The organism is Pseudoalteromonas sp. GABNS16E (assembly GCF_028598715.1).
Taxonomy (GTDB): Bacteria; Pseudomonadota; Gammaproteobacteria; order Enterobacterales; family Alteromonadaceae; genus Pseudoalteromonas; species Pseudoalteromonas atlantica.
Genome location: NZ_JAQREZ010000040.1, coordinates 1 through 40825, shown reverse-complemented (window position 1 = coordinate 40825; position 40825 = coordinate 1). Strand labels below are relative to the sequence as shown.

Annotated in this window: 39 protein-coding genes; 16 read left to right on the top strand and 23 right to left on the bottom strand. The window is 40.7% G+C overall.

Annotated elements, in window-relative coordinates:
- Positions 1 to 158 precede the first annotated feature (158 nt).
- Together PSI06_RS15265 and mutY are read right to left on the bottom strand one after the other, a co-directional pair.
- On the bottom strand, positions 159 to 431 hold the full coding sequence (locus PSI06_RS15265; protein ID WP_004587535.1) for an oxidative damage protection protein: 273 nt from the start codon (positions 429 to 431) through the stop codon (positions 159 to 161).
- A gap of 33 nt (positions 432 to 464) precedes the next feature.
- Entirely contained in the window at positions 465 to 1526 is a 1062-nt protein-coding gene (gene mutY / locus PSI06_RS15260) for an A/G-specific adenine glycosylase (protein ID WP_273604180.1), read from the bottom strand.
- Positions 1527 to 1687: 161 nt separating this feature from the next.
- On the opposite strand from mutY, the gene trmB reads away from it, so the two are divergent.
- The 4 genes from trmB (at position 1688) to arcA (ending at position 6449) form a co-directional block, all read left to right on the top strand.
- Complete coding sequence (trmB, locus tag PSI06_RS15255) at positions 1688 to 2413, top strand: tRNA (guanosine(46)-N7)-methyltransferase TrmB (protein ID WP_024031613.1); 726 nt, start codon at positions 1688 to 1690, stop codon at positions 2411 to 2413.
- A 44-nt stretch (positions 2414 to 2457) separates the two neighbouring features.
- A complete protein-coding gene (locus PSI06_RS15250; RefSeq protein ID WP_273604181.1) occupies positions 2458 to 3483 on the top strand; it encodes a methyltransferase in 1026 nt (341 codons plus the stop codon).
- A gap of 154 nt (positions 3484 to 3637) precedes the next feature.
- Entirely contained in the window at positions 3638 to 5242 is a 1605-nt protein-coding gene (locus PSI06_RS15245) for a HAMP domain-containing sensor histidine kinase (protein ID WP_138578541.1), read from the top strand.
- 490 nt (positions 5243 to 5732) lie between these two features.
- Positions 5733 to 6449, top strand: coding sequence for a two-component system response regulator ArcA (arcA, locus tag PSI06_RS15240; RefSeq protein WP_004587530.1), 717 nt, complete (start codon positions 5733 to 5735; stop codon positions 6447 to 6449).
- Positions 6450 to 6463: 14 nt separating this feature from the next.
- Here arcA and arcB read toward each other — a convergent pair whose 3' ends face one another.
- Positions 6464 to 8782: an aerobic respiration two-component sensor histidine kinase ArcB gene (gene arcB / locus PSI06_RS15235; protein WP_273604182.1), complete on the bottom strand. Its 2319-nt coding sequence runs from the start codon at positions 8780 to 8782 to the stop codon at positions 6464 to 6466.
- Between the two features lie 226 nt (positions 8783 to 9008).
- Here arcB and folE2 point away from each other — a divergent pair, with 226 nt between their 5' ends.
- The 4 genes from folE2 to PSI06_RS15215 all read left to right on the top strand — a co-directional run bounded on the left by folE2 (position 9009) and on the right by PSI06_RS15215 (position 12412).
- Positions 9009 to 9929 carry a GTP cyclohydrolase FolE2 gene (gene folE2, locus PSI06_RS15230; protein WP_055254809.1) on the top strand — a complete coding sequence of 307 codons (921 nt, stop codon included), beginning with the start codon at positions 9009 to 9011 and terminating at the stop codon, positions 9927 to 9929.
- Positions 9930 to 10043: 114 nt separating this feature from the next.
- Positions 10044 to 10640, top strand: coding sequence for a DUF2726 domain-containing protein (locus PSI06_RS15225; RefSeq protein WP_024031608.1), 597 nt, complete (start codon positions 10044 to 10046; stop codon positions 10638 to 10640).
- Between the two features lie 119 nt (positions 10641 to 10759).
- Complete coding sequence (mtnN, locus tag PSI06_RS15220; RefSeq protein ID WP_273604183.1) at positions 10760 to 11467, top strand: 5'-methylthioadenosine/S-adenosylhomocysteine nucleosidase; 708 nt, start codon at positions 10760 to 10762, stop codon at positions 11465 to 11467.
- Positions 11468 to 12412, top strand: a complete 945-nt coding sequence (locus PSI06_RS15215; RefSeq protein WP_273604184.1) for a cobalamin biosynthesis protein CobD/CbiB — start codon at positions 11468 to 11470, stop codon at positions 12410 to 12412.
- 70 nt (positions 12413 to 12482) lie between these two features.
- Here PSI06_RS15215 and tyrS read toward each other — a convergent pair whose 3' ends face one another.
- Positions 12483 to 13682 (bottom strand): tyrosine--tRNA ligase, encoded by a 1200-nt coding sequence (gene tyrS / locus PSI06_RS15210; RefSeq protein WP_273604185.1) that lies wholly within the window; start codon positions 13680 to 13682, stop codon positions 12483 to 12485.
- A gap of 379 nt (positions 13683 to 14061) precedes the next feature.
- Between tyrS and PSI06_RS15205 the strand changes: the two genes are divergently transcribed.
- On the top strand, positions 14062 to 15375 hold the full coding sequence (locus tag PSI06_RS15205; RefSeq protein ID WP_004587523.1) for a peptidoglycan DD-metalloendopeptidase family protein: 1314 nt from the start codon (positions 14062 to 14064) through the stop codon (positions 15373 to 15375).
- A gap of 76 nt (positions 15376 to 15451) precedes the next feature.
- Here the strand turns inward: PSI06_RS15205 and PSI06_RS15200 are convergent, their stop codons facing one another.
- The 5 genes from PSI06_RS15200 to PSI06_RS15180 all read right to left on the bottom strand — a co-directional run bounded on the left by PSI06_RS15200 (position 15452) and on the right by PSI06_RS15180 (position 19927).
- Positions 15452 to 15628: a hypothetical protein gene (locus tag PSI06_RS15200; RefSeq protein WP_273604186.1), complete on the bottom strand. Its 177-nt coding sequence runs from the start codon at positions 15626 to 15628 to the stop codon at positions 15452 to 15454.
- A 13-nt stretch (positions 15629 to 15641) separates the two neighbouring features.
- Positions 15642 to 16613, bottom strand: a complete 972-nt coding sequence (locus tag PSI06_RS15195; protein ID WP_273604187.1) for an aldo/keto reductase — start codon at positions 16611 to 16613, stop codon at positions 15642 to 15644.
- Between the two features lie 138 nt (positions 16614 to 16751).
- Positions 16752 to 17882, bottom strand: coding sequence for a sodium ion-translocating decarboxylase subunit beta (locus PSI06_RS15190; RefSeq protein ID WP_273604188.1), 1131 nt, complete (start codon positions 17880 to 17882; stop codon positions 16752 to 16754).
- 11 nt (positions 17883 to 17893) lie between these two features.
- Positions 17894 to 19672, bottom strand: a complete 1779-nt coding sequence (gene oadA / locus PSI06_RS15185) for a sodium-extruding oxaloacetate decarboxylase subunit alpha (RefSeq protein WP_248452326.1) — start codon at positions 19670 to 19672, stop codon at positions 17894 to 17896.
- Between the two features lie 9 nt (positions 19673 to 19681).
- On the bottom strand, positions 19682 to 19927 hold the full coding sequence (locus PSI06_RS15180) for an OadG family protein (protein WP_024031602.1): 246 nt from the start codon (positions 19925 to 19927) through the stop codon (positions 19682 to 19684).
- 527 nt (positions 19928 to 20454) lie between these two features.
- On the opposite strand from PSI06_RS15180, the gene PSI06_RS15175 reads away from it, so the two are divergent.
- The 3 genes from PSI06_RS15175 to PSI06_RS15165 all read left to right on the top strand — a co-directional run bounded on the left by PSI06_RS15175 (position 20455) and on the right by PSI06_RS15165 (position 21496).
- A complete protein-coding gene (locus PSI06_RS15175; protein WP_002961939.1) occupies positions 20455 to 20628 on the top strand; it encodes a DUF1328 domain-containing protein in 174 nt (57 codons plus the stop codon).
- 52 nt (positions 20629 to 20680) lie between these two features.
- A complete protein-coding gene (locus PSI06_RS15170) occupies positions 20681 to 20872 on the top strand; it encodes a hypothetical protein (RefSeq protein ID WP_004587517.1) in 192 nt (63 codons plus the stop codon).
- A 156-nt stretch (positions 20873 to 21028) separates the two neighbouring features.
- Positions 21029 to 21496 (top strand): YcxB family protein, encoded by a 468-nt coding sequence (locus tag PSI06_RS15165; RefSeq protein WP_004587516.1) that lies wholly within the window; start codon positions 21029 to 21031, stop codon positions 21494 to 21496.
- Between the two features lie 50 nt (positions 21497 to 21546).
- Here the strand turns inward: PSI06_RS15165 and csrA are convergent, their stop codons facing one another.
- The 6 genes from csrA to PSI06_RS15135 form a co-directional block, all read right to left on the bottom strand.
- Complete coding sequence (gene csrA / locus PSI06_RS15160; protein ID WP_004587515.1) at positions 21547 to 21738, bottom strand: carbon storage regulator CsrA; 192 nt, start codon at positions 21736 to 21738, stop codon at positions 21547 to 21549.
- 89 nt (positions 21739 to 21827) lie between these two features.
- Positions 21828 to 23045: an aspartate kinase gene (locus tag PSI06_RS15155; RefSeq protein ID WP_273604189.1), complete on the bottom strand. Its 1218-nt coding sequence runs from the start codon at positions 23043 to 23045 to the stop codon at positions 21828 to 21830.
- 6 nt (positions 23046 to 23051) lie between these two features.
- Positions 23052 to 25652: an alanine--tRNA ligase gene (alaS, locus tag PSI06_RS15150; RefSeq protein WP_055254821.1), complete on the bottom strand. Its 2601-nt coding sequence runs from the start codon at positions 25650 to 25652 to the stop codon at positions 23052 to 23054.
- A gap of 19 nt (positions 25653 to 25671) precedes the next feature.
- Positions 25672 to 26124, bottom strand: coding sequence for a regulatory protein RecX (locus PSI06_RS15145; RefSeq protein ID WP_004587512.1), 453 nt, complete (start codon positions 26122 to 26124; stop codon positions 25672 to 25674).
- The gene (locus tag PSI06_RS15140) at positions 26124 to 26912 is read right to left on the bottom strand and encodes a BPSS1780 family membrane protein (protein ID WP_004587511.1); all 789 of its coding nucleotides are present in this window, start codon (positions 26910 to 26912) and stop codon (positions 26124 to 26126) included. The genes PSI06_RS15145 and PSI06_RS15140 overlap by 1 nt, the downstream gene beginning before the upstream one ends.
- 80 nt (positions 26913 to 26992) lie before the next feature.
- Positions 26993 to 27616, bottom strand: coding sequence for a GTP cyclohydrolase II (locus PSI06_RS15135; RefSeq protein ID WP_024031598.1), 624 nt, complete (start codon positions 27614 to 27616; stop codon positions 26993 to 26995).
- Between the two features lie 455 nt (positions 27617 to 28071).
- On the opposite strand from PSI06_RS15135, the gene PSI06_RS15130 reads away from it, so the two are divergent.
- The gene (locus tag PSI06_RS15130; RefSeq protein WP_273604190.1) at positions 28072 to 29184 is read left to right on the top strand and encodes an energy transducer TonB; all 1113 of its coding nucleotides are present in this window, start codon (positions 28072 to 28074) and stop codon (positions 29182 to 29184) included.
- 43 nt (positions 29185 to 29227) lie between these two features.
- On the opposite strand, the gene PSI06_RS15125 is transcribed toward PSI06_RS15130, so the two are convergent.
- Together PSI06_RS15125 and PSI06_RS15120 are read right to left on the bottom strand one after the other, a co-directional pair.
- Positions 29228 to 29677: a low molecular weight protein-tyrosine-phosphatase gene (locus PSI06_RS15125; RefSeq protein WP_273604191.1), complete on the bottom strand. Its 450-nt coding sequence runs from the start codon at positions 29675 to 29677 to the stop codon at positions 29228 to 29230.
- A 34-nt stretch (positions 29678 to 29711) separates the two neighbouring features.
- Entirely contained in the window at positions 29712 to 30218 is a 507-nt protein-coding gene (locus PSI06_RS15120; RefSeq protein WP_054983855.1) for a DUF3087 domain-containing protein, read from the bottom strand.
- A gap of 146 nt (positions 30219 to 30364) precedes the next feature.
- On the opposite strand from PSI06_RS15120, the gene PSI06_RS15115 reads away from it, so the two are divergent.
- Genes PSI06_RS15115 through PSI06_RS15105 form a run of 3 tightly spaced genes read left to right on the top strand, consistent with a single transcriptional unit; the run spans position 30365 to position 32185 of the window.
- Positions 30365 to 31000 carry an energy transducer TonB gene (locus tag PSI06_RS15115; RefSeq protein WP_273604192.1) on the top strand — a complete coding sequence of 212 codons (636 nt, stop codon included), beginning with the start codon at positions 30365 to 30367 and terminating at the stop codon, positions 30998 to 31000.
- 14 nt (positions 31001 to 31014) lie between these two features.
- A complete protein-coding gene (locus tag PSI06_RS15110; RefSeq protein WP_024031593.1) occupies positions 31015 to 31587 on the top strand; it encodes a sigma-70 family RNA polymerase sigma factor in 573 nt (190 codons plus the stop codon).
- Complete coding sequence (locus PSI06_RS15105) at positions 31574 to 32185, top strand: hypothetical protein (protein ID WP_273604193.1); 612 nt, start codon at positions 31574 to 31576, stop codon at positions 32183 to 32185. The genes PSI06_RS15110 and PSI06_RS15105 overlap by 14 nt, the downstream gene beginning before the upstream one ends.
- An 86-nt stretch (positions 32186 to 32271) precedes the next feature.
- Here PSI06_RS15105 and PSI06_RS15100 read toward each other — a convergent pair whose 3' ends face one another.
- The 6 genes from PSI06_RS15100 to PSI06_RS15075 all read right to left on the bottom strand — a co-directional run.
- Complete coding sequence (locus PSI06_RS15100; RefSeq protein WP_273604194.1) at positions 32272 to 33939, bottom strand: KAP family P-loop NTPase fold protein; 1668 nt, start codon at positions 33937 to 33939, stop codon at positions 32272 to 32274.
- 218 nt (positions 33940 to 34157) lie between these two features.
- The gene (locus PSI06_RS15095) at positions 34158 to 35900 is read right to left on the bottom strand and encodes a potassium/proton antiporter (RefSeq protein WP_273604195.1); all 1743 of its coding nucleotides are present in this window, start codon (positions 35898 to 35900) and stop codon (positions 34158 to 34160) included.
- Positions 35901 to 36074: 174 nt separating this feature from the next.
- Positions 36075 to 37451: a Na+/H+ antiporter NhaC family protein gene (locus PSI06_RS15090; RefSeq protein ID WP_273604196.1), complete on the bottom strand. Its 1377-nt coding sequence runs from the start codon at positions 37449 to 37451 to the stop codon at positions 36075 to 36077.
- 187 nt (positions 37452 to 37638) lie between these two features.
- Positions 37639 to 39303: a penicillin binding protein PBP4B gene (gene pbp4b / locus PSI06_RS15085; protein WP_273604197.1), complete on the bottom strand. Its 1665-nt coding sequence runs from the start codon at positions 39301 to 39303 to the stop codon at positions 37639 to 37641.
- Positions 39304 to 39312: 9 nt separating this feature from the next.
- A complete protein-coding gene (locus tag PSI06_RS15080) occupies positions 39313 to 40488 on the bottom strand; it encodes an exo-beta-N-acetylmuramidase NamZ family protein (RefSeq protein ID WP_273604198.1) in 1176 nt (391 codons plus the stop codon).
- A gap of 186 nt (positions 40489 to 40674) precedes the next feature.
- Positions 40675 to 40825, bottom strand: a 151-nt coding sequence (locus PSI06_RS15075; protein ID WP_273604199.1) for a transposase domain-containing protein, incomplete at its 5' end; no start/stop codon positions are given.

The following is a 40825-nucleotide window of genomic DNA, read 5'->3' as shown; positions in this document are numbered from 1 at the left end:
AAATGCGGTGTCTAAAGCTGTTTTAATATTCATAAAAAAATCCGATGGCAAATGCTCATCGGATTCTTACATCTATAGAAGATCGGTCAACTGATCATTAAAATATTTCTTAACTGATCGGCATTAGCTATATAGCCCTTTTTTTTTATGCCTAAAAATTACTTTTCAGGAGGTCGATAACCTTCAATTTCTACGTCTTTGTCTTCAAACAAAAAGCCAACCATTTGCTCTTCTAAAAACGTACGGTGCTCTGGGTCCATCATATTTAAATGCTTTTCGTTAATTAGCATTGTTTGCTTATGCTGCCACTGGCCCCATGCTTCTTTAGAAATATTATTAAAAATTTTCTCGCCTAGTTCACCAGGGTATAACTGAAATCCAAGCCCTTCGGCTTCTTTTTGTAACTTTTGACAAAATACTGTACGTGCCATAATTGACTCTCTTAAGCGCTAAATGCTAATAGTTTAACCTATTGGGCTCATTTGTTTAACCAACTTTTTAGTCGGTGCGGCTAAACCCACCTCTATAGATTGATCGAGTGGGTACCACACAAGTTGTTTGTCGTTTACTACATCCGGTACGTTATTAATATTAAGCACATGTGGATTTATTGTCAGCTCAAAATGCGAAAACACATGAGTAAAAGGCGCTAACTCTTCCAGCTCGGTTTTTAAGCCTTGCTGATTTAAAAATAACACCATTTCGCTGTATTCGTTAAACTCAAAAAAGCCAAACAGACCGCCCCAAATACCGCTACTTGGGCGTTTTTCCATTAAAACTTTCTCGTTATGTTGAATAATTAATTGATGACAACTCTTTTTAGGAACTGCTTTTTTAGGTTTAGAATGAGGAAACTCTTTTACTTTACCGGCATTAAACGCACCGCAATCGCTATTAAGTGGGCATGCTTGGCAATCAAAGCGACTGCGGGAGCAAAGGCTGGCGCCCAAGTCCATCATGGCTTGGTTAAACTCAGTCACATTGTTTTTAGGGGTTAACTGGGTAGACAAATGCCAAAGTTGGTTTTCTACTTTTTTTACCCCATACCACCCTTCAACCATAAAATAACGGGCAAGCACTCGCTTAACATTACCATCTAAAATAGGGTGGTGCTGGCCAAGCGACAGCGATAATACCGCACCTGCGGTAGAGCGCCCTATTCCGGGTAAATCCATGACTTCTTCAAGTGTAGTTGGAAATTTACCTTGGTATTTATCTCGCACTATTTTGGCCGTTTTATGTAAGTTACGTGCCCGTGCGTAGTAACCTAAGCCAGTCCAATGATGCAGCACTAAGTCTTCATCTGCATTTGCTAAAGCTATGATATCAGGGAAGCTTGCCATAAACTTTTCAAAGTATGGAATAACCGTAACAACTTGCGTTTGCTGTAACATTACTTCTGACACCCACACTTTATAAGGTGTTTTACCTAGTTGCCAAGGCAATGTTTTACGCCCATGAAGGTGATACCACTGAACCACTTGGTTAGCAAATTTGTCTGACTGCTGTTTATTTAAATCCAACATATACTACTTTTACTCATGCTCAATAGCGGCTCAGTCTATTGCAGTTAATAAAAAGATCAAGCTATGAAGGCGCTATAACACGCAAATACTTGTGATTAGCTGCGTGGTCAGGGATAATACGCAACCATTTTTAAACACATTGTTTTTGTCAGGCCAATAATATGAGTGAATCAAGTAACAACAACCTTGAGCAAGCTAAGCAAGAAGGTAAGTATATCCGCACAATTCGCAGTTTTGTAAAACGCGAAGGCCGCTTAACTAAAGGCCAAGCTGCCGCAATTGAAAAATGCTGGCCAACTATGGGGCTTGAGCACAAAAACGGCCTACTCGACTTAGCCCAAGTATTTGGCAATAACAATGATGTAGTATTAGAAATTGGTTTTGGTATGGGCAAGTCATTAGTTGAAATGGCAAAAAATGCACCGCACCTAAACTTTATTGGTATTGAAGTACATCGCCCAGGCGTTGGCGCATGTTTAATGGATGCAGATGAAGCCGGTGTTACTAATTTACGTGTATTTGAACACGATGCGGTAGAAGTACTCGCTGACTGCCTTGCAGATGAAAGCTTAACAACGCTGCAGTTATTCTTCCCTGATCCATGGCATAAAAAGCGTCATCATAAACGCCGTATAGTGCAAACAGAATTTGCTGAAAAACTGCGTACAAAATTAAAAATTGGCGGTGTTTTTCATATGGCTACTGACTGGGAAAACTACGCCGAGCACATGCTAGAAGTTATGCAAGCAGCGCCTGGCTATAAAAATCAGTCATCTACCAACGACTACGTACCTCGCCCTGATTCGCGCCCACTAACTAAGTTTGAACAGCGCGGCCACCGTTTAGGTCACGGCGTATGGGACTTGATGTTTGAGCGCACAAAATAATTACACTAATTTACTAATCAATAATTTGTAAGGCAAAGCCATTTATGAGCGTATTAACCAACCCAAGTTTACTGTTACTTCGTAATAGCGAAGAACTAGTGGGAAAATCTATCTTGGTGGTCAACTTTGTTCAAGATGGCTTTTTAGCAGAGCTAAAGCAGCTAAATCCTCAAAGTGCCATCACCGCATTTAGTTATAACCATGCTAATGGGGAATTTGCTAAAAAAATAAATGGCATAAACGTGTGTGTTAACCATGAAATGGCCGCCAACGATTATGATTTAGTCATTCTTTACTACCCAAAATCAAAGCCTGAAGTATTAATGGCACTTGATAATATTCGCGCCGTTATTAACGAAAAAGCACAGCTACTTGTGGTAGGCGAAAATAAAAGTGGCGTTAAATCGATAGAAAAACAGCTCGCGGGCAAAGCGCAGTACAGTAATAAAATTGACTCTGCTAAACATTGTATTTTGTTCTCATTTGAGCAACTAGAGAACAATCCAACCTTTGAGATTAGCCGCTACCATAAAGCGTTTAGAGTAAATGTAGCCGGAGTAGAGTTTGATGCTATCAGTGTTCCGGGTGTATTTAACCACGGCGCTTTAGATGCAGGCACAAAAATGTTGCTAGAAAATGCCCCGACCACTAAACAAGGTAATGTACTAGATTTTGGCTGTGGTGCGGGCTTAATAGCCACTTTTTTAGGTATTAAAAACCCAGCACTGACTTTTACTTGCAGCGATGTCAGCGCACTTGCAACTTATGCTACTGAGCAAACATTAAAGCTTAATAATATTAAAGGCGGCACTATTTTAAGTGATGGCTTAAAAAATATTAGCGGCAAGTTTGATTTAATAGTTAGTAACCCGCCTTTTCATACTGGCATAGCGACCGACTACACAATTGCAGAAGCATTTTTATCAAATGCTAAGCAGCACTTAACCAAGGTAGGAAAGCTAAGCATAGTGGCTAATAGCTTTTTAAAATACCCGCCAATTTTAGAGGCGCAGTTTGGTAGCTTCCACACTGTGTACAAAAATAACAAATTTGCCGTTTACAGTAGCTAACTAATTATACTTAGTTAGGCTAAGTGTAATTAATACTTAGCCTAACTTTCGAATAAATATCAGAATTAATTTCACTATTTCCCTTCACTTTCTATGGTTTTTGCTAAACTAAAGTTCTAAATATAAATATTCATGCTTAGGCGACGCAGCAATAATGCCAAAAAAAGTACATCAAAAAAGTATTCGAAAAGCGCTGATCAACACCATCATGCTTATCACTGCTATTTGTTTAACTTTATCGGTTTCAATTTCCACTTATATGAGTGTAAAAGAACAAAAGGAACTGATCATAAACAAGCTCGTGATCCTTTCCGATATTGTTGCTTTTGATGCCGCAGGTTCATTGGTAAAAGACGACAGAAAAACAGAAGAAAAACGCCTAAAGTCGTTTGATAAAATCCCTCTTGTTAAAAACATTCATATTTACGCAATAGAAAAAACATCGAGTAAACCTGTATTTTTTATTAGCTTTAATGCTAAAAAAACCCCACCTGTTCCGCTGCGAGTAGACAGCATTAAAGAGCTTAACGAGCCAAGAGTGACCAACAACTACATTGAGCTAATAACACCTGTACTTAATAACGAGCAGGTGGTGGGTTACGTTTATATGCGTGGCAGCTTAGAAAGCCTAGATGAATTTATAAAACAAAAAATTATTATAGATATTTTCCTTACCCTGTTTATTTTGTTTTTTGTGTACTTTATAGCGATAAAAACACAAAAAAGTATCGCTAACCCTATTGAACACTTAAGTGTATTGCTACAAGACGTATCAAAAAATCATAACTATGACGTACGCGCCCCCAGCACCAGCGTAAAAGAGGTTACAGCCTTATCAAACAGTTTAAATATCATGCTTACTCGCACCCGTAAGCAAATAGAACGTCATGAAAAAGACAAACTAGAGATCAAACAACTCAACCAAAGCTTAGAAGAAAAGGTAAGCCAAAGAACAATAGCCCTGCGCGAAGCAAACCAAGAACTGCTTTCTACCCTTGAGCGAATGCATCAATACCAAGAACAAATAGTAGAAAACGAAAAAATGGCCTCTTTAGGGCAAATGGTAGCCGGCGTAGCCCATGAGGTTAACACCCCAATTGGCCTAGGTATTACTGGCTCAACCTTGCTGCGCGATAAACTTGCCGATATTCAGCTTAGTTTTGATAATAAGTCTCTTACTTCTAACCAATTAAAACGCTTTATTGACGAAGGTATCGAAAACCTTGATTTAATTTATAGAAACCTAAATCGTGCGGCCGACCTTATCTCTAACTTTAAAAAGGTAGCTGTAATTCAAGATGATGGGATTAAAACCCATGTAAACATCCATAGGTTAATATCTGATGTGTTAATGTCGATTCAATCAGAGTTAATAAAGTCAAAGCCTAACGTTGTGATCAATTGTCCGAGTGATTTAACCATTGAGAGTAAATCTGAGCCATTACAACAAATTTTCCAACAGCTTATTTTAAACTCTGCCATTCATGGTTTTAGTAATAGCGAAAATAACGAAATTAAGTTTGATATAGAAATAACAGGCCCACAAATAAAAATAATCTACACAGATAACGGCCAAGGCGTTGATAAAAATGTCAAAAACAGGATATTTGACCCATTTGTAACCTCTAAGCGAGGCCAAGGGGCAAGTGGTTTAGGCATGCACTTAGTGTACAACTTAGTAACCCAAGCATTAGGTGGGCATATACTGTATGACCTAGATGCAAAACCCGGCGTACGCTTTGTTATTACAATTCCATAAAAAGTGTTTAAAAAAAGAGTATTTATTTACGCTTTTTACTTGAATTACCATTTAATGGCCTTATAGAGAGAGCATGTGATATTTCATGTTTAATTATTTAACTTGATCTAATAATTAAGCGATACAATTTCTGAACTTTATTGCTTTTGCAGTATCACATACATTGATGAAAGGTTATAAAATGATATAATTCCGTTTTGAATTTGCGCGATTATTTTTAGTACCTTTAAGCGATTGGTGGATGTATCAATTATTAAAGGAAATGGCTTCGTTTTCATAATTCAAAAAGCTGCATCCGTTATATATCATTAAACAGTAGTTTTTGCACAATGCCTTTTGGTTAGTTTGGAACACCCCTACTGTTTTATTTTTATCCAACTTGTTTTTTCTTGTTAACATTTGGGTATAATCCTATAATCTCTAGTAATCGAATTATTTAGTTAAGATTCGATTTTTTGTAAATAAAATATTCCAAAAAGGTTAATTAATAATGCAAACGCCAGTCATTCTAATCGTAGAGGATGAAGACGTAACTCGACTAAACCTCGTGAGTTTATTTGAAGCTGAAGGTTACAAAGTTATTGAAGCCATTGATGGCGATGATATGCATGACAAGCTTACAAATAATGATGACGTCAATCTTGTAGTTATGGACATCAACCTACCGGGTAAAAACGGGCTAATATTAGCACGTGAATTACGCCAAAAACGTAAAGTCGGTTTAATCTTTTTAACCGGCCGTGATAACGATGTAGACCGTATTTTAGGTTTAGAAATTGGTGCTGATGATTACATCACTAAACCTTTTAACCCTCGTGAATTGACTATACGCGCTCGCAACTTAATTACCCGTACAGCGCTAGGCGGCGAAGAGTCAGTGCTAGAAACCAACGGTGTAATTACATTTAACGGTTGGGAACTTGACGAAAACAGCCGTTGTTTAACGTCACCAAATGGTGATGCTAAGCGTTTACCTAAAGGTGAATACAGAGCGCTGCGTTTAATGCTTGATTCTCCAGGGCGTATTTTTAGCCGTGAGCAACTTATTAAGCATATGACTGGCCGTGAGCTTCGCGCTAATGACCGCACAGTAGATGTAACGATTCGTCGTATTCGTAAGCACTTCGAAAGTGATAATTCTACTTCTGAGCTAATCAGCACCATTCATGGTGAAGGTTACCGCTTTATTGGTAAAATCGACGCTTAATTAGAGTAAACCGCTTACTCTAATAATTGTAAAAACGAATGAAGGGCAATTTGTCCTTCATTTATTTTATCTGCCAATGTATCTAACCACTCTCTTAGTACTTCATCTGATTCATCAAGCGCACCGTGTTCCATCTTTTTAGCATGTAACTGTACGTCGTTTAATCCTACAGAGCCCGCAGCACCTTTAAGCTTATGCGCCACCGATTTGTACTCTTCCCTGTCGTTTTCATTTAACGCGCTTTGCAGCTCTTGCTGATATTGCGGGTTTAGCTTTTCAAACAAACCACTGCTGCGCTTAAATACTTCAAGCCCCATAGAGTTTACAAAGTCTTCAATGGTTTCAACATCAAGCACACCTGCATTAATGCCCTCAAGCGCTTCTTTACTTACCGTTAGCAGCGGTTTGTCTGATTCATTTTGTTGAATATCAAACAAATCAGCCAGCATTTTATCAAGCTTTATTGTATTAATCGGTTTAGCAAGCGCCCCTTGCACCGAAATACCTTCTAAGTCTTCTTCGGCGCTACGTACATTCGCTGTAAGCGCAACGATAGGTAATTTATCAAAATGGCTATCGGCACGTATTTGTCTTGCCACCTCATCACCATTTATATCGGGCAGTTGCATATCAAGTAGTACTAAATCTAGCTCGTCTTCGGTTTCTACGAACGAGAGTGCATCTTCACCTGTTTCGGCCCAAATCACTTCATGGCCGCGCTGCTCTAACAGGTTTGTCGCAATTTCAGCATTTAATGGCACATCCTCTACAAGTAAAATATATAAACCTCTACCGGCATAGCTTTGTTCAGTAGGCGCTACACATAAGCTAAGCGGTATGTGTACTGTAAAGCAGCTGCCTTCACCTTCTGTACTGGTTACCGAAATAGTGCCTTTCATTGCACTGACCAACGCTTTGGTTACGGCTAAACCAATGCCTGAGCCAATCGCGTTTTTACCGCTTAAATCTGGGGCTTTGTAGTACATATCAAATATGCGCGAGAGTTGATCCTCTGGGATCCCCTGCCCTGTGTCTGATATCTTAAGTTCAAGCCACGGTCCATCGTTACGCTCTTCTCGGCTACATGTGAGTTTTACCTCGCCATGCTGGGTAAACTTAACGGCATTATTAATTAAGTTCCATACCACTTGGCGTAAACGCGTTGGGTCTAGGAGTGCGTAAACATCTAATGTGCCATTTCGCTCAATTGAAAATTCAAGCTCTTTTTGTTCAGCAATTAAACCGGCAAAGTTCACTACATCGTTAATAAAGTCTGAAACGTTAATAGAGTCGGTTGCTATATCTAACTGCTCTCGGTCTATTTTATCTAAATCTATAATATCGTTAAAAATATTACCTAAGGTTTCAGCGCTCGAAAACACCGTATTACACCAACTGCGTTGCTGCTTATTAAGCTCTGTATCAAGTAGCATTCGGGTTAAACCTACAATGCCATTTAATGGCGTGCGCAGCTCATGACTAAGCGTTGCTATAAACTTACCTTTATCCTTATAGGCTGTTTCAAGCGCTTGTGCTGCTTCTTTACGGCTGGTTATATCACGGCCAAATGCAAGCAAACCTATGTAGTCACCTTGATCGTTTATAAACGGTAATTTACGCAGCTCAAACCAACGGTTTTCACCATTAACCATATATTCAACATCAATTGTCAGCGCTTGATGCGTTTGCTCTACTTGTTTATCGGTTCTGAGTACTTCTGCTAAAAAGTAGCTCGGGAAAATTTGCTCCACTGTTTTACCAATTAGTTCAGCGCTGGTTTTGCCCATAACCTCTTCAAACATTTTATTACAGCCGGCAAACACGCCGTTGTTATCTCGGTAATAAAATAAATCGGGGGAAGAGTCGACAATAGAGCGAAGGAGCATGCCTTGCTGAGCAAGTTCTTGTTGTGTTTTTTTACGCTCTGCTATTTCGCGGCGGAGCTCTTCAATGGCGCGATGCTTGGCATGAAAAGCCATTTTTCGCTCATCTATTTCAATATTGAGGCGGTTGATATTATCTTTTAATGTTTGGTTTAACAGCTTTTCTTGTTTTGTGGCGCTGTCTAAATAAGCGTATGAGGCATCTAATTGTCTAATCGAGTTGAGTAAAATACTGATCATAAAAGGAGATACAACCGCGGTAAAAAATACCACAGCTAAAATATCAACTAAATTAACCTCACCCAGTGCCACATAATAAAACATACTCGACAATATAAGCGACACGCCTAATAAAAGCGCGTAGCACATTGCCGCGGTTTTTAACTCACCAAAGCGAGTTATTAAACTAGAAAGTACTCGAGCCCAAGGGCTCAAAGAAGAATCGGTCATAGGTCAGTGTATCTCGTTACTAGGCATAAATAAAAAGTGCCTATTAATAGTCAAACGCATTTTGCAGCAGATTTTAGCATTTTTCTATTAGCTATATTCATGTTGTGCGACAAAAACAGAAAATTTTCATGTTTACTTTTGCCTACTTGTTAAACTCATCATTTCAGCAATAAATTATTTAGTGTAAAATGCTGCGCTTTATTATGACCAATAACGAGTAGCGCACATGCAAACCAACATGCCCGATATAGCTGATACGGCTCCCGCCTTACAAACAGGTAAGTTAGACTGGGTTGGTATGGGCGAAATAGAACTGCCATTTATTTTTGAATCGAAAGATTTAGCACCCGTTACCGTTAACGCAAAAGCGCGTGCCTTTGTTAATTTGCATAAAGAAGACGCTAAAGGCATTCATATGTCGCGTTTATTTTTAGCGCTTGATTTACTCTCTACAGAGCAACAAGTTAACCCACAAACTTTAGCTCAAGCACTCGATACCTTTATCACCAGCCACGAAGGATTAAGTGACAAAGCCCAAATAGAGTTTAAATTTGAGTTACCGCTGCGTCGTAAATCGTTGTTAAGCGGTAAAGCAGGTTGGAAAAGCTACCCAATTACCCTAACCAGCACTATTGAAAATAGCGTAATTAGCTACGAGCTAAGCGTTGATGTTACTTATTCATCAACCTGTCCATGCTCTGCAGCACTTGCTCGCCAACTTATTCAAAATGCTTTTAGCGAAAAGTTTAATCAAGAAACACTTAATCAAAAAGATGTTTTAGCATGGCTAGGCACAACGCAGGGTATTGTGGCAACGCCTCACTCACAGCGTTCAATTGCAAACGTTAAAGTAAAGCTAGACAACACGATTAGTGAATTTGACGTAGTAAATTTAATTGATACATTAGAAGCTGAGCTAAAAACCCCGGTACAAGCGGCAGTAAAACGTGAAGATGAGCAAGAATTTGCCCGCCTTAACGGTCAAAATTTAATGTTTTGTGAAGATGCTGCACGTAAAATTAAAGCGGTTCTTGAAAACGATAACTTTAGTGATTACTGGCTGCAAATTAATCATTACGAATCACTCCATGCGCATGATGCAGTCGCGATTGCCGTTAAAGGAATTGAGGGCGGTTACAAAGCCTAACAGCCCTGCTGCATCAATAATAAATACATACGGTAATTAGCCATAACAACCAATTTTTAGGCACGTAAATTGCTTTACTTGAGCAGTGTCAATTTGTTGTTATGGAGTTACCGTATGGAATTCGCTTTATTATCAATTTTAGTATTAGTGGTTGGGGCCTCTGTGGTTGCGTCAAAATTTAGTGATGATGGCGGCAATCCCTATCCTTTTACCCGCAAACAAACCGTGTTTACACAGGTTGAGGGTGCATTTTTAAATCTTTTAGAGCGTGCGGTAGGCGATCAATACAAAATTGTGAGCCGCGTCAAACTCATCGATGTAATCGACTGCAAGCAAGGCCTTTCTGCTAAATCAAAACGTGCAGCTTTAGCTAAAGCTAAAAATAAGCAACTCGATTTTGTGCTGGTAGATAAAGAAAAAATGACGATAGTGGCTGCGGTCGATTTAGTTAACAACGCCAATAAAGATGGCCACAAAGCCCAGCGCGACTGGTTTGTAAACGGCGCTTTAGAATCTGCTGGCATTCCACATATTCGTATGAAAGTAAAATCAGGCTACCGCCCTTCTGAGGTGCGCGATGCAATTATGTTTAAATTAGGCAAACCTGCAGCGGTGCAATCGGCTCGTCCAACACGTAATCGTGTAAGTAAACCTGCGGTATTGTCACCTTCTCAGGCTAAAGCGCAAACCACTGCGTTAGCCGAAATTTAAAATAGAATTAAATACTCTCCTAAAAGTATTTAAAGCGAGCCGTAAAACAGCTCGCTTTTTTGTTTTTTATTGCTAACTTCACGTATAATCTACGTATTCAAACTCAGGAATCAAACACTATGAATGTTGGTATTATTGGCGCAATGGAGCCAGAAGTTAAAATTTTACGTGAAGCAATGCAAAACCCACAAGTGCTAACTAAAGCAGGGTTTACCTTTTACACAGGCGAATTAGCGGGTAATACAGTAACACTTGTGCAATCGGGTATTGGTAAAGTGGCATCAACGATTGCAACCACGTTATTAATTGATAACTTTAATCCTGATTGTGTTATTAACACAGGTTCTGCCGGTGGCTTTGATCCCTCTCTAAGTGTTGGCGATGTTGTTATCTCTTCAGAAGTACGCCATCACGATGTAGATGTAACCGCTTTTGGCTACGAAATCGGCCAAGTTCCACAAATGCCAGCAGGCTTTGCCGCACACCCAAAACTAGTTGAAGCTGCCGAGCAAACCATTGCGCAAATTAGCGAAGTAAAAACCTTAGTAGGCTTAATTTGTACGGGTGATTCATTTATGTGTGATCCAGTGCGAATTGATAAAGCACGCAGCGACTTTCCTACAATGCTTGCAGTAGAAATGGAAGGCGCATCTATTGCACAAACGTGTTTTGCGCTTAATACGCCATTTGTGGTTATTCGCTCTATGTCTGACATTGCCGGTAAAGAGTCGCCGCAATCGTTTGAAGAATACCTAGAGACTGCATCAATCAATTCATCAAAAATGGTTGTTGCACTATTGGAAAAACTAATAAAAGTTACGCTGTAAATGCTAAGCAATATCGTTCAAAACCATTTGGACTTTATTGCCTTTTTTGTGGCGCTCATTGCTGAGCGCTTTTTCCCGTTAAAAAGCTGGTATCACCCTAATACAGTATTAACCGCTGTATTTAGTGCTATAGGAAAACGGGTTTATAAACCAAGTGAGCCTAAAAGTTACCTTTATTTAGCCTCCACTCTTGCCTGTGCGCTAGTTTTAAGCGTTATTCTTATTATTATTGTGTTACTGCTTGAATTTGCCTTTTATCCTGAGCTGCTCGCGGGCCTCATTTTATATTTGTGCCTAGAAAGCAAAGCGATTGAAAAAAAAGCCCTGCGTGTTGCAAAGTTAGTAAAACAAAACCAAAAATCTACCGCGCGTGAACTCGTAAAGCCACTGCTTGCCCGAGAGGTCAATAAGCTCTCAGCAACAGGTATTATTAAAGCCTTAATTGAAAGCTTAATTTTACGAGCTGCCCGTAATTACTTTACCGTTATATTTATATTTTTATTACTTGGGCCAATTGCCACTTTAGCGTATCGGCTACTGACTTTAATGCAGCATGCTTGGCGCGCCGATATATCACCTAATAGCCACTTTTTAAAACCGCTTAAAATACTTTTGTTTATAATCGAATTTATCCCCGTACGCTTACTTGCATTAACCATTGCCGCAAGCAAAGCCAGTAAACAAAGTATGCATTACATAAAGCACTATGGCAGACACTTTTATCAAACAAATACAGGGTGGATTTTAAGTGTGTGCTCCGCCTCTATTGGCGTACAGCTAGGCGGCCCTGCGGTTTATTTTGGTAAGCGTTTTAATAAAATGCGTATTGGAACCGAGCGACTCCCAAAAGCCGAAGACGTACCCGTGATTATAAATAGATTAAATCAAGCGCGTGCATTTTGGCTGTTAGTCATTATCAGTATTGAGATATTAAAGCTGATTTAGTGGTTTTTTAGCAGCCAAAATACGCGCACAAAAAAACCAGCCTAAGCTGGTTTTTTAGTTTTAACTGCGCTTACGCTACAGTAATGTTGGCAAACTTACGCTTACCTACTTGGTAAATAGCGGTCGTGCCTTTTGCTACTTCAAGTTTTGTATCAGTGATTTTATCTTCACCGTTAAGTTTTACTGCACCTTGCTTAATCATGCGCATTGCTTCAGAAGTACTGGCTACTAAATTAGCTTCTTTAAGTAAGTTAGCAATTAAAATACCTTCTTCTGCAATCGTAATTGTCAGCTCAGGGATTTCATCAGGTAGCGCTTTTTTCTGAAAACGTTTGATAAAGTCATCGTGTGCGGCTTGCGCAGCTTCTTTACTGTGAAAACGTGCAATTAACTCTTTCGCCAGCTCAATCTTAATATCACGCGGGTTAGTGCCCTGCTCTACGCGTTGTTTTTGCGCTGCAATTTCTTCGATTGATAAGCTGCTTAGTAAGTCGTAGTAGCGCCACATAAGTACGTCGCTAATCGACATTACTTTACCAAACATATCGTTTGGCGCATCAGTAATACCAATGTAATTACCAAGCGACTTAGACATTTTTTGAACGCCGTCAGTACCTTCAAGCAATGGCATCATTAATACTGTTTGAGGCTTTTGACCTTCTACTTTTTGAAGCTCGCGGCCCATTAAAAGGTTAAAGCGCTGATCAGTACCACCAAGCTCTACGTCTGACTCAAGTGCAACCGAATCCCAACCTTGTACGAGTGGGTATAAAAATTCGTGAATTGCAATGGGTTGGCCGCTGCCGTAACGCTTTTTAAAGTCGTCACGCTCTAGCATACGCGCTACAGTTTGATTAGCTGCAAGTTTGATCATACCTGCGGCACCCAGGTTTTCCATCCACGAAGAGTTAAAGGCTACGGTGGTTTTAGCTGGGTCTAAAATCTTAAAAACTTGCTCTTTATAAGTCTCAGCATTGGCAAGTACATCTTCACGGGTTAGTGGTTTACGTGTTACATTTTTGCCTGTTGGATCGCCAATCATGCCGGTAAAGTCACCAATTAAGAAAATAACCTCATGACCTAAATCTTGAAAGGTTTTCATTTTATTAATTAGTACAGTGTGACCTAAATGTAAGTCTGGCGCGGTAGGATCGAAACCGGCTTTAATTTTTAACTTTTTGCCCGACTTTAGTTTTTCAACTAATTCGTCTTCAATTAATATCTCTTCTGCACCGCGTTTTATCTCTGCTAGAGCGGTTTGTAAATCCACTGTGTATTACTCCAAAATTCTGCCAACGAAGGGGCAACTAGATGACTTGCTACATAAGGGTTTAAAACAGATTTAAACCAAAAGCACTTATGTTGCTAACATAACAAATTTCTACCTAATTAAAACAATTTTTTATGCGAATAATGCAACTAAACTCAATAAGCTTAGTCTCACTGTGTTAGACAATTAGAAATGGTGTTTAAACGCCGATTTTAGCGCACTTTAGAATCAGTTTAAATCGATAAACTTAAACAACTATAAATTGTCATTTTACTAACATTTGCGGGGCTTTTAGCTTTATTTACTAGTATTCGTACCTTATTACGTATATCCTGCATTAATATATATTTTATTTTCACGACAGCAGAAAAGGCACGTTATGGTTCACGTGGTTAACACGCTTCCCAAAAAACACAAATTGCTTATTCTAGGTTTGGTTTCTGCTATTGTTGGCTTAGCCTTTCTTCCTTCAGAAAAAGCGACTGCATCCAAAGACAATAGTGCAAATGCACTAGAAATTGGTAAGCGTTACGAGTTACAAGTTAAAGTTGAAGACAACGAAAAATTAACTGAATTAAATTCGCCAGAAGCAGCAGAAAAGCTGCCAGAATACGACTTAGTCGATCATCAAGTTAAAAACGGCGATAATTTAGCAATTATCTTCAAGCGTGCTGGCTTTTCAGCGCAAACGCTTCACAAGCTAATTAACACCAATGCTGAAACACGCAAACTAACTAAAATTCATCCAGGTGAAATACTTAGTTTTGCAACAGCAGAAAACGGTGATTTAGCTCAGCTTCGTTATGTTATTTCAAAAACAGATACTTTGTTTGTTACCTTAAATGACGAAGGTAATTACGACACATCAATAGATAGCAAAGAAATAGAAACACTGAGCAAAACAGCCGGTGGCGAAATTTCTAGCAGCTTTTGGACCTCAGCAATTGCTGCAGGCTTAAGCGAGCGCCAAATAATGAACTTTGCTGATATATTTGGTTGGGATGTGGATTTTGCCAACGATATTCGTAAGGGCGATCAGTTTGGACTAATTTACGAGTCGCATTATGTTGATGGCGAGTTTATTGGCACTGGTAAAATTATTGCTGCAGAATTTATAAACCAAGGCCAGCGTTATGCGGCTATTCGCCATACCGACGGCAGCTTTTATACGCCTGAAGGGCGCAGCATGAAAAAAGCATTTTTACGTGCGCCGGTAAACTTTAAGTATATTAGCTCGAGCTTTAACCCACGTCGCTTACACCCGGTAACAGGGCAAGTAAGAGCGCACCGTGGTATTGATTACGCAGCACGTACAGGTACACCGGTTGTAGCCTCGGGTAACGGTAAAGTAATTAAAGCAGGTTACAGTAAGTACAATGGTAACTACGTATTTATAAGCCATGGCACACAGTACGTAACTAAGTACTTACACCTTAACAAAAAGCTTGTTAAAACAGGCCAAAAGGTTAAACAAGGTGACAAAATTGGTACCGTGGGTTCTACCGGCCGTGTAACAGGCGCGCACCTACACTACGAATTTTTAGTAAATGGTGTACACCGTAATCCTAAAACCGTTAAGTTACCTAAGTCTGAGCCATTACCACGCTCTGAACTTGCTAAGTTTAAACCTATTGCCGAAAACTTTATTGCACAGCTTGAACGCAATCGCGAACTTCAGCTAGCACTTAAGTAACGTATAAGTTATAGATACTAAAAAAGCCTTTGCAGGGTCAACCTGCAAAGGCTTTTTTGTGTTTTTTATTAATTTATTAGTTCATTAATACATAAATTAGCTGTACGACTAAAGAAACCATAACCAGCGGCCAAATATATTTGCTGTATTTAGTTGCGCCATTCAACCTCATTTTACCTTGGTACTTTTCAAGCAAAGGTATCAGCACCGCTAGAGCGACAAACAAGCAAATTAAAATAACAAATATATTCATTCCTAAACCTTAATTATGGTAATTCATGGCCTTTGGCGCTTACATACAATGCATACCAATGTTCGCGACTTAACGTAACATTTAGCGCACCGCATGACGCTGCAATACGCTCAACGTTCGTTGTGCCAATAATTGGCTGTATTAATGCAGGGTGGCGTAATAACCAAGCTAAAACAATCGCCTCAGGCGTTGTATCGTAAAGTGCAGCAAGCTTATTTACGAGTATGCTGGTATTTATGTCGGCTTGCGATGCATTTGTTAAATCGCCCCCTGTGTATAGCCCTTGGCATAAACTTCCCCAGCTTTGTATTTGAATATCAAAGTGGCGGCAATACTCTACACTGCCCGGTGTAAAGTTAAGATCTTTTCCATCTGCATTACCTGCATAAACACCTTCATCAACAAATTGGTGTTTTTGTAAACTTGCTTCAATTTGATTAGCAACAATAGGCATATCTAGGGCATGTTGTAAAAAGTTCATTTGGTGCTGCTGCATGTTTGATACGGCAAAATTACGTACTTTGCCGCTTTCTTGTAGGCAGCTAAATACTTGTGCAATTTCTTCGACTTCCATTAACGGATCAGGGCGATGAAGCATAAGCACATCAAGGTAATCGGTGTTTAAACGTTTAAGTGAACCTTCAACTGACTCTTCAATCCACTTGGCCGAAAAATCGTAACGTTTAGGGCCTTTATCATCTTCAAAGCGTATACCGCATTTAGATTGAATATACATGTGCTCGCGCAGCTCTGGTCGCTCAGCTAGTGCTTGGCCAAATACCTGCTCGGCTTTACCAAAGGTATAAATATCGGCGTGATCAAAAAAGTTAATGCCGCCAGCTATGGCTGCATCAATACACTCGTGAGTTTGCTTTAAGTGAGCCTTAGTAATGGCGTCTTTATTCCAACCGCCGCCTAGGCCCATACAGCCAAAAACGAGTCTACTAACATGAGGTAAATGTTTTGCCAAAGGGGTGTGAAGCATGATGACTATCCTTATTAGTGTGCATAGCTCTCACTGTAAACAAAAACACGTCTGCAAACAAACTTTAATACGTGCAGTTTTATAGGCATAAAAAAAGCGCAGTAAACTGCGCTAATCGGTTGGATTAAATCCTAAATACTAGCCAACAAGCGCCAGTAATATACCTGCGGCTACGGCACTTCCTAGCACCCCAGCTACGTTTGGCCCCATAGCATGCATAAGTAAAAAGTTATGTGGGTTATTCTCAAGCCCAACTTTATTAACTACACGCGCCGCCATCGGTACTGCCGATACACCCGCAGCACCAATTAAAGGGTTAATAGGTGTTTTAGAAAGCTTGTTAAGGCCTTTTGCCATAAACACACCCGACGCTGTACCAATAGCAAATGCCAGCGCACCGAGCACCAAAATACCAATGGTTTCTACAGTTAAAAACTGATCAGCCGCTAGTTTAGAGCCCACTGCCAAACCTAAAAATATCGTGGTTATATTAATAATTTCGTTTTGGGCACTGTTACTAAGCCTATCCACAACACCAGACTCACGCATTAAATTACCTAAACAGAACATGCCTACCAGGGGGATAGCCGCTGGTAAAAACATAGCGGTTAAGCTCAGTACCATTAAAGGAAATACTATTTTTTCTTTTTTAGATACTTTGCGCAGGTCTGGCATTTTAATAGCACGCTCATCAGGTGTAGTTAATACGCGCATAATTGGCGGCTGAATAATTGGCACTAACGCCATGTAAGAATAAGCAGCCACCGCAATGGCACCTAGTAAATCAGGGGCAAGCTTAGATGCTAAAAATATGGCTGTAGGGCCATCGGCACCACCAATAATGGCAATGGCTGAGGCATCTTGTAAGCTAAATTCAAAGCCAGGTACATAGTTTAATAAAATTGCCCCAAACAAGGTGGCAAAAATACCAAACTGCGCGGCTGCACCCAGTAATAACATACGCGGGTTGGCAATAAGCGCACTAAAATCGGTTAGCGCCCCTACTCCCATAAAAATTAATAAAGGGAAGATCCCCGTATCAATACCTACGTAGTACACGTAATAAAGCAAACCACCTGGGTCAGAAAGCCCAGCAACCGGAATATTAGTCAGTATTGCGCCAAAGCCAATCGGCAGCAGTAATAGGGGTTCAAAGTTTTTAGCAATGGCTAAAAACAACAACAAACACCCTACCGCAATCATTATTAAGCCAGGAAACGTAAAGTTAGCAATGCCGGTAGCATGCCAAAGGTTTAAAAGACCTTCCATTAAAGCTACTCCTACGCCATCGCTATAATTGCATCGCCCGTTGTCACAGCATCACCTTCAGACACTAAGACCTCAGCCACAGTACCTGAGTGCATTGCACGAACCTCGGTTTCCATTTTCATCGCTTCCATAATAACAACCACATCGCCTTCGTTTACGGCTTGGCCTGCTTTTACTTTTACTTTAAAAATATTACCCGCCAGTGGCGCATTCAGTGTTTCACCTGATGCAACCGATGCTGATTGTGGTAAGTGCTCTGAATCTTTTAGCGTTACCTCTTTAAGCTCGCCACCTTGCGCAACCACTACATCGTAAACTTTACCGTCAACTTTAACGCTGTATTGCTCAGCGCTAACACCTTTGTTATTTGCAGGTTTTGCTGCAGGCTTAGCGTTTGCATCATCAGCACTTGGCACTGCTTCAAAGGCATCTGGGTTGTTACGGTTTTTAATAAATTTAAGGCCAACCTGTGGGAATAATGCATAGGTAAGCACATCATCTATTTGCTCATCAGCAAGTGTTAAACCTTGTTCTTGCGCTTCTTTTTGCAGCTCTGCTTCAAGCGATGCAAGCTCTGGGGCTATATTATCTGCAGGGCGACACGTAATAACCTCGCTGCCATCAAGCACTCGCTCTTGCAGCTCTTTGTTCATAGGTGCAGGTGTTAAACCATACTCGCCTTTTAAAACACCGGCGGTTTCTTTGGTAATTGTTTTATAACGCTCACCCGTAAGCACATTTAGTACTGCTTGTGTGCCTACAATTTGCGATGTTGGAGTAACTAGCGGAATAAAACCTAAATCTTCACGCACGCGTGGGATCTCAAGTAATACTTCATTTAGCTTATCTGCTGCGCCTTGCTCTTTCAGTTGGTTTTCCATGTTGGTTAACATGCCACCAGGTACTTGCGCGAGTAAAATACGGCCATCAACACCTTTAAGGCTCCCCTCAAAGGCAGCGTACTTTTTACGTACATCTCTAAAGTAAGCCGCTATTTCTTCTAGCTGGTTTAAATCTAATTCGGTATCGCGGGGCGTTCCTTCAACAATTGCTACAATGGTTTCTGTAGCTGAATGACCGTAAGTCATACTCATTGAAGAAATAGCGGTATCAAGCATGTCAATGCCTGCATCAATGGCTTTTTGATATGTAGCAGTACTTAAACCTGTGGTTGCATGGCACTGCATAGCAATAGGGATAGAAACGGTTTCTTTTAGCCCTTTAATAAGTTGCTCTGCATCGTATGGTTTTAATAAGCCTGCCATATCTTTAATACAAATAGAGTGACAACCTAAATCCTCTAGCTGTTTTGCAAGGGTTAACCACATATCTAGGGTATGCACTGGGCTTACAGTATAAGAAATAGTACCTTGCGCGTGGGCACCTACTTTTACAGCCGCTTTAATTGCCGTTTCTAAGTTACGTACATCGTTCATGGCGTCAAAAATACGAAATACATCTACACCATTTTTGTGGGCACGCTCTACAAACTTTTCTACCACGTCATCGGCATAGTGGCGGTAACCCAATAAATTTTGCCCGCGCAATAACATTTGCTGTTTAGTATTCGGCATTGCTTTTTTAAGGGCGCGAATACGCTCCCACGGGTCTTCACCTAAATAACGAATACACGAATCAAACGTAGCGCCGCCCCACGACTCAATAGACCAATAACCGGCATCATCAAGTTTGTTAGCAATAGGGAGCATGTCATCTAAGCGCATACGGGTTGCAAGTAAAGACTGATGAGCATCGCGTAAAACAAGTTCTGTTAATTTTAATTTAGCCATGTGTGCCTCTTATTTATTATTTGATTTGTACTGAGCAATGGCAGCACTAATAGCAGCGATGTGCTCGTTTGGCACACCTTGAGATTTTAAAGATGGTGATTTAACCGGTATTGCAACTTCAGCCTCGTCAAAACGAGCAACCAAGTTAGACATGAGTGACACAGCACCAATCAATATTGAAAGAAATACAAACACGCCCACCATGCCCGTAAGCATCAAGCTACCTGCGGTTGTGAGTACAGCTCCTATATCCATTTTTCTCCCCCTGCACTATATAGCGATATAAAAAACCGCTTTATTTAAATAATTATTCACCGAATGATAACAAAACTTTTAACTTTGTCCACCACCTGTCAATTGGTAAAACCAATTAAAATTAAACTAACATACAGTCACAATAGTTAACATAGCTAATACAGGGTTAAATTAGCTTAGATATAGATGATAAAAATAACCGTTATAGGCAAAGGTTATATGGTTAAACCCAAAAAAACTTAAAAACTATAAAAAATAGTAAGTTAAACGGCAGGTAAAAAATCAGCTTGGCTAAAATGTAAATTGGTCTTACCAAGACTAGTAAAGCAGCGCGCAAAAAATATTTATTTTTTTACTCTCTTTACAATAGTGTGAATAAGTTACATCGTTAAACGTAAAACTTACCAATCCTAAATTTACAACCTTCGTTCAAAAAACCATAACATATTGAAAATTAATAAAATTAAACTCTGGCACGCAACTGGCATTATTACTTTTGAACGAATTTGATAACCAAGGAGAAAACAATGTTACGCTGGACAATTACATTTTTAGTTATTGCTTTAATCGCTGCAGTGTTAGGTTTTGGTGGTATCGCAGGTGCCGCAGCTGGTATAGCAAAAATTATATTCTTTATCTTTTTAGTACTTTTAGTGATTTCTTTAGTTTCAGGTGCGCTGCGCGGTAAATCGCCCAGGTAGCTACTAACATAATTAAAACACTAAACAATCAACATATACAAGGAATTACATTATGAACTCAACAACTTTAAAAGCAGCACTAATCGCCGTATTTGCAGGTTTCTTTATGATGGGTTGTGAAGACAACCACGCAGAAGAAGCAGGTGAGCGTATTGATGAAGCAGTAACTGACGTGCAAAACTCTGTTGAAGATGCATGTGAAAATGTAAAAGAAGGCGTTAACGCAGAAGAAACTAACTGTTAATCTGTTTGGTAACGTAAAAAACGGCTTTTAATAAGCCGTTTTTTTGTGCGCGAATGAAAAGCGGCTTCTAACTCTTAAAATGCATAGCCTACATTAACGGGTGTGATTTTTATGCTAGCTTGTTAAAATAGCGAAAACTATTACTTATTAGCAATTATGGCACTGACCACCACTTACACACTCGATAAACCTTACTACTACGAATGCTTTGACGAGTCCCACTCTTATAGTAAAGCAGCCAAGCCAAAGTATTTTTTGCTGGCATTACTGGTGTGCTTAGGTTTAATTAGTATTTACGCTATGGACGATCATTACCTAGGTACATTTTTAATAATGCTGGGTGTATTAGAATGCGTTGCCTTTTATTACCGCAGGCCTTGGTGGGTTACGCGCCAAATGTTTAGTCGTGCTTCGGGCTCAACGGTTACTCTTTCGTTTACCGATGACGCTATTAGCACCGAAAACCACTATAAAAGCCATACATTTAAGTGGGCAGAAATAACCCATATTATTAAAACTAACCACGGCTACTTAGTGCACCATAATAAAGGTATGCAATATATTTCTAGCAGTGTATTAACCGATGAAATGCGCGATTTTATAAACAAAAAAGCCACTCAGTGAGTGGCTTTTGGTATAGCTAAGTGCATTACTCAGCTAAGTATACGTGTTGATTAAGCATTGCCCGGATTAGGGTTAGACTTTTCAGCTTGTATACGCATGTAAATCTCTTCACGATGCACTGAAACGTCTTTAGGTGCGTTAACACCAATTCGAACTTGATTTCCTTTAACACCTAATACAGTAACAGTTACTTCGTCACCAATCATTAGGGTTTCACCTACTCTACGAGTTAGTATTAGCATTCTCTTGCTCCCATGTTCCAATAAATTATAAGATTCCGCTTGACCATTTTAATGAAAAATTGATTGAAAAGTAAGTAAAAACTCCCAAACTATCCATTTTCTGTTAAAAATTCTGAGTGTAACGCTCTTACTACTAGTTCTAAATACTTCTCGTCAATTAAAACCGATACCTTGATTTCAGACGTCGATACTAAAACTATGTGTATGCCTTCTTGCGCCAATGCATCAAAAAATTGATGCGCTACACCACTGTGAGACTTCATTCCTATGCCAACAGCCGACACTTTTGCAACTGTTGTATCACTAGAAATGCTATCAGCCTGCAGATTTACCTGTTGTTGAGTTAGTAAATCGTGTGCTTGCAAATAGTCATTTGAATGCACAGTAAAAGCATAGTCTATTTTTTCAAAGTTATGATTAACTTGACTAATCATATCTATTTCGATGCCATTTTCTGCAAAAAGTTTCAAAATTTTTGTAAGAGAATGAACACAGTATGGTACGCCATGTACCTTTATCAAGCATTCGTCACGATTAAACGCAATCCCCGACACAACCTTAGTTGGCATATCGCTCTCCTCAAAACTTATTAGCGTTCCTTCATCGGGCTCAAAACTCGAAAGCACCCTTAGCGGCATTTTATGATTACCAGCCGACTCAACAGCACGAATATGCAATACTTTTGCGCCTAAGCTTGCCAGCTCTAGCATTTCGGCAAACGTTACATGGCGCATTCGCTGTGCGTTTGGTTCTACACGAGGATCAGTAGTGTATACGCCATCAACGTCGGTATAGATCTGACATTCATCGGCTTTTATTGCCGCGGCTATCTCTACCGCAGAGGTATCGGTGCCGCCGCGTCCAAGGGTTGTAATATTGCCCTCTACATCGCGCCCCTGAAAACCGGCAATAATCGCAACCCGATTATGCTCAAGCTCATGCTTTAAACGCGTCGCAGCAACCTCTTCAATACGGGCTTTACCAAACATGTTATCGGTTTGAATATTAACCTGATCGGCTAGTAGGCTTACAGCCGAATGGCCACGTTTTATAATAGCCATAGCAAGGAGCGAAACAGAAACCTGTTCTCCAGTGCTAATAAGTACGTCTAATTCTCGGCTACTCGGGCGAGTATCTATTTGCTTGGCGAGGTTAATTAAGCGGTTGGTTTCTCCCGACATGGCCGAAAGAACCACAACCACTTGATGACCTTGCTGCTTAGTTTTAACAACAAGGTCGGCGACCGCTTCTATTCGCTCAATAGAGCCAATCGAAGTGCCGCCAAACTTTTGGACAATAAGTGCCACGTAAGCTTAAACTTTCTCACTTACCCAGGCAGTCACGCTTTCAAGCGCGGCGTTTAGGTTTTCAGGCTGTGAACCACCCGCTTGTGCCATATCAGGACGACCGCCCCCTTTACCGCCTACTTGGCCTGCCATGTGGTTTACAAGCTCACCGGCTTTAACTTTACCGGTTAAATCTTTCGTTACACCGGCAATTAGGCTTACTTTTTCGCCGCTGGCAACACCCAGTGCAATAACACCTGAGCCAATCTTGTTTTTAAGATCGTCAACCATGCCACGAAGCGCTTTAGATTCAGTACCTTCAACGTTTGCCACTAGTAGCTTAACGCCATTAATTTCAACAATCGAATCAAGTAAAGACGCACCCGCTGCACTGGCTAGCTTATCGTTAAGCTGTGCAATTTGCTTTTCAAGGCCTTTAGACTTTTCAAGAAGCGCAGTTACTTTTTCAAGTACCGATGCGCTATCACCTTTAACCAGCGCTGCTACATCGTTTAGCTGTTTTTCTTGCTCGCTTACATACGCCACTGCATCTGCGCCTGTTACTGCTTCAATACGGCGTACGCCTGCAGCTATACCGCTTTCAGATACAATTTTAAATAAGCCAATATCACCCGCGCGCTCTACGTGCGTACCGCCACACAGTTCAATTGAGTAATCGCCAATGGTTACTACGCGTACTTCATCGTCGTACTTTTCGCCAAACAGCGCCATTGCCCCTTTTGCTTTAGCGTCATCAATTGCCATAAGCTCAGTGTTTAGGGCAAAGTTACGACGAATTTCATCGTTAACTACTCGCTCAATTTCACGTAGCTCGTCTTTAGTAACCGCTTCAAAGTGCGAGAAGTCAAAACGTAAACGCTCAGGCTCAACCAGTGAGCCTTTTTGGCTTACGTGTTCACCTAATAGTTGGCGCAGTGCTTCGTGTAAAATGTGCGTAGCTGTGTGATTTTTCTTAATGCGTTCACGGCGTGCATCATCAATAGTGGCATCTACTTTATCGTTAACCGCAATGCGCCCTTGCACGCTACCGTGGTGCGCAAACGCATTACCCAGCTTAGTAGTGTTAGTCACTGTAAACTCGCCACCTGCAACAGTAATGGTACCGGTATCGCCTGTTTGGCCACCAGATTCAGCATAAAATGGCGTATGGTTAAGTACAACAATGCCTTGTTGGCCGTCTTCTAAAATAGAAACCGACTCACCATTTGCAAAAACTTCTACTACTGTAGCGCTGTGATGTGTGCTGTCGTAGCCTTTAAATTCAGTGTGTTTTTCTGACTTTAATTGCTCGTTGTAATCGGCACCAAATTTACCAGCTTGCTGCGCTGTTTTACGCTGTACAGCCATGCACTCTTCAAAGCCTGCATGGTCTATTGTCATTTGGCGCTCACGGGCTACATCGGCCGTTAAATCAGCGGGGAAACCATAAGTGTCGTATAATTTAAATACTAAGTCACCAGGAATAACATCGCCTTTAAGCTCGCTTAGGCTTTCTTCTAAAATAGCTAAGCCACGCTCAAGGGTTTTACCAAATTGTTCTTCTTCAATGCGCAGTACTTTTTCGATAATTTCTTGCTGCTTTGCAAGCTCTGGGTAGGCTTGGCCCATTTGTTCAATAAGCGCTGCAACCAGTTTATAGAAAAACGCACCTTGTGCACCAAGCTTGTTACCATGGCGTACTGCACGACGAATAATACGACGCAATACATAACCACGGCCTTCGTTTGATGGCATAACACCATCAGAAATTAAAAACGCACACGAACGAATATGATCCGCAACAACGCGTAGCGACTTATCGTTTAAATCTTGTGCGTTAGTTACGCTTGCCGCAGCTGCAATTAAGCCTTGGAACAAGTCGATTTCGTAGTTTGAATGCACGCCTTGTAAAATAGCAGCAATACGCTCAAGGCCCATACCTGTATCAACAGATTGTTTAGGCAGCGGCTCCATAGTACCGTCGCTTTGACGGTTGTACTGCATAAATACAAGGTTCCAAATTTCGATAAAGCGGTCGCCATCTTCTTCAGGTGAGCCCGGAGGACCACCCCAAATGTGCTCACCGTGATCGTAAAATATTTCAGAACACGGGCCACACGGGCCAGTATCGCCCATTGACCAGAAGTTATCTGAGGTAGCAATACGAATAATACGATCTTCGCTTAGGCCAATATCATTGTGCCAAAAGCCAAATGCATCTTCATCGTCGTGATAAATAGTAACAAGTAGTTTTTCTTGTGGTAATTTAACAACCTCAGTTAAAAACTCCCACGCAAACTTAATAGCGTCTTGTTTAAAGTAATCGCCAAAACTAAAGTTACCTAGCATTTCAAAAAATGTATGGTGACGCGCTGTGTAACCTACGTTTTCTAAATCGTTATGTTTACCACCAGCACGCACACAACGCTGCGCGCTTGTAGCACGCGTGTAAGGGCGAGTTTCGGCGCCTAAAAACACATCCTTAAAAGGAACCATACCGGCATTGTTAAATAACAACGTGGCATCGTTACCCGGAATAAGTGAAGCCGATTGGACAATTTGGTGCTGTTTGCTGGCAAAAAAGTCTAAAAACTGTTGCCTAAGTTGTGCCGTAGTCATGTGCTGCATGTGAAAATCTCACCTGTATTTACTGTGCTTGCATTGCAAAATCAATTTGTTCGTAGCTAAATCCTCGGTACATTAAGTAGCGCACGCGCTTAGCTTTATCTTTGTACTCGAGGTTGGCCGGTGTAGTTGAATACTTTTTGTTGTACGCTTCCTGCGCAAGCTCAAACCAGTCTATTTCAAGCTCTTCAACCACTCTTTCAAGTAGTGAACGGTCAATCCCTTTGCCTATGGCTTCGCTTTGAATGCGCTTTAAGCCATGGCCTTTAAAAATGTGTTTTCTGACAAACCCTTCGCAATAACGTTGCTCGTTAATAAAATTGTGCTCTTCGCACCAATTAAGCAGGGTTTCTATAAACTCGTCGCTGGCTTCTTTTTGCTGAAGCTTAAAGGTTAACTCACGGCGCGAATACTCTTGGCGCCCAAGTAACCACAGTACATAGTTTTTAAGTTTTTGTTTTAACTTATCATCCATTAAGCGTCAAAGCGCCCGCTTTGTTCACTGCTAAGTGGTTTAACATTGCTATCGTCACTTGGCGGTACAACTGGCATAAAAATAGCCTGATAAGATACAAAGAAACTAATGTAGCAAATTGGCATTAAAATCAACAGCGGTAAGAACGATAAGAACATAGAAAGCGCCATAAATAACACACAAATAATGCCAAAAACACTCAATGCGAACAGGTTATGATAAAAAACCAATAACGAATTTTTAAGCGCCGTTAAAATGCGTTTTTCTTTACTAAAGTAAATAAGCGGTACCGCGTAAGCAAACGCCATTAAATACACCGCCATTGCCACTAAAAATAGCACCACACTGGCGCCCGAAATACTATTTAAGGTTTGCTCAAGCGCAATGTTAGGATCAAGCCCCTCTTGGCTCATAATAGCCACCGCATCGGCAAATAGGCCATTAGCTAATAAGGCCATTAAAATACCCGCCCCCATTTGGTAAAGCGCTAAACGTAGTAGTCCTAAACGGTTACCTTTTGCGCTAAAGGGTTTGAGTATGTCGGCGAGCATAATTTTACCGCCCTGCTGCTTGCTAAGCACCGCTTGGTAAAAACCAGCGGTTAAAAAAGGCGTAGCAAGTGCCGCAACAACTTGCAGCAAAGGTAAAAATAACGACAGTATGCCCACTATGCCTATTAATAAGTGCATAACTACAAAGGTAAATGGCTGGGTTTTAAAAATATGCCAACCGGCTTTAAACCACTTTAGCCCGGCATCGGCTTTAAAAATTCGTAATTCGTTAGACATACTGGCTCTTAAATTAAACAAAACACGCCAAGTATAACTTGGCGTGAGGGGGGATTAACAGACACTACATGATTAAATAGTTAAGGTTTTTTAATTTTTTTAATATCTAACATATGTGCGCCGTGTTTTATTTTGGTTTCTAGGTAAGCTTTGTTACCTGTAAGGCCTGCTTTAATATGCGCGTGGGTACCAATAACGGTGTCTACTTCAATGCCGGCATCTTTTAATGCATTAAGCTTTTTAGGGTTATTGGTCATTAATTTAACGTGGCTTAAATTAAGTGCGTTGAGCATTAATACCGCGTCCGAGAAATCACGCAAGTCGTCAGCAAAGCCTAAGTGGTTATTAGCCTCGTAAGTGTTCATACCTTGAGATTGCAGCACGTAAGCATCAATTTTATTATATAAACCAATACCTCGGCCCTCTTGGCGTAAATACAATAACACCCCGCCTTGCTCGTGCATCATTTCAATACACTCATTTAACTGCTCGCCACAATCGCAGCGCGATGAATGAAACACATCACCGGTTAAACACTCAGAGTGCATGCGAATAAGCGGCACATTTTGATTTACATCAGCATTGTTAAATACAAACGCAACGTGTTCTTGGCCGTCTTTTAAGCCACTAAAAGACACTATTTCTGCGGGAATATCACTATTTTTGCCAACATTAAGCTGGGCTCTTGCTCTTACTTGCGCCACGACAAATCCAAATAATTAAATAACTACGACACCATAAGGTGATAATATCACAAATGTTTAAAGTTAGATCGTAGTACACTAGGTTTATGGCAAATATATGGCGATTACACAGCCTATTTTCAATCTTAATATGCAATAAACTCCCACTACCTAGGGCTATTTCCCCAAAACAATGAGAAACTTGAACGCATTTGCTATTTTAATTTTATTACTTTTACCACGCTGCTTATACATTAAGTTAATACACCGCACCTATAAAAAGCTAAAACGGTGTTACCTAGTTACCTCAGTAGGCACTATTAGTACAGTTTAATGACGAAAGTTAGTTACAGCTTAGTGCACATGGGTATTAGGTAATTAGTTAGTTTTATAAGCAAGCGCCCACACAAAAGATAATGAAAACCATTATCACTTGTGGTATTTTGTTTCTAGATTGAACACTAATAGGGATTATTATGAAAGCACAACACCTCGCCTTAGTTATCGGATTAACCTTTACGGCTTTTGCAAGCCAGGCCAATGCAAGCCAAGTAAGCGATGATAAAGCCGCCTTTTCTGATGCATACCAAAGTTATTTAACGGCTGTTAAAAAAGACGAAAACATAGAGCAAGCGGCTAAACATGCCTATACTACAGGCCTTGCGCTTTATGGTAATAAAAGTGATAACACCGCAAGCCTTGCTATTAATTACGCCAAAGCAATTACAGCGCCGCGCTCTATCAACGACAAAAAAAATGTATCAGAGCAACGCTTCGAACTTTACTCGCAAGCCTATACAATACTGGCAAATAACCACGGTAAAAATGCAATAGAAACAATCGATGCCCTAATAGGCAAAGCGGAAAACACCAGCTCGGCCTATCAAGCCGATAACGATTACGAGCGTATAATTGAGATTGCTAAAACGCAAAACAACCCTAAATTCGTTGCCGACATGCAGTTTGAAGCAGCCTCGCTGCTTGCCAAAAAATTTGCTCATAATAAATACCATAAAGCTAAAACACTGCTTAACCAAGCCGATGACTACTACCGTAATAACCTAGACGACAACACCGTAGAGCGCATTAAAGCCGACTTTTTAATGGCGTCGTTTGCTCAAGGTAAGAAAAAATACAATGAAGCCATTGAACGACTAAACCATGTTGTATCGGTATTTGATAACAACTTAAGCTTTGATCACAGCGCTGAGCTTACTGCGCACTCAAAGCTTGTTAACCTTTATGAAAAAACAGGCCAAAGCGAGCAAGCCACTAAGCATTGTTTAGCAATTGCTAAAATGGTACCGTGGAAAAAAACACAAGAGCAAACACCTATATACCGCAAAAACCCTGAGTACCCACAAAACAAAGCACGCCAAATGCGAGATGGTATTGTCGTTGTTGAATTTGACGTAGATACCGCAGGGTTTGTTAAAAACCCAGAGGTAGTTAGCTCACAAGGGGGGAAAGAGTTTGAAAGGTCGGCACTTACAGCACTTAAAAAGTGGCGTTATGCACCAAAATTTGAAAACGGCCAACCCGTTGTTGCAAGTACGCAAGTACAGCTCGACTTTAAAATAGCCAGATAACACGCAAGGTATTATAGCGTCTTTTTTGTTCAGGTAGCTTTATTCAAAGCTTTGCGAGTATTTTATCGCTAGCGGCTTCAATTAAATCGAGCACATTTTCAAAGCCATCATCGCCGCCGTAGTATGGGTCGGGTATGGCGCTTTGGCTTTGCTCGCCGTATTCTAAAAACAATGCCAGCTTGTAATGTAAATCGGTGGGGCATTGCGCTTTTAAGTCAGCTAAGTTTTGTGTGTCGGCCGCTAAAATTAAATCAAACTCAGTAAAATCGCTGCTGCGCACTGGGCGCGAAAAAATACCTTTAAAGCTATAACCGCGTTTTTCACCCGCAGCCATTGAGCGGCTATCTGGCGTTTTACCTTCGTGGTAGCCAATAGTTCCTGCCGAGTCTACTTTTACCTCAACACCTAATTTTTTAGCACGCGCTTTTAACACAGCCTCTGCTGTGGGCGAGCGGCAAATATTACCTAAACACACTATCAGTACTTTTTTCATTAAGGCTCCTTTAGCTAATTTAACCACCTAGGCTTTAAAACTGTTTTAATATAGCCTCGTTATAGTCATCGGCATTTAAAGTCAGGTTATACTTGGCCGCCACACTATCAAGCTCCGCTTGCTTTATAGCTAACTCGTCCATAGTAATGGTGTTATCGTCAAGCTGCCATAAAAGCCGTGAGCCCGCATAACTATAATGAATCGCTAACAATGCATCGGCATTACCCTCGCGCCCTGCCGCTTTTAGCTTTGGCATTTTGCGGGTTATTTTATTAAGCGCTTGTTTAAGCTCCCACACATATACCACTTCGGTCATAAAACTATGGGTACGGTATTTATTTAACAGCCAGCCAATGGCCAAACTTGTTATAACAACACCGGTTAAATTCCAATGAAAGTGACTCCCGCTTTCATCAGGAAACAACGCAATTAACGTTTGCGATATAGCCAAGCTGCCAACAGCTAAACCCGCCGCACACCCTACAATTACCCTATTTAAATGTTTGCGGTAACGTGCTTTATCTATTTGTATGAGTTGCATAACAGCCTAAAAAATTAATAAGTAAAAATATAGCGAACGCTATTGTAACTAAACCCCGCAATTTTTATAAAATTATTTAACCCCTTTTTGATTTGCCCCCCGTTATAGCTTTTAAACAACCCAACTAAGTTTACTCGGAGCGGCTTATGCACACACTTGAAGTACCCAATAATTCAGCATTTATTAAAACATCAACCGCCGTTATTGGCGGCGCAGTAATGACCTTTGCCGCCTTTGCATTTATGCAATACTTAATTAGTGGCGAGCAGCGCGCACCTATAAAACTCGGCGACGATATTATTGTAGAGATTTTTCAGGCACCAGAGGATTCACAAGTAAGGCATATACAAAAAATACAGCCACCACCGCCTGTGCCAAAAACGCCGCCTAAAGCACCACCAATAGATACCTCAAACGACCCTGTAATAGCGATTAACGAATTAACACCAATCACTATTGATGATTTTGGAGATGATATAAATAGCACGATTAACCGCCCTACAGGCGATGCAACACCCATAGTACGCATAAATCCCAAATACCCTACATCTGCCGCGCGCAATGGCATAGAAGGCTGGGTGCAACTGAGCTTTAATATTTCGCCCACCGGCGAAGTAATAAACCCAGTGGTAATAAACGCCGAGCCCAAACGTACCTTTGACCGCGAAGCAATAAGAGCCATAAAACGCTGGAAATATCGCCCCAAAGTAATAGAAGGTGTGGCACAATTACAAACAGATCAAACCGTACAGCTCGATTTTAAATTAGATAACTCTATTTAACGGACTAAACGCCTATGCTACTCAGTATTAAGTCATGGTTATTTGAAACGCCAAGCAAGGATTGCATGGCAAGTTACGCAAAAAGTGGCGACAACCGCTACTTAGAGCAGCTTATTGCCCTCTACAGTAACGACTTATACCACTACCTAGTGACGCAATCTAATACGCATTTAGCATACGACGTAAGCCAACAAACCTGGCTAAAAGTAATCGAAAAACGCCACCTTTACCAAGCGCAAACCACGCCAAAAGCGTGGTTATTTAAACTCGCGCGCAACACATTAGTAGACGAATACCGCAAACAGCAGCGCTTTGTAGAGCTTGACGAAAACACCCACCTCCCCGCGCAGCAAAATGAGCAAGGTAATAACAATAGTATTAGCAATATAAATTACCAAGCGTTCGATAGCGCACTCAAGCAACTGAGCTTTGTACAGCGCGAAGCCATTACCTTACAACAAGAAGGCTTTAGCCTTGCCGACATAGAGCTTATAACGCAAAGCAACCATGAGAGCGTAAAAACAAGGCTGCGCTATGCCAAGCAAAACCTTAAACGTTTATTAGGAGCAAACAATGAACAAGCCTGATGAGCAGTTTGATCAAAAGCTCACTCAACACTACAAAGAGCGAAAAGCACGCACTACACTCAGCGCTTCCCAACAAAAAGCGTTACTTAATAATGCCAGCCATAAAAAGCCCTCAAGGCTTAGTTTTACGCTACAGTTAACCAGCCTTGCCTGCGCACTGGGCGTATTCGCATTTATTGTGTTTGATAGTAACGAGGGCATTAACCACGCACCTAAAACGGTACTTAACACTATCGATATTCACGACTACTCAATTATTAAAACCCACGAAATAACCCCATCGGGCAGTTACACAAGCGCCATTACCGAGCAAAAACACGCACTCGATACTCAGCACGCTAATAGCTTGCGCTTACACCAACAACGCCACATAGAATACGGTACGCTCGTAAAGGTAGATAACGACTGGTACATAGCCAGCTGTAATGACGAGGTACTAGTGCAAATTAAGCAATCACTGCTCAGTGATTTAAAGGGTAAACATGCGGTAGAAAGTGGTCTAAATACGGGTGATATGCTGGCTATGGCGCATAACGGTAAAGGGCAGATTGTAGCACTTAAACATGCGGGTGCTGGAGTTAGGCAGTGTGGGGCTTAGGTGGTTTAGCTCAGTTAATGTTGGTGGTAATTTAGATATATATTACCACCGAGAACACAGAGGCGCTTCGCGCTGCACTGAGGTAGTTAACTATCGCCCATATAATCTAATGGTGAGGAAAGCTCTATAAAATCACGATATTGCTCTTTTGTGAGTTTTTCATATTCATCTTTTATGTAAATATACTTAAGCCATTGTATTGTCATGCCATCTTTCCTAGGACTTCGAACATTACCCTCTGCTAAACTCTTTTCAGCACTTTCTAATCTAGTTATAGAATCACTTTTCGGACTCACCAGTGGAATCAGAGAGCTCACTTTATTTGTAAATAGTCCACAAAAAATATTATCGATAAAACTAGTTAATTTTATAGAGTACTTTCCTTTATCGTATCGGTTTTTTATGGTCCGCATATTATTTAAATAAAATGCATTTGTATAAAGTAATGGATCTATAAAATATATTAACTCCGCTGTTAAATTCTCCTCCATGATATTTTGTTTTAAAAAATTATTTATGCTTATACTTCGAGTCTCACCTTTGTCATTTTCTATTGTTCTTTTAAATCGTCCATTTATAATTTCCTCATAAAGTGGGTGGTCTTTTTCATGGATACAAAACAAAATAGCGAGCACAAGCACATCTACTTTTTTACCATTTGGTAAATTTACAATAATGGCAGTAATGCGTTCAGTAATTTGAATAGCTGTTCTTGCTGACACCTGAAAAGCATCTAATACAACAGAGATATTAGCTAAAGCAGTTTCGGGGTTTTCTGTGCGGGGGAGTAGCTCAATATTTTTACTTTCTAAATACGCAGTTTCAAATTTAGTTGTATCACTATGTACTGATAAAAAATCCTTCAAAGCAGGACGCTTTAAACTGTAACGACTATTAAAAAAACGGCCTAAATAAACCTTAGCGTCAAACCCTTCACCGTATATTGATTTTATTGTATGTTGGAGTTGTTCTGTATCTGTTGCCACAACAAACACGATACCTTTTACATCAAAAATATGTTTAATAGTCTCTAGCATTTCTACTGCATAACTTGGGCGACAACGGTCTAATTCATCAATAAAAATAAATATAGGTAACGACTTATCTTCCTGCTCTTCAAACTTATTTACCCAATCAGCTAACTTCGCTTTGATTACTTCAACGCTTTTATTTTTAGCTTCATGATCTTTAATTAAGTTTTGTGCAAGCGCCTTTACAGCAGGCGAAAAGTCGCTGCCAGTTAACTTGTTAGAATTTTGCTTTTGATCATCTTCAATTTCTTCATCAGAGAATAGTAATGTGTGTAACTCATCTAAATCTATGCCTGATATTTTTTTAGTTAGGCCTTGTGCAATAGCAGGTGCAACAGCCTTAAACATAGAAACTGCACTCTTAGGAATAGTTATATTAAACTTAGCCTGACGTTGAAGCTGCTTTATAATACCTGCAATTACAGTTAAAAATGGGTCGTCTGAATAGTCTTGCTGCCATGCATCAATATATACAACAGGAAAATCTACTATTAATTCTCGTGACCAACGCTTAAGAAAATAGGTTTTACCTGCCCCCCATTCAGCATTGAGATTTAATACATAGTTTTTCTTTTGCTCATCATCAGGCTTACTCTTGTCAAACCCCTCTTGAGCCAATAATCTTGATAAAAATATGGCGTAGCGAGCACGATCTAATTTATCGGCAGGAAAATATTCTTCTAATGGTGGCTTAGTTGCTTTACTCCAATTGAATTCTTTCATTTAATTCCCTTTAAATAGTCTTTTTTACATAGTGCAATATAAAACGCTCTATCGCTGAGTTCTCCGAGCTAACGCCCGACGCGCCAGCAAGCTGTACGCCTACAACAAACACTACATATAATTAGCTTTGGGTGCGCTCATTACATTGGTGATACGTTGGGTTTCGTGTCACTCAACCCAACCTACGTCGCTAATATATTGTAAATTATCGGTAATGGTTACTGCTTTAAAAGTCGTTGTTCTGGATTGTGTAAGTACTTTAAGCCGATTGTCACTATACGTGTATGTACCATTGTTATAACGCGTAGTTGAACATTACCAATAACCACAATTGAGCCTTTACTGATTTCTCCTGAGAGCTTTTGGTTGATCACCTCTTCCAAGCTTATGCCCTCTGGCGCGTCTATTTTCATGTGATATGAGTAAAATATATCGCCTACTAGCGTAACCCCTTTCACTTTAAGTTCGTTGCGCGCTAAGTGACTGTCTTGGTGGTTTGTTTTATCGGTTGCTGTAAAAACTAAATCAACAAAAGGTCTGTTAGCGGGTTTTAAAACAACAAATAAATGATCGTTTGGTTTTAATTTAGTTGAGCCGCGTGGCGGTATGATTGAAGGCCCTCGTGTGATCATGGCTACAACTACACTTTCTGGCAGAGCAGCATGTGACAAACTGCGCCCAGAAACCCTAGAAACCTCACTTAACGTGTACTCTACAATTTCTATATCAATATCATTTAGGGCGGTAATTTCGAGCGTTGCAGCTGCTAAATCGGGTGGCGGCTCTATTAAACTTAACTTTTTAGCCATCCAAGGCATAGTTGAGCCTTGCAACGTGGCCGAGATTAACACCACGAAAAAAACCACATTAAAAATAAGCTCCGCCCCTGAAAGGCCAAACAACAGTGGGAATATAGCTAAAATAATCGGCACTGAGCCTCTTAGCCCCACCCAAGATACAAATAATGTTTCGCGATTATTAAAGCCAAATAATTTTAAAATTGGCGCTACCGCTAGTGGGCGAGCAACAAAAATAAGTGCCAGTGCAATTAACAACCCTTCTAGCCATACATCAACCAACGACGAGGGGTTAATTAAAAGCCCTAACACAACAAACATGGTTATTTGCCCAAGCCACGCTAAACCGTCATGAAACAGAAAAATACCGCGTTTATATACAAATTTACTGTTACCTAAAATAACGCCGGTTATAAATACAGCTAAAAAGCCACTGCCGCCAAGCGTTGCAGAAAGGCCAAAAGAAAGCAGCCCAAATGCGGTTACCATTACTAAATACAAACCTGATGCATTTAATTTTATTCGATTAATCAACCACACCGACACCTTACCAATTAAAAACCCACAAACGGCGCCTACGCCCATTTGCTGGGCAAATAACTGCAGTAAACCAAGCCCTATTGGCATGTCGTTCACTAGCATTTCGAGCAAACCAACCGTTAAAAAAATAGCCATTGGGTCGTTCGAGGCACTTTCTATTTCAAGGGTTGATTTAAGTTTTTTATTTAAGTGAATACCGGCGCTTCGTAAAAGTGCAAATACGGCTGCGGCATCTGTAGAGCCCACAATAGCGCCCAGCAAAACGCCTTGTAATACAGGTAAGTCTAAAATATAAGTGGCGACAAGGCCGGTAATTACAGCCGTTAAAAGCACCCCGACCGTTGCTAAAGCCGAAGCAGGTTTCCACACTTGTTTAATAGAGCTGGTTGGCGTTTGTAGCCCACCATCAAATAGAATAATAGCCAGTGCTAACGTGCCCAGAGCATGCGCAGCCCCTGCGTTATCGAATGATATACCGGCAATACCGTCTTCACCTGCAAGCATGCCCACCAGTAAAAATAGCACCAGTACGGGTAAGCCAACGCGCGCAGATAGCTTGCTCGAGATAACCCCTAGTAAAATTAAAATGGCACTAACAAGAATGATATTATCTATTACAAACATAGTGTGGGTTTACAGCCTTGTATAAGTTAAAAAGTAAGAATTTATAGCTATTAAAAAGCTTAAAGCTCATGCCATACAATAACCTAAAAAATATAAATACGGGTACTTAACTGCATATTTAAAACAAAAAAGCCTGCGATTAAACAGGCTTTTGAGTATTTAAACGAGCAAATTTTACAACACTATTATGCTTGTTACTAAGTACGCTATAAACGTCAATGCGCCGCCGAATAATGCATACGGTAGCTGCGTTTTGACGTGGGTGAGCAAATCACAACCCGAAGCGAGTGCCGATACGGCGCTGGTGTCGGATATAGGGGAGCAGTGATCGCCAAATATACCGCCGCCTAAAATAGCGCCCACCACCAGTGAAGGTGGCAAACCGAGCGCTTGAATAAGCGGTACGCCAATAGGAATAAGTATGGCAAATGTGCCCCACGATGTACCTGTAGTAAACGACATAACCGCGCCGGTTAAAAACAGCACTGGTACAATTAAGTAAATAGGTAGGTAATCGCCCACTAGTGATGCGACAAATACGCCCGTGCCTAGCTCTTTTAAGCTTGCGCCCAGTGTAAGTGAAAGCAATACAATGCTCACCAGCGGTAATAACTCGCCCATGCCTTTAAAGCCGGTGTCGACTAATTGATGGTGAGTAAATTGGCGCGAGCTAATCATTAAAACATATGCAACCACAATGGCTAATACCGTTGCGTATAAAACCGATTTAGAGCCGCTGCCTTCTGCAAGTACGCCGTTGCCGGTGTAAAACATAAAGCCTACCATGCTCACAATTAGGGTAAGTAATGGCACGAGCATGTAACGCGCTTTAGAGCCTTTTACTTCTTCTTTTAGGTCAGTTTTTTGCAGCTCTAGCTTTTGCTCGGCTTCTTTCATTGGGCCGTGTACTTTATCAAACGCGATAGTGTAAAACACAATGACTAGCGTGATAATGGCGTAAAAGTTATACCCTACGCTGCCCCATAAAATAGAAACTGCCGATTCGCTTAGCTCGTAATTGCCAAGTAAACCCAGTACAAATGCGCCCCAACCGTTAAGTAATATTAAAATACACACCGGTGCACTGGTGCTATCAATAATATAAGCAAGGCGCGCTCGGCTCATTTTAAACTTGTCGAACAAGCCGCGCGATACAATACCTGAGGTTAATACGCTGAGGTTTGACTCTATAAATACCGCGATGCCGGTAAACATGGTTAAAAAGCCAACTTGGCGCTTACTTTTTGCAATGCCTTTATTCATAAGCATATTAACGGTGGCTGCTACGCCGCCAGATTCGCGTATGTAGGCAAGCAAGGCACCAATCATAATACTAAATATTAAAATGCGAGTGTTACCCGCCGAGCTGGCTACCGATATTATGCGCTCAATGGTATTTAAAAATGTAGCAAATAAGGTATTACCCTCGCCTTGTATAGCGAGTAAAAATTCTGACGAAGCCACGGCCACCAAAAGTGCCATTATTACTTCTTTTCGCCAAAATACGATAGCGATAGCAATGAGCGGCGGTAATATAGAATACCAAGACATAAATTAACCTTTATTTATAGCGAAGTGCATTCGCTTTATTCACGTTGAAACGCTTATTTTACAGGCTGTTTTAAAAATGTGGCCTGAATTTGTAAACCGCTTAGCTTAATGGATTGGCTTAGTTAAGTCACCTGCAAATAAATCACTTAAGGCACTGCACTTAGGCCATTTTAGCCTAAACGATAATTTATTGATTTAGTAGTGCTTCGTAAATAAGCGATACCACCGAGCCATATTGCGCGGTCTCGTATTGTTTGCCCAAAAACTGGTAATGTTTTTGGCTTCCTTTTATTTTTGTGTGCCGCGCATTGGTCAATAAAATAATGGCTAAATCGTAGGTTGGATCAATAACCGTCACTGTGCCCGTCCAGCCAGTGTGCCCATACGCTTGTGCACTTGCATAAGGGCCAAAATGCCAACGCCTGGCTTGGTTGTTACCTGCAAGCCTAAAGCCTAGGCCATAGGTTTCGTTGTTTAATTGTGGCGTTACAAACTGCGCTAAGGTTGATGCGCTAAATAACTGGGTATTGCCAAAACCACCTTGGTTTAATAGTACTTGGCAAAGCACAGCTAAATCGGGTGCGTTACTAAATAAGCCGGCATGCCCTGCTACGCCATCAAACGAATAAAATGCTCGCTCGTCGTGCACTTCGCCTTGCAAAACATTAGTACGAATATTATCAAAGGTAATACGGCCATCACGGGTATTGCCGCTAAGCTCGGTTGCTGCAAATTCAGCGCGTTTAAAGCCCTTTTTAAGTGGGTTAAATACCGTATTGGTCAGTTTAAGTAGGGCGTAAATGTGTTGCTCGAGGTAGTCATCAAGTGGTTGCCCGGTTATACGCTCAACCAGTACGCCTAAAATCATGTAATCAATATCGGAGTAAACGGCTTGTGCGGGGTATTTATTGCTCAGCGGTACTTGCGTAAGTAACAGCTGCTTTGTGGTTTGGCTATTTTGCGAAAAATACGCATCGCCATTTTTAGTTTCTTTACGATGAAAATCAAACACAGGCGGGTAACCCGCTGTATGCGTGAGTAAACTTTTAACTGTGCGCAACTCGCGGCCATCACCTTTGTATTCGGGTAAGTAACTTTGTACGGGCTTGTTTGTATTTAAAAGCCCTTCGCTTACAAGTTTCATTAGAGCAAAGTTAGTGGCAAATATTTTGGTGTTAGAGGCTAAATCAAACAGAGTATGTGTTTGCATTGGCTCTGGGCGTAGTAGCATTAAATCACTTTGCTGGTACTGTTTGGCATCGCCATAGGCGCTAAGCTTTATTAGTTCACCACTTTTAATAACAGCCAATACCGCACCAGGAAAACCAGCTTGTATGTCTTTTTCAATAAGGGCATCGACCTGGCTAAAGTCTATATTACTTTGCGCAGCGGTATTTAAGGTTGGAAACTCAAAGCGCAAGGTAAGGCTTGCGCCTTTAGGTTTAATATTTTCAACCTTAAACGTATTTACCCCGTTGTGGGTGCGCCTTGCTAGCGAATACTCATATAAAGTATTGGCGGCTAATTGGTTGGTAATATTAAGCTTTTGGTTATTTATAAAAATATCGGCGCTTATCGCGTTATTATTTTGAATTAATAACTGCCCTCGCCCTTTATACGCTTTAAATGTGCCACGGTTATTTACGTACTCACGGCTACTTGGGTTAGCCTCAGGAAAAGTGACAATAACTTGGGCGTTTGGAAGCGTTACTAATTTGCTTTGCTTAAGTTCACTTGCTGTAAACTCATTTGGCTTATTTGTCGTACTGCACGCTACAAGAGTCGCGCTAACAAGTGCCAATAAAGCCTTTTTAAAACAGCTGCTTAATGTTTTTTTTATTACTAAAGCCATTTGCACCCCTTACTTGTACAGCAAATACGGCGCTCGTTGCTTTTTAAATGCTGCAAGCCCTTGCTGCCAACTTTGTTTTATTTGCCGCTCTGATTGCCCTGCTTCAATAGCTAACCGTAGTTTGTTGGTACCAGCCAATTTATCCATAAAATCAGCGCGTTCAAAAAAGGTAATATTGTTTTTAGATAATTTATTATAAGCCGTAATTAAATAACTTAAATCAAGCCCGCGCGTGTTTGTTGTGCGTAAATCGAGCCCTTTTACAGGGGTATTTTTAAATTTAGGGTTTGCTGCCGCCCCTTTTATCGAGCGCGGTGTAAAACTAAAATTCCCAAGCGCAACGGGTGAGTAGCCAATCACTTGAAACGCAAAATCGGTGCCTCTACCAATACTTACTGGCGTTGCCTCAAAAAAGCAAAGCGACGGATACAGCGCAATTGATTGATCGTTAGGTAAATTAGGGCTGGGTTTTACAGGTAAACTGTAGGATGTTGAGCGCGTGTAATGATCAACTGGGATCACAGTAAGCTTTAAATCAGCCGCTTTATTGATCCAGCTTTCGCCTTTGATCATTTTTGCAAGCTCGCCTACCGTCATGCCGTGCAGCACGGGTATTGGGTGCATGCCTACAAACGATTTAAATTGGCGCTCAAGTATTGGCCCATCAACGAAGGTAATATTGGGGTTTGGCCTATCAAGCACAATAAACTCAATACCTTGCTCGGCTGCGGCTTCCATCATGTAATGCATAGAGCTTATGTAGGTATAAAAGCGCACGCCCACATCTTGTATATCAAAAATAATAGCATCTACTTCGCTTAGAGCCTCAGCGCTTGGTTTTTTGTTTTTGCCATAAATAGAAATAAGCGGGATACCAGTTTTGCTATCAACCGCATTTTTAACATGGGCTCCAGCGTCGTAATCGCCTCTAAAACCATGCTCAGGTGCAAAAATTTTGGTTATGTTTATATTTTTAGTGAGTAAAGCATCAACCAAATGAGTATTTTCAACAAGCGATGTTTGATTTACCACAAGCCCAACACGTTTATTTTGTAGCTGCGGCAAATAATGTTTGTATTGAGCAGCGCCAACAATTGGCGTTGTTTGAGCAGTGTGAGCGTGCGCGCCCACATTAAAAATAGTGATAAATAGTAAAACAAAGGTGATGAATACAGCTTTAAACATACAGCAAGTTCCTTTTAAACAAGGTGTTTAAAATACCACAGCTTAAGTTAAAGAGCAGTGAATGGTTTTGAGCTGTACGTAAGTAATTAGAGGCTGCGCTTCTTTCATGAGCACGCTTACGTCTACGCTGAAATTTTTAGCAGGAGTGTTTGTCTGGCTTAACTGTATCCGTCCGGTGATCACCGCCTAGCCTTTAAAATTCCACGGTAATAGACTATCGATATCAGGTGTTGATTGGCACAGCTCATCTAAACACGCGGTGATGTAATCGTATGGCGCTAAGCCGTTGGCTTTGGCTGTTTCGATGATGCTGTAAAGTATCGCGCTTGCGTTAGCA

Coding starts and splice junctions, on each gene's coding strand:
- PSI06_RS15265 (WP_004587535.1), bottom strand. CDS start 431: ATGGCACGTACAGTATTTTGTCAAAAGTTACAAAAAGAAGCCGAAGGG.
- mutY (WP_273604180.1), bottom strand. CDS start 1,526: ATGTTGGATTTAAATAAACAGCAGTCAGACAAATTTGCTAACCAAGTG.
- trmB (WP_024031613.1), top strand. CDS start 1,688: ATGAGTGAATCAAGTAACAACAACCTTGAGCAAGCTAAGCAAGAAGGT.
- PSI06_RS15250 (WP_273604181.1), top strand. CDS start 2,458: ATGAGCGTATTAACCAACCCAAGTTTACTGTTACTTCGTAATAGCGAA.
- PSI06_RS15245 (WP_138578541.1), top strand. CDS start 3,638: ATGCCAAAAAAAGTACATCAAAAAAGTATTCGAAAAGCGCTGATCAAC.
- arcA (WP_004587530.1), top strand. CDS start 5,733: ATGCAAACGCCAGTCATTCTAATCGTAGAGGATGAAGACGTAACTCGA.
- arcB (WP_273604182.1), bottom strand. CDS start 8,782: ATGACCGATTCTTCTTTGAGCCCTTGGGCTCGAGTACTTTCTAGTTTA.
- folE2 (WP_055254809.1), top strand. CDS start 9,009: ATGCAAACCAACATGCCCGATATAGCTGATACGGCTCCCGCCTTACAA.
- PSI06_RS15225 (WP_024031608.1), top strand. CDS start 10,044: ATGGAATTCGCTTTATTATCAATTTTAGTATTAGTGGTTGGGGCCTCT.
- mtnN (WP_273604183.1), top strand. CDS start 10,760: ATGAATGTTGGTATTATTGGCGCAATGGAGCCAGAAGTTAAAATTTTA.
- PSI06_RS15215 (WP_273604184.1), top strand. CDS start 11,468: ATGCTAAGCAATATCGTTCAAAACCATTTGGACTTTATTGCCTTTTTT.
- PSI06_RS15205 (WP_004587523.1), top strand. CDS start 14,062: ATGGTTCACGTGGTTAACACGCTTCCCAAAAAACACAAATTGCTTATT.
- PSI06_RS15200 (WP_273604186.1), bottom strand. CDS start 15,628: ATGAATATATTTGTTATTTTAATTTGCTTGTTTGTCGCTCTAGCGGTG.
- PSI06_RS15195 (WP_273604187.1), bottom strand. CDS start 16,613: ATGCTTCACACCCCTTTGGCAAAACATTTACCTCATGTTAGTAGACTC.
- PSI06_RS15190 (WP_273604188.1), bottom strand. CDS start 17,882: ATGGAAGGTCTTTTAAACCTTTGGCATGCTACCGGCATTGCTAACTTT.
- oadA (WP_248452326.1), bottom strand. CDS start 19,672: ATGGCTAAATTAAAATTAACAGAACTTGTTTTACGCGATGCTCATCAG.
- PSI06_RS15180 (WP_024031602.1), bottom strand. CDS start 19,927: ATGGATATAGGAGCTGTACTCACAACCGCAGGTAGCTTGATGCTTACG.
- PSI06_RS15175 (WP_002961939.1), top strand. CDS start 20,455: ATGTTACGCTGGACAATTACATTTTTAGTTATTGCTTTAATCGCTGCA.
- PSI06_RS15170 (WP_004587517.1), top strand. CDS start 20,681: ATGAACTCAACAACTTTAAAAGCAGCACTAATCGCCGTATTTGCAGGT.
- PSI06_RS15165 (WP_004587516.1), top strand. CDS start 21,029: ATGGCACTGACCACCACTTACACACTCGATAAACCTTACTACTACGAA.
- csrA (WP_004587515.1), bottom strand. CDS start 21,738: ATGCTAATACTAACTCGTAGAGTAGGTGAAACCCTAATGATTGGTGAC.
- alaS (WP_055254821.1), bottom strand. CDS start 25,652: ATGCAGCACATGACTACGGCACAACTTAGGCAACAGTTTTTAGACTTT.
- PSI06_RS15145 (WP_004587512.1), bottom strand. CDS start 26,124: ATGGATGATAAGTTAAAACAAAAACTTAAAAACTATGTACTGTGGTTA.
- PSI06_RS15140 (WP_004587511.1), bottom strand. CDS start 26,912: ATGTCTAACGAATTACGAATTTTTAAAGCCGATGCCGGGCTAAAGTGG.
- PSI06_RS15130 (WP_273604190.1), top strand. CDS start 28,072: ATGAAAGCACAACACCTCGCCTTAGTTATCGGATTAACCTTTACGGCT.
- PSI06_RS15125 (WP_273604191.1), bottom strand. CDS start 29,677: ATGAAAAAAGTACTGATAGTGTGTTTAGGTAATATTTGCCGCTCGCCC.
- PSI06_RS15120 (WP_054983855.1), bottom strand. CDS start 30,218: ATGCAACTCATACAAATAGATAAAGCACGTTACCGCAAACATTTAAAT.
- PSI06_RS15115 (WP_273604192.1), top strand. CDS start 30,365: ATGCACACACTTGAAGTACCCAATAATTCAGCATTTATTAAAACATCA.
- PSI06_RS15110 (WP_024031593.1), top strand. CDS start 31,015: ATGCTACTCAGTATTAAGTCATGGTTATTTGAAACGCCAAGCAAGGAT.
- PSI06_RS15105 (WP_273604193.1), top strand. CDS start 31,574: ATGAACAAGCCTGATGAGCAGTTTGATCAAAAGCTCACTCAACACTAC.
- PSI06_RS15100 (WP_273604194.1), bottom strand. CDS start 33,939: ATGAAAGAATTCAATTGGAGTAAAGCAACTAAGCCACCATTAGAAGAA.
- PSI06_RS15095 (WP_273604195.1), bottom strand. CDS start 35,900: ATGTTTGTAATAGATAATATCATTCTTGTTAGTGCCATTTTAATTTTA.
- PSI06_RS15090 (WP_273604196.1), bottom strand. CDS start 37,451: ATGTCTTGGTATTCTATATTACCGCCGCTCATTGCTATCGCTATCGTA.
- pbp4b (WP_273604197.1), bottom strand. CDS start 39,303: ATGGCTTTAGTAATAAAAAAAACATTAAGCAGCTGTTTTAAAAAGGCT.
- PSI06_RS15080 (WP_273604198.1), bottom strand. CDS start 40,488: ATGTTTAAAGCTGTATTCATCACCTTTGTTTTACTATTTATCACTATT.